This window comes from Streptomyces sp. NBC_00239 (assembly GCF_036194065.1).
In the GTDB taxonomy this organism is placed as follows: Bacteria; Actinomycetota; Actinomycetes; order Streptomycetales; family Streptomycetaceae; genus Streptomyces.
Genome location: NZ_CP108095.1, coordinates 6,643,486 through 6,697,808, shown reverse-complemented (window position 1 = coordinate 6,697,808; position 54,323 = coordinate 6,643,486). Strand labels below are relative to the sequence as shown.

The 54,323-nt window shown below is 70.6% G+C and carries 54 protein-coding genes, 3 pseudogenes and 1 riboswitch (2 of these 58 only partly in view); of the genes and pseudogenes, 24 read left to right on the top strand and 33 right to left on the bottom strand.

What is annotated here, in order from left to right; translation table 11 throughout:
- Both OG764_RS29505 and OG764_RS29500 read right to left on the bottom strand, forming a co-directional pair.
- On the bottom strand, nt 1–111 hold the beginning of the coding sequence (locus tag OG764_RS29505; protein WP_328971456.1) for a DUF2933 domain-containing protein. 120 nt of this gene lie to the left of the window's left edge; only the first 111 of its 231 coding nucleotides appear in the window; the start codon lies at nt 109–111; the stop codon falls past the left edge of the window.
- A gap of 27 nt (nt 112–138) precedes the next feature.
- The gene (locus OG764_RS29500) at nt 139–402 is read right to left on the bottom strand and encodes an SHOCT domain-containing protein (protein ID WP_266445814.1); all 264 of its coding nucleotides are present in this window, start codon (nt 400–402) and stop codon (nt 139–141) included.
- A gap of 201 nt (nt 403–603) precedes the next feature.
- Here OG764_RS29500 and OG764_RS29495 point away from each other — a divergent pair, with 201 nt between their 5' ends.
- The 4 genes from OG764_RS29495 (at nt 604) to OG764_RS29480 (ending at nt 5,970) form a co-directional block, all read left to right on the top strand.
- Nucleotides 604–3,417, top strand: a complete 2,814-nt coding sequence (locus tag OG764_RS29495) for a heavy metal translocating P-type ATPase (protein WP_328971455.1) — start codon at nt 604–606, stop codon at nt 3,415–3,417.
- On the top strand, nt 3,414–3,749 hold the full coding sequence (locus OG764_RS29490; protein ID WP_266445819.1) for a metal-sensitive transcriptional regulator: 336 nt from the start codon (nt 3,414–3,416) through the stop codon (nt 3,747–3,749). The genes OG764_RS29495 and OG764_RS29490 overlap by 4 nt, the downstream gene beginning before the upstream one ends.
- Nucleotides 3,750–3,853: 104 nt before the next feature.
- On the top strand, nt 3,854–4,300 hold the full coding sequence (locus tag OG764_RS29485) for a hypothetical protein (protein WP_328971454.1): 447 nt from the start codon (nt 3,854–3,856) through the stop codon (nt 4,298–4,300).
- A 71-nt stretch (nt 4,301–4,371) separates the two neighbouring features.
- A complete protein-coding gene (locus OG764_RS29480; protein WP_328971453.1) occupies nt 4,372–5,970 on the top strand; it encodes a multicopper oxidase family protein in 1,599 nt (532 codons plus the stop codon).
- 135 nt (nt 5,971–6,105) lie between these two features.
- Here the strand turns inward: OG764_RS29480 and OG764_RS29475 are convergent, their stop codons facing one another.
- The 3 genes from OG764_RS29475 to OG764_RS29465 all read right to left on the bottom strand — a co-directional run bounded on the left by OG764_RS29475 (nt 6,106) and on the right by OG764_RS29465 (nt 8,172).
- Nucleotides 6,106–6,525: a hypothetical protein gene (locus tag OG764_RS29475; RefSeq protein ID WP_328971452.1), complete on the bottom strand. Its 420-nt coding sequence runs from the start codon at nt 6,523–6,525 to the stop codon at nt 6,106–6,108.
- A 418-nt stretch (nt 6,526–6,943) separates the two neighbouring features.
- On the bottom strand, nt 6,944–7,399 hold the full coding sequence (locus OG764_RS29470; RefSeq protein ID WP_328971451.1) for a hypothetical protein: 456 nt from the start codon (nt 7,397–7,399) through the stop codon (nt 6,944–6,946).
- A gap of 104 nt (nt 7,400–7,503) precedes the next feature.
- Nucleotides 7,504–8,172, bottom strand: a complete 669-nt coding sequence (locus tag OG764_RS29465; protein ID WP_328971450.1) for a TVP38/TMEM64 family protein — start codon at nt 8,170–8,172, stop codon at nt 7,504–7,506.
- A 362-nt stretch (nt 8,173–8,534) separates the two neighbouring features.
- Between OG764_RS29465 and OG764_RS29460 the strand changes: the two genes are divergently transcribed.
- Nucleotides 8,535–9,257 (top strand): M23 family metallopeptidase, encoded by a 723-nt coding sequence (locus OG764_RS29460; protein WP_328971449.1) that lies wholly within the window; start codon nt 8,535–8,537, stop codon nt 9,255–9,257.
- Between the two features lie 43 nt (nt 9,258–9,300).
- Here OG764_RS29460 and OG764_RS29455 read toward each other — a convergent pair whose 3' ends face one another.
- Nucleotides 9,301–10,341 (bottom strand): C40 family peptidase, encoded by a 1,041-nt coding sequence (locus OG764_RS29455; RefSeq protein WP_328971448.1) that lies wholly within the window; start codon nt 10,339–10,341, stop codon nt 9,301–9,303.
- 514 nt (nt 10,342–10,855) lie between these two features.
- On the opposite strand from OG764_RS29455, the pseudogene OG764_RS41780 reads away from it, so the two are divergent.
- Nucleotides 10,856–11,188: pseudogene (locus OG764_RS41780) on the top strand (alpha/beta fold hydrolase); the annotation flags it as partial.
- A 202-nt stretch (nt 11,189–11,390) separates the two neighbouring features.
- Here OG764_RS41780 and OG764_RS41775 read toward each other — a convergent pair.
- Together OG764_RS41775 and OG764_RS29440 are read right to left on the bottom strand one after the other, a co-directional pair.
- Nucleotides 11,391–11,519: a hypothetical protein gene (locus tag OG764_RS41775; RefSeq protein WP_443056085.1), complete on the bottom strand. Its 129-nt coding sequence runs from the start codon at nt 11,517–11,519 to the stop codon at nt 11,391–11,393.
- Nucleotides 11,520–11,596: 77 nt separating this feature from the next.
- Entirely contained in the window at nt 11,597–12,883 is a 1,287-nt protein-coding gene (locus OG764_RS29440) for an aminotransferase class V-fold PLP-dependent enzyme (RefSeq protein ID WP_328971446.1), read from the bottom strand.
- Nucleotides 12,884–13,433: 550 nt separating this feature from the next.
- On the opposite strand from OG764_RS29440, the gene OG764_RS29435 reads away from it, so the two are divergent.
- Together OG764_RS29435 and OG764_RS29430 are read left to right on the top strand one after the other, a co-directional pair.
- Nucleotides 13,434–13,865: a hypothetical protein gene (locus OG764_RS29435; RefSeq protein ID WP_328971445.1), complete on the top strand. Its 432-nt coding sequence runs from the start codon at nt 13,434–13,436 to the stop codon at nt 13,863–13,865.
- Between the two features lie 334 nt (nt 13,866–14,199).
- Entirely contained in the window at nt 14,200–14,919 is a 720-nt protein-coding gene (locus OG764_RS29430; RefSeq protein ID WP_328971444.1) for a hypothetical protein, read from the top strand.
- An 83-nt stretch (nt 14,920–15,002) separates the two neighbouring features.
- Here OG764_RS29430 and OG764_RS29425 read toward each other — a convergent pair whose 3' ends face one another.
- Nucleotides 15,003–15,644 carry a GNAT family N-acetyltransferase gene (locus OG764_RS29425; protein ID WP_328971443.1) on the bottom strand — a complete coding sequence of 214 codons (642 nt, stop codon included), beginning with the start codon at nt 15,642–15,644 and terminating at the stop codon, nt 15,003–15,005.
- Nucleotides 15,645–15,916: 272 nt separating this feature from the next.
- On the bottom strand, nt 15,917–16,879 hold the full coding sequence (locus OG764_RS29420; protein WP_328971442.1) for a hypothetical protein: 963 nt from the start codon (nt 16,877–16,879) through the stop codon (nt 15,917–15,919).
- A gap of 167 nt (nt 16,880–17,046) precedes the next feature.
- Between OG764_RS29420 and OG764_RS29415 the strand changes: the two genes are divergently transcribed.
- The 3 genes from OG764_RS29415 to OG764_RS29405 all read left to right on the top strand — a co-directional run bounded on the left by OG764_RS29415 (nt 17,047) and on the right by OG764_RS29405 (nt 20,026).
- Nucleotides 17,047–17,316 carry a heavy-metal-associated domain-containing protein gene (locus OG764_RS29415; protein ID WP_328971441.1) on the top strand — a complete coding sequence of 90 codons (270 nt, stop codon included), beginning with the start codon at nt 17,047–17,049 and terminating at the stop codon, nt 17,314–17,316.
- 75 nt (nt 17,317–17,391) lie between these two features.
- The gene (locus OG764_RS29410; RefSeq protein ID WP_328971440.1) at nt 17,392–19,647 is read left to right on the top strand and encodes a heavy metal translocating P-type ATPase; all 2,256 of its coding nucleotides are present in this window, start codon (nt 17,392–17,394) and stop codon (nt 19,645–19,647) included.
- Between the two features lie 97 nt (nt 19,648–19,744).
- Nucleotides 19,745–20,026 (top strand): metal-sensitive transcriptional regulator, encoded by a 282-nt coding sequence (locus OG764_RS29405; protein ID WP_328973223.1) that lies wholly within the window; start codon nt 19,745–19,747, stop codon nt 20,024–20,026.
- A gap of 128 nt (nt 20,027–20,154) precedes the next feature.
- On the opposite strand, the gene OG764_RS29400 is transcribed toward OG764_RS29405, so the two are convergent.
- From OG764_RS29400 to OG764_RS29390, 3 genes are read right to left on the bottom strand one after another with little or no spacing between them, the layout of a single operon-like run.
- Nucleotides 20,155–20,646, bottom strand: coding sequence for a hypothetical protein (locus OG764_RS29400; protein WP_328971439.1), 492 nt, complete (start codon nt 20,644–20,646; stop codon nt 20,155–20,157).
- A gap of 4 nt (nt 20,647–20,650) precedes the next feature.
- Nucleotides 20,651–21,208 carry a hypothetical protein gene (locus tag OG764_RS29395; protein ID WP_328971438.1) on the bottom strand — a complete coding sequence of 186 codons (558 nt, stop codon included), beginning with the start codon at nt 21,206–21,208 and terminating at the stop codon, nt 20,651–20,653.
- Nucleotides 21,209–21,225: 17 nt separating this feature from the next.
- A complete protein-coding gene (locus OG764_RS29390) occupies nt 21,226–21,408 on the bottom strand; it encodes a hypothetical protein (RefSeq protein ID WP_328971437.1) in 183 nt (60 codons plus the stop codon).
- Between the two features lie 118 nt (nt 21,409–21,526).
- Between OG764_RS29390 and OG764_RS29385 the strand changes: the two genes are divergently transcribed.
- Nucleotides 21,527–22,189: a TetR/AcrR family transcriptional regulator gene (locus tag OG764_RS29385; RefSeq protein WP_328971436.1), complete on the top strand. Its 663-nt coding sequence runs from the start codon at nt 21,527–21,529 to the stop codon at nt 22,187–22,189.
- Between the two features lie 31 nt (nt 22,190–22,220).
- Here OG764_RS29385 and OG764_RS29380 read toward each other — a convergent pair whose 3' ends face one another.
- The 5 genes from OG764_RS29380 to OG764_RS29360 all read right to left on the bottom strand — a co-directional run bounded on the left by OG764_RS29380 (nt 22,221) and on the right by OG764_RS29360 (nt 27,018).
- Nucleotides 22,221–22,484 carry a cation transporter gene (locus OG764_RS29380; protein ID WP_328971435.1) on the bottom strand — a complete coding sequence of 88 codons (264 nt, stop codon included), beginning with the start codon at nt 22,482–22,484 and terminating at the stop codon, nt 22,221–22,223.
- A complete protein-coding gene (locus tag OG764_RS29375; protein ID WP_328971434.1) occupies nt 22,481–23,602 on the bottom strand; it encodes a sulfite exporter TauE/SafE family protein in 1,122 nt (373 codons plus the stop codon). The genes OG764_RS29380 and OG764_RS29375 overlap by 4 nt, the downstream gene beginning before the upstream one ends.
- Before the next feature lie 1,093 nt (nt 23,603–24,695).
- Nucleotides 24,696–25,130, bottom strand: coding sequence for a hypothetical protein (locus OG764_RS29370; RefSeq protein ID WP_328971433.1), 435 nt, complete (start codon nt 25,128–25,130; stop codon nt 24,696–24,698).
- Between the two features lie 71 nt (nt 25,131–25,201).
- Nucleotides 25,202–25,705: a hypothetical protein gene (locus OG764_RS29365; protein WP_328971432.1), complete on the bottom strand. Its 504-nt coding sequence runs from the start codon at nt 25,703–25,705 to the stop codon at nt 25,202–25,204.
- Nucleotides 25,705–27,018, bottom strand: a complete 1,314-nt coding sequence (locus tag OG764_RS29360) for a tyrosinase family protein (RefSeq protein WP_328971431.1) — start codon at nt 27,016–27,018, stop codon at nt 25,705–25,707. The genes OG764_RS29365 and OG764_RS29360 overlap by 1 nt, the downstream gene beginning before the upstream one ends.
- Before the next feature lie 787 nt (nt 27,019–27,805).
- Here OG764_RS29360 and OG764_RS29355 point away from each other — a divergent pair.
- A complete protein-coding gene (locus OG764_RS29355) occupies nt 27,806–28,627 on the top strand; it encodes a DUF2182 domain-containing protein (protein ID WP_328971430.1) in 822 nt (273 codons plus the stop codon).
- Nucleotides 28,628–28,697: 70 nt separating this feature from the next.
- Here OG764_RS29355 and OG764_RS29350 read toward each other — a convergent pair whose 3' ends face one another.
- A complete protein-coding gene (locus tag OG764_RS29350) occupies nt 28,698–29,321 on the bottom strand; it encodes a DUF1326 domain-containing protein (protein ID WP_328971429.1) in 624 nt (207 codons plus the stop codon).
- A 460-nt stretch (nt 29,322–29,781) separates the two neighbouring features.
- Between OG764_RS29350 and OG764_RS29345 the strand changes: the two genes are divergently transcribed.
- Together OG764_RS29345 and OG764_RS29340 are read left to right on the top strand one after the other, a co-directional pair.
- Complete coding sequence (locus tag OG764_RS29345; protein ID WP_328971428.1) at nt 29,782–30,435, top strand: DUF1326 domain-containing protein; 654 nt, start codon at nt 29,782–29,784, stop codon at nt 30,433–30,435.
- Nucleotides 30,436–30,501: 66 nt separating this feature from the next.
- Nucleotides 30,502–31,464, top strand: coding sequence for a class I SAM-dependent methyltransferase (locus tag OG764_RS29340; RefSeq protein ID WP_328971427.1), 963 nt, complete (start codon nt 30,502–30,504; stop codon nt 31,462–31,464).
- A gap of 70 nt (nt 31,465–31,534) precedes the next feature.
- On the opposite strand, the pseudogene OG764_RS29335 reads toward OG764_RS29340, so the two are convergent.
- Nucleotides 31,535–32,062 (bottom strand): annotated as a pseudogene (locus tag OG764_RS29335) (cation transporter); the annotation flags it as partial.
- A gap of 277 nt (nt 32,063–32,339) precedes the next feature.
- Nucleotides 32,340–32,450: pseudogene (locus tag OG764_RS29330) on the bottom strand (HipA family kinase); the annotation flags it as partial.
- Between the two features lie 114 nt (nt 32,451–32,564).
- Between OG764_RS29330 and OG764_RS29325 the strand changes: the two are divergent.
- Nucleotides 32,565–33,683: a TDT family transporter gene (locus tag OG764_RS29325; protein ID WP_328971426.1), complete on the top strand. Its 1,119-nt coding sequence runs from the start codon at nt 32,565–32,567 to the stop codon at nt 33,681–33,683.
- A gap of 52 nt (nt 33,684–33,735) precedes the next feature.
- Here the strand turns inward: OG764_RS29325 and OG764_RS29320 are convergent, their stop codons facing one another.
- Entirely contained in the window at nt 33,736–34,371 is a 636-nt protein-coding gene (locus OG764_RS29320) for a cysteine hydrolase (protein ID WP_328971425.1), read from the bottom strand.
- Between the two features lie 104 nt (nt 34,372–34,475).
- On the opposite strand from OG764_RS29320, the gene OG764_RS29315 reads away from it, so the two are divergent.
- The gene (locus OG764_RS29315) at nt 34,476–34,934 is read left to right on the top strand and encodes a pyridoxamine 5'-phosphate oxidase family protein (RefSeq protein ID WP_328971424.1); all 459 of its coding nucleotides are present in this window, start codon (nt 34,476–34,478) and stop codon (nt 34,932–34,934) included.
- Nucleotides 34,935–35,063: 129 nt separating this feature from the next.
- On the opposite strand, the gene OG764_RS29310 is transcribed toward OG764_RS29315, so the two are convergent.
- On the bottom strand, nt 35,064–35,468 hold the full coding sequence (locus OG764_RS29310; protein WP_328971423.1) for a hypothetical protein: 405 nt from the start codon (nt 35,466–35,468) through the stop codon (nt 35,064–35,066).
- 127 nt (nt 35,469–35,595) lie between these two features.
- The gene (locus OG764_RS29305) at nt 35,596–36,516 is read right to left on the bottom strand and encodes a LysR family transcriptional regulator (protein WP_328971422.1); all 921 of its coding nucleotides are present in this window, start codon (nt 36,514–36,516) and stop codon (nt 35,596–35,598) included.
- A 38-nt stretch (nt 36,517–36,554) separates the two neighbouring features.
- On the opposite strand from OG764_RS29305, the gene OG764_RS29300 reads away from it, so the two are divergent.
- Nucleotides 36,555–37,586, top strand: a complete 1,032-nt coding sequence (locus OG764_RS29300; RefSeq protein WP_328971421.1) for a DMT family transporter — start codon at nt 36,555–36,557, stop codon at nt 37,584–37,586.
- A gap of 63 nt (nt 37,587–37,649) precedes the next feature.
- Here the strand turns inward: OG764_RS29300 and OG764_RS29295 are convergent, their stop codons facing one another.
- Nucleotides 37,650–38,981 (bottom strand): aminotransferase class I/II-fold pyridoxal phosphate-dependent enzyme, encoded by a 1,332-nt coding sequence (locus OG764_RS29295; protein ID WP_328971420.1) that lies wholly within the window; start codon nt 38,979–38,981, stop codon nt 37,650–37,652.
- 23 nt (nt 38,982–39,004) lie between these two features.
- On the opposite strand from OG764_RS29295, the gene OG764_RS29290 reads away from it, so the two are divergent.
- The gene (locus OG764_RS29290; RefSeq protein WP_328971419.1) at nt 39,005–39,709 is read left to right on the top strand and encodes a pyridoxamine 5'-phosphate oxidase family protein; all 705 of its coding nucleotides are present in this window, start codon (nt 39,005–39,007) and stop codon (nt 39,707–39,709) included.
- A gap of 196 nt (nt 39,710–39,905) precedes the next feature.
- On the opposite strand, the gene OG764_RS29285 is transcribed toward OG764_RS29290, so the two are convergent.
- Together OG764_RS29285 and OG764_RS29280 are read right to left on the bottom strand one after the other, a co-directional pair.
- A complete protein-coding gene (locus OG764_RS29285) occupies nt 39,906–40,865 on the bottom strand; it encodes a DMT family transporter (protein ID WP_328971418.1) in 960 nt (319 codons plus the stop codon).
- A 165-nt stretch (nt 40,866–41,030) separates the two neighbouring features.
- Nucleotides 41,031–42,077, bottom strand: coding sequence for an EamA family transporter (locus OG764_RS29280; RefSeq protein ID WP_328971417.1), 1,047 nt, complete (start codon nt 42,075–42,077; stop codon nt 41,031–41,033).
- 169 nt (nt 42,078–42,246) lie between these two features.
- Between OG764_RS29280 and OG764_RS29275 the strand changes: the two genes are divergently transcribed.
- Nucleotides 42,247–42,675 carry a type II toxin-antitoxin system Rv0910 family toxin gene (locus OG764_RS29275; RefSeq protein WP_328971416.1) on the top strand — a complete coding sequence of 143 codons (429 nt, stop codon included), beginning with the start codon at nt 42,247–42,249 and terminating at the stop codon, nt 42,673–42,675.
- Between the two features lie 150 nt (nt 42,676–42,825).
- Here OG764_RS29275 and OG764_RS29270 read toward each other — a convergent pair whose 3' ends face one another.
- On the bottom strand, nt 42,826–43,443 hold the full coding sequence (locus OG764_RS29270; protein ID WP_328971415.1) for a PadR family transcriptional regulator: 618 nt from the start codon (nt 43,441–43,443) through the stop codon (nt 42,826–42,828).
- Between the two features lie 184 nt (nt 43,444–43,627).
- Here OG764_RS29270 and OG764_RS29265 point away from each other — a divergent pair, with 184 nt between their 5' ends.
- Nucleotides 43,628–44,449, top strand: a complete 822-nt coding sequence (locus OG764_RS29265; protein ID WP_328971414.1) for a PhzF family phenazine biosynthesis protein — start codon at nt 43,628–43,630, stop codon at nt 44,447–44,449.
- A gap of 93 nt (nt 44,450–44,542) precedes the next feature.
- On the opposite strand, the gene OG764_RS29260 is transcribed toward OG764_RS29265, so the two are convergent.
- Nucleotides 44,543–45,355, bottom strand: a complete 813-nt coding sequence (locus OG764_RS29260; RefSeq protein WP_443056083.1) for a CPBP family intramembrane glutamic endopeptidase — start codon at nt 45,353–45,355, stop codon at nt 44,543–44,545.
- A 321-nt stretch (nt 45,356–45,676) separates the two neighbouring features.
- Complete coding sequence (locus tag OG764_RS29255; RefSeq protein WP_328971413.1) at nt 45,677–47,215, bottom strand: glutamate-cysteine ligase family protein; 1,539 nt, start codon at nt 47,213–47,215, stop codon at nt 45,677–45,679.
- Between the two features lie 512 nt (nt 47,216–47,727).
- On the opposite strand from OG764_RS29255, the gene OG764_RS29250 reads away from it, so the two are divergent.
- Entirely contained in the window at nt 47,728–48,324 is a 597-nt protein-coding gene (locus OG764_RS29250; protein ID WP_328971412.1) for a hypothetical protein, read from the top strand.
- Between the two features lie 252 nt (nt 48,325–48,576).
- Complete coding sequence (locus OG764_RS29245) at nt 48,577–48,783, top strand: DUF5999 family protein (RefSeq protein ID WP_328971411.1); 207 nt, start codon at nt 48,577–48,579, stop codon at nt 48,781–48,783.
- Between the two features lie 91 nt (nt 48,784–48,874).
- Here OG764_RS29245 and gcvP read toward each other — a convergent pair whose 3' ends face one another.
- Nucleotides 48,875–51,760, bottom strand: coding sequence for an aminomethyl-transferring glycine dehydrogenase (gene gcvP / locus OG764_RS29240; protein WP_328971410.1), 2,886 nt, complete (start codon nt 51,758–51,760; stop codon nt 48,875–48,877).
- Nucleotides 51,761–51,956: 196 nt separating this feature from the next.
- Nucleotides 51,957–52,055: riboswitch (glycine riboswitch) on the bottom strand.
- Nucleotides 52,056–52,168: 113 nt separating this feature from the next.
- On the opposite strand from gcvP, the gene OG764_RS29235 reads away from it, so the two are divergent.
- Nucleotides 52,169–52,555, top strand: coding sequence for a PRC-barrel domain-containing protein (locus tag OG764_RS29235; protein WP_328971409.1), 387 nt, complete (start codon nt 52,169–52,171; stop codon nt 52,553–52,555).
- On the opposite strand, the gene OG764_RS29230 is transcribed toward OG764_RS29235, so the two are convergent.
- Nucleotides 52,462–53,988 (bottom strand): DNA polymerase IV, encoded by a 1,527-nt coding sequence (locus OG764_RS29230; protein WP_328971408.1) that lies wholly within the window; start codon nt 53,986–53,988, stop codon nt 52,462–52,464. The genes OG764_RS29235 and OG764_RS29230 overlap by 94 nt on opposite strands.
- 41 nt (nt 53,989–54,029) lie before the next feature.
- A protein-coding gene (locus OG764_RS29225; RefSeq protein ID WP_328971407.1) for a MerR family transcriptional regulator crosses the window boundary here: on the bottom strand, nt 54,030–54,323 show its 3' portion. 357 nt of this gene lie beyond the right edge of the window; only the last 294 of its 651 coding nucleotides appear in the window; its start codon lies off the right edge, out of view — the gene reads right to left on this strand; the stop codon is at nt 54,030–54,032.

Here is a 54,323-nt window from a genome sequence, read left to right as displayed (position 1 = left end):
AACGATGGCGAGGATGGCGAGGGTGCCCAGGGGCACGCCGAGCGTCATTGCGCCGACCAGGGCGATGGCGATGGCGATCGCGTAGAGGCCGTAGTTCCTGTTGTTGTTCATGGCCGGTCCTCCTCCTTGGGAGGGTCGTCAGGGTTTGGCGGGGCCGGAGGAGCGCAGGGCGGTCAGGCGCCGCTGGTAGTCCTCTTCGTCGATGTCGCCGCGGGCGAAGCGTTCGGCGAGCAGCTGCTCGGGCGAGGGCCCGGAGGGCATGTGGGTGTGTTCGGGGGCACGGTTCAGGGCGCGGAAGAGCAGGACGGCGGCGGTGATGATCAGGGCCCAGAAGAGGATCATGCTGGCCGACATGGCGAACCAGCCCCAGCCGCTGACGTCGTGGTCGAACCAGAACATCATCGCGTTTCACTTCCCGGGATTCGGGGGCTGCGGGCGCGGGGCCCGCCGTCCGGCCGGTGACTCCTGCTACCAATGTCGCCCCGCCAGGCCGTATGCGCAGGGGCCACCTGGTCCCCTGTATCGGGACCGTTCAGCCCCTACCTGGTTGGGGTAGACGGGGGCGAGGCTGGAGGGAGTGAAAAACGCAGGGAGGCCATTGCCATGGGTTTCGCCGATGTGATCGTGGTGTTGTCTGCTGCCGTGCTGATCGCCGGCCTGGGGTGGTTCTTCTTCGGTCCGCGCCGGGCCCGTGCCGCGCACCTGGAGGGCGGGGTGCAGCGGGTCGATGTGACGGTGCGGGGCGGCTACAGCCCCGATGTCATCCGGGTCCGACAGGGGATTCCGGTGGAGCTGGTCTTCGACCGGCAGGAGTCCGGCGAGTGCACCAACCGGGTCGTCTTCCCCGACCTACGCGTCAGCGCCGGGCTGCCGGCCTTCACCCGCACCACCGTGCGCGTCAGCCCGGATCAGGCAGGATCGTTCGGGTTCGCCTGCGGAATGAACATGATCCACGGCACGCTGCTGGTCGAACCGGCGGACGGTTCCGGCATCACGGAAGTCACCCCCGACGGAGACGGTACGGAAACCTCTGCCGCCGCCACCGAAGCGGAACATAGGGGCGGCGGGGGGACCGGGGCCGAGGCGGAGGCGGCGGAGGCCGCCGAGCGGCGCGCGGAGATCACGGACCTGACGCGCCGGGTCGCCGTAGGCGCCGTGCTCACCGCCCCGGTGCTCTTCGCCGTCATGGCCCACGAGCTGTTCGGCGCCGACTGGGTGCCCGAATGGATGCTGGGCCACTGGCTGCAACTGGCCCTGATTACTCCGGTGATGTTCTACACCGGCTGGCCCATCCACTCGACCGGCTGGCTCACCTTGCGCCACCGCAGCGCGGACATGAACTCCCTCATCACGCTGGGCACCACCGCCGCGTACGGCTACAGCCTGATCGTCACGCTCGCCCCCAGCCTGCTGCCCGAGGATCTGCGCGAGGTGTACTTCGAGGCGGTCGGGGTGATCCTCACCCTGATCCTGCTCGGCAGGCTGCTGGAGGCCCGCGCCAAGGCCGGGACCGGCGAAGCCATCCGCGCACTGCTGGGCCTGCAAGCCCGCACCGCCCGGGTGATCCGCGACGGCACCGAAACCGAGATCCCCGTGGAAGACGTGGCGGTCGGCGACGAGGTCGTGATCCGGCCCGGAGAGAAGATCCCGGTCGACTCCGAGGTGCTCTCGGGGTCCTCGGCGGTGGACGAGTCGATGGTCACCGGCGAACCGATGCCGGTCACCAAACGGGCCGGAGACACCGTGATCGGCGCGACCGTCAACGGCACCGGCTCCCTGCGGGTACGCGCGAGCAAGGTCGGCGCGGACACCATGCTCGCGCAGATCATCCGCTTGGTGCAGCAGGCCCAGGCGTCCAAGGCGCCCATCCAGCGGCTCGCCGACGCGGTTTCCGCCTACTTCGTGCCCGCCGTCATCGCCATCGCCATCGCCGCCTTCGCGCTCTGGTACACCATCGGCCCCGCCCCGGCCCTGACGCTCGCGCTGGTCTCCGCGGTCGCGGTGCTGATCATCGCCTGCCCCTGCGCCCTGGGACTCGCCACCCCGCTGTCGGTCATGGTCGGCACGGGCAAGGGCGCCCAGGCGGGCATCCTGATCCGCTCCGCCGAGGCGCTGGAGACCGCGCACAAGCTCGACACCGTCGTCCTGGACAAGACTGGCACCGTCACTGCGGGCAAGCCCGTCCTCACCGACGTGCACGCGGCAGACGGCTTCCAGGACAACGAGCTGCTGGTCCTGGTCGCGGCGGCCGAGGCGGACAGTGAGCACCCGCTCGCCGGCGCGATCGTCACCGGAGCCCGGCAGCGCGGTCTCACCCTGCCTGCGGCGCAGGGCTTCGACTCCGTCACGGGCAAGGGGGTACGGGCCACCGTGGAAGGCCACGCTGTGCTGGTCGGCACCGCCCGGCTGCTCGGCGACGCCGGTATCGACACCAGCGCCCTCACCCCGGTCGCGGCCGGGATGTCCGCCCAGGGCAAGACCCCCGTCCTCGCCGCCGTCGACGGCCGGCCCGCCGGTGTCCTCGCCGTCGCCGACACCGTCAAGGACGACTCCGCCCAGGCCATCGCCGCCCTGCGGCGGCTCGGTATCGACGTGGTCATCATCACCGGTGACAACGCCCGCACCGCCGCCGCGATCGCCGCCCAGGTCGGCGTGGACCGGGTCCTGGCCGAGGTACTGCCCGAGCACAAGGCGGACGAGATCCGCCGCCTACAGGCGGAGGGCCGCACGGTCGGTATGGTCGGCGACGGCATCAACGACGCCCCCGCCCTCGCCGCCGCCGACGTGGGACTCGCGATCGGCACCGGCACCGACGTCGCGATCGAAGCGGCCGACATCACCCTTATCTCCGGCTCCCTGACCGGAGTGGTCACCGCCATCCGCCTCTCCCGGGCCACCATGCGCAACATCCGGCAGAACCTGTTCTTCGCCCTCGTCTACAACGCCGTCGGCATCCCCCTCGCCGCCGGAGCCCTCTACCCGGTGTGGGGCATCCGCCTCAGCCCGATCATCGCCGCCGCCGCCATGGCCCTGTCCTCCCTGTCGGTGGTAACCAACGCATCCCGCCTGCGCCGCTGGCATCCGACGCCGCTGCCGCCCGCCACGGTGGAGCCCGTCGAGCCTCGGGTCGAATCCGCTGCCGACCGGGCCCCGGCCCATGCCGCAGAGAGTGATGGCCAACGGCCGCACCTCGAGCCCGTGGCCGGGGAAGACCACTCGCAGGGCGCCGAGGCGATCACGGTGGACCCGGTGTGCGGCATGCGCGTGGACCCGGCTGCCGCCGCCGAACGGCGCGACGCCGCCAGCGGCAGCTACTTCTTCTGCTCCGCGCACTGCGCGGCAGCCTTTGACGCCGACCCGGTCCACTACCGCGCACTCGCGGCAGGCGGGGCCCATGAAGGAGGTGAGAGCAGATGACCGCCAAACCCGGCCACGCGAGCACCTCGGACCTGGCACCGGGCGCGGCCCCGCACGGCTACGCCGACCACAAGGGCGACCACCTCGCCCGGCTGCACAAGGTCGAGGGCCAGGTCCGCGGGATCGCCCGCATGGTCGACGACGACCGGTACTGCATCGACGTCCTCACCCAGATCAGCGCCGTCAACCGAGCCCTGCAGGAAGTCGCGCTCGGCCTGCTCGACGACCACGTACGGCATTGCGTCACCGACGCCGCACGCTCGAATCCGGCCGAGGGCGAGGCCAAGCTGGCCGAACTTGCCCTCGCCCTGCGCCGCACACTGCGCCTGTGACCGCCTCTCCGACCCACAGGCCAGGAAAACCCCGCAGGGGTATATTGAGCGGGCGGCGAGCTCCCACCCACGGGGCTCGGAGAACAGAAGCCCGGGTGGAGGCGATGGCGACACAGAAGGCCCTTGCGGGTGCCATGGGCTGGGGGCGCGGCGCCGTCATCGCCCTGTGCGCCGCCCTGGCCCTGCTCGTCCACCACGAGACCGCCGCGGTCGCCGTCACCTCCGCGCCCTCCGCCACGCACACCGGGCACGCCATGCCGGGCATGGCCTCCTCGACCGCCGGCGCGATGCCGCAGGGCTCCGCCGCCGACCACACGGACGTACTCGGCGCGAGCCCGTCCGCGCACAGCTTTCCGCACAGCGCCTGCGCCAGCCTGGGCATGCAGCACTGCACCACCGCGAGCATCGAGGTGGTCAAGCTCCCCGTGCCGCCGCAGGAACATGCCGGGCTGTCGACGAACCCGCACCAGGCCAATGCCCGGCCGGTGTCCGCCGTGGCGATCGGCCGCGCTCCGCCCGACCTGTCGGTCCTCTCCCAGCTGCGCATCTAGGCCGCGCCCACGGCACCCCTGTGCCGTGAAGCCAGCGACCCCATACGCAGCTCGAACAAGAGGACTCACACGTGAACAGCATCAACCGACGCTCCGTCCTGCTCGCCGGACTCGGCGCCGCCGGCGTGGGCGCGCTCGCCGCCTGCAGCAACTCCGCCAGCACCCCCGCCCTGGTCAGCCCCTCCGGCTCCCAGGTCGCCCGAGCCGAGAAGAAGCGGGCCGGCACTGGCAGGGAACACAAGACCACCCTCACCGCGGCGCCCGCCATGCTCGACCTGGGCGGCAACATCAGGGCCAAGACCTGGGCCTTCGACGGCCGGACCCCGGGCAAAGAGCTCCGGCTCTCCGCCGGGGACACCCTGGCCGCCGAGCTGTCCAACCAGCTGCCGGGCAAGGCCACCACCTCGATCCACTGGCACGGCATCACGCTGCGCAACGACATGGACGGCGTGCCGACCGCCACCCAGACCCCCGTACGGGCCGGGAGCACCTTCACCTACCGGTTCATCGCCGACACCCCCGGCACGTACTTCTTCCACCCGCACGTCGGCGTCCAGCTCGACCGCGGCCTGTACGCCCCGCTCATCGTCGAGGACCCCCGCGAGCCGCTGGCGTACGACGACGAATGGGTCGTCGTCCTCGACGACTGGGTCGACGGCGTCACCGGCACCCCCGACGAGGTCTTCGCCGAACTCAGGCAGGGCATGGGCGGCATGGACATGGGCGACGGCTCCGGCTCGGGCATGAAGGGCCACTACATGCACAACATGGGAAACATGGACGGCGATACGGCATCCCCGTCACCGTCAGCCTCCCCGGGCGGCATGTCGTCGAGGTTCATGTTCATGGGCGCCGAGAGTGAGCTGCTCGGCGGCGACGCCGGCGACGTGAAGTACCCGTACCACCTGATCAACGGCCGGGTCCCGGCCGACCCCGACGTCTACACCGGCAAGCCCGGCCGCAAGGTACGGCTCCGCATCATCAACGCCGGCTCCGACACCGCCTACCGGGTCGCCCTCGGCGGCCACCAGCTGACCATCACCCACACCGACGGCTACCCGGTCCAGCACCAGCAGGTGGACGCCCTGCTCATCGGCATGGGCGAACGCTACGACGTCCTGGTCACCCTCGCAGACGGCGTCTTCCCCCTGGTCGCCGCGGCCGAGGGCAAGAACGCGAGCGGCCTGGCCCTGGTCCGTACCGGCTCCGGCACTGCCCCGTCGGCGTCCGTACGGCCGAAGGAACTCGGCGGCCTGATCATGACCGCCTCCCAGCTCCGCGCGGCCGACGACGTGCGACTGAAGTCCGCCAAGGCCGACGTCACGCACGAGATCAAGCTCACCGGCGGCATGATGCACTACAACTGGGCCATCAACGGCAAGCCGTTCGACATGACCGCCCCGGAGTCCAACCCGATCCTGGTCGAGGAGGGCCAGCGGGTGCGGCTGGACTTCGTCAACGACACCACCATGTGGCACCCGATGCACCTGCACGGCCACACCTACCAGCTCGGCGACTCGGGTCCGCGCAAGGACACCGCGATCGTCCTGCCCAAGAAGAAGCTGTCCGTCTTCTTCGACGCCGACAACCCCGGCCAGTGGATGCTGCACTGCCACAACGCCTACCACGGCGAGGCCGGGATGATGACGAACATCGCCTACCGGTCATGACCTCGCGGCCGGATGGGCCGGATGGCACGCGTCGCTCGCGTGCCATCCGGCCACCGTTGCCCGGAGTACCCGGCCAGAGACGCAAGCAGCCCCCGGGTCGGCGGCGCCAGGCGTACTTCGATGTCAATGGGAGCCTCAGGCCAGCGAGGGCCACCACTGAGAGGCGGTGGCCAAGGCGGCCAGCGCGATCGCCACATAGGTCAGGAGGCGCCCCCTGCCCAGTCCCCGGCTGGCCTGCCACAGCTCGGCTTCCTCACCGCGGTGGCGTCGCGAGGGTGTGTTTCCACCCGGCAGTGACCAAGCGACACGGCCGACGAGGAGCGCGGCCCAGCAGGCAATACCCAGAGCCAGCAGGAGCAGCACTCCGGAAGCCAACTGCACTTCGCGGGGCGCGTAGGGCACCGTCCGGGACTTGAGTACCCCGAAGAGAGCCGTCGCCCCCAGCACAGCAAGCTGTGCCTTCTGCCACCCCCGGGCCGACTGCCGCAGGCGTTCGAGCCGAGACTGCACCGGCGGGCGCCCGGCGGACTCGTTGCCGTCGTTCATGACGTCCATCCCGGGGTTCCTCGTCAGCCGCCGATTCGGCCGGACGCGATACAGGCAGCGCAGCACCCAAGCCGAAGCCCGGTCAACGGCAACACGCGCCGTCCGGCGGCACCGGAAGACATCAGGTTGGCCTGCCCAGCCCACGCATCAAGCCACGTCGGGCAGCGGGCCAGCGATGACGATGTGCCGGAGCGAGAGCAGGGGGTCACCGCACCGCGGCGGAGGAGCCGCCGCTGACCGTTGGCTGGGGCGGGACAGTCACAGGCAGGGTGCGCCGACGGCCCAGCCGACATGGTCTCCGCCTACTTCGAGCCCGCCGTCATCGCCACCCGCCGCAGGCGAGGCGAAGCACACCGAACCCACCATCACCCTGCGCCGCACGCTGCGGCTGTGAGGGGGCGGGGCGCCGGGGGCCGACGATGGGCGGCTAGGACCGCGGCATGGTTACGGCCTGGTCCTCGTCCGGCATGTCGCGGGCCCGCTTCTCCGCGGGTCCGCAGCTGACTGGCGGCGGCATCGGCCGAAGGGCGTGCAGGAGTCGCGCCAGCCCGGCAAGCAGGAGCCCCGAAAGCCGATGGCTGCTGGAGGGGGAGGCACGGAAGACCACTGTGCACGCGCTGAGCAGGGCCACGCAGACGAGGGCAGTGTCCAGCCCTCGCAGGGGCGTATGGCCGCCCTCGGCGGGAGCCGCGCCTGCAGTCGTCTGATGCTCGCCGTCGATGGTGACCGCGGCGAAGGTGACCGTGACAGACCGGTCAGGCGAGTGAGACGAAGCCTGCTCGGCGGGATGGCCGAGCACGTGCATCGTGATGAGGCCGACGAGCAGCGCAGCGGACAGCAGAAGTCGACCGCACCAGGCGGCGGTCCTCCGCCGTCGCTCCATCGCTTACTCCGTCGGCCGTTGTCGGATGCGGTAGTGATGACACCGGGTGGGGGTATTGCTATTTCCCCGAGCGCCATCACGGACCTGGCCCTACTCGAGGATGATCAAACAGGCTTGCCGGCGCTCGACGAGACCATCGTGCGCCGGGCTCGCCTCAGAGAGACGAGCGTGAGCAGCGTCATGGTGATCATCGCGGCGGTCGAGAGAAGGAAGGCAGGAGAGGTCGGAGAGGAGGCCGACGCTCCGGCGATCACGTACGCGGCGGTCCCGGGCAGCACACCGAGTGCCGTTGCGGCGACGAAGGGCCGGAGGCGGACTCCCGAAAAGGCCGCAGCCAGGTTGACCGCCTGGAAAGGAATGCCGGGCACGATGCGAAGGAGCATCACGCTCCGAAAGCCTTGATCGGTAAGTCGGCGGTCGAGGACAGCGAGGGTCTTCTTCTTCAAAAGCGGCCGAAGCGCGTCCCGACCCAGGCTCCGTCCGAGACCGAAGGCCAGCACCGCGCCGAGAGTGGTCCCGGCGACCGCCAGCAGCAGACCCTCAGGGATCCCGAATAGGACCCCTGCGGCGGCGTTGAGCACCGGCTTCGGGAAGAAGGCGAGGGTGGCGAGCGCGAAAACGACGACGAAAGCGGGAGCCGTCCAGATCTCCGAGCTCGCAGAGGTGAATCCCTGCGAAAGGAGACGTTGCGGACTCCACAACAGCAGGGAACCCGCCGCAGCCGCCAACAGCGCGACGAGGAGAGCGAGCCGGGCAAGCGGCGGTACGTGCACTCGGCGAGTCTACGGCAGTCGATTCCCGACAACACCAAAATCTCGGCGGCCCTACAAAACTCAAATCCACTTGAGTAACCGGTGATGTGTCGCACATGACCGGATTCACATACTAAGCAACTTAGGACGTTCATGACCGTGTGCCACGATCTTCGAACCTGCAGCAGGGTCTTTAGCGGGGTCGGGGCACAGGCCCCTGACGCGATCTGGCCACACCACGGACAAGCCGTCGACTCCCCTCACGACTGCTACTACATGAGGCCGTAGAGGGGCCCCTTGCTGCCCTCTGAAGGGCGGGATATCAAGGTGCGGACCTCCCCGGATGCCGCCGGGGATTCATTCGCTCCTTGGAGGAAACGCGTATGACGCAGCACGCCAATTCCAGCGCCTCGAGCAAGGCCGTCCTACGCCGCCGCGCCGCCGTGATGGCTGTCGGCATGGGGGTCTCGGCCGTGCTTGGCGCCGGCGTGGCGCTCGCTGCGGAGCCCCGGGCGGACGTCTTCACGTACGTGACGGGCGAACCTCTCGCGGCGGCCGTGATGGCCCAGGCTGAAGGTCAGAAGGAGGCCGCGGACGCCAAGGCCGCCGCGAGGAAGCGTGCGGTGGACGACGCGAAGCAGCGCGCCACACAGAAGGCTGCCGCCGACCGCAAGAAGAGGGCCGCGATCAGCAAGAGCCCGGCCGCCTGGGTGAAGCCGCTCAATAGCTACACCATCGGTTCTGCCTACGGCCTCGGCGGCACGATGTGGTCCAACAAGCATTCCGGCCAGGACTTCGCTGCCCCGACCGGCACCTCCGTGAAGGCGGTGAACCGCGGGACCGTGGTCGACGCCGGCTGGGGTGGGTCATACGGGAACAACATCGTGATCAAGCACGGAGACCGTACGTACACCCAGTACGGGCACCTGTCGAAGATCAGTGTGCGAGTCGGGCAGACCGTGACGACGGGCCAGGAGATAGGCAAGGTCGGCAGTACCGGCAACTCGACGGGCCCCCACCTGCACTTCGAGGCGCGCACCGCCCCCGTCTACGGCTATGCGATCGAGCCGCTGAAGTTCCTGCGCGAGCAGGGCGTCTCGGTGTGACGCTGGGCGGTTCCCCGGCTCTGGGGGGAGTCCCGCGAGCGTGTCAGCTGATGCGTACGCCCCACATGAACGACATCCCGCTGCGGGCGATGGATTCGTACCGCACCTGGGCACCGGGCTTGGGCGAGTGAAGGATCTGTCCGTTGCCGGCGTAGAAACCCACATGGCTCAGATCGTTGCGCATGATGATGAGGTCACCGGGCTTGAGCGCGCTCAGGGAGTTGATCCGCGTGCCGGCGTTCGCTTGCGACTGGGACGTGCGCGGTATGGACACACCTGCTTGACGGAATGCCCAGGAGGTCAAACCGGAGCAGTCGAAGGAGTTCGGCCCGCTGGCTCCCCACACATAAGGCATACCGACCCTGCTCTTGGCCGCGTTGAAGGCTGAAGCGGCCCGCTGGGAACCACTGACCTCGTTGCCGAGGTCGACCCGCTCACTCGCGCGGTTGGCCCGCGCCTCTTCAGCATCGATTTTCGCGCGCTCTTCGGCCGTAAGCGTGCTCAGCAGCCTTCGCGCCTCCGCCAACTTGCCCTGGATCTCGGCCTTTCGGCTTCCCAGCTCCTTGCGCGTCGCCTCAAGATCCTTGAGCTTTCCGGCAGCCTCGCTGCGCTGCTGATCCAGGGACCGCTGCTGCGACAGGAATTGTTGCAGTATTCCGGCTTGCCTGTCGCTCACTCTGCCAAGCCGCGACGCCTGTTCGAGATACGCGTCGGGATCGGCTGAGAGCAGTAGCTGGACCGACGGATCCATGCCCCCACCTCGGTACTGCGAAGCAGCCAGCGATCCCAGGTTGTTGCGCAGGTCATTGAGTTCACCCTGCTTGCGGGCGGCCGCCTCCTGGAGGGTGGCCACCTCCTTCTGCAGCCCCTCGGACTTCTCTTCCGCCCCGTTGTACTTCTCAGTGGCCTGAGTCGCTTCCTCATACAAACGGTCGACTTGAGCCTGAACGCCCTTCTTGCCCGGGTCGGGCAGAGGGTCAGCCGAAGCCGACTGCGTCGACAGGGCAACTGCCGCTGCCGCAGTAGCGGTCAGCACGGTCGCATAAGCCTGGTTCGTCTGTTTCGGACGACGGTGGGATGCCACTGAGGCAAGCTCCTTCTTCCTCAGCCGCCTGACAGGCAAGCAAGTCCAATCCCCCACTCCGAGGAGGACAGGGGGATTCAGCGGCACCTCCGCTGCCACCCGGGGCGGGTGATCGAACGTGCGAAGGGTTCGGCCGGATACTAATCAGTTTAGTGGCTCAGTGGCAACGAGCAGCAGGCAGATATGACGTCGCCCCAGGGCAGAGCCGATCTGATAGGTGATGTTCACGATGTGGCCGACCTGTCGAATCATGTGGCGTGCATGCGGACTGCGGCCCGGTCGTCGACGCTCTGGTGGGGCGGGTACCCCCTCCTGCTCGCAGTTCTCGTGCTCCGGGTTCCCATCTCAACGCGGCGCGTGCAGGGTGGGAGTGGCCCCGCAAGCCGGGGACGGATCGGGACACTGGGGGTGCGGTGGAGTCAGTAGAAGTCGGTGGGGTGCGAATCGCCTTCGAGCGGCTGGGCGTGGGTGATCCGGTCGTGTTGGTGGGCGGGACAGGAATGCCCCCGGTGGCATGGGAGTTGTGTGGGCTGTGAGACGCCCTGGTGGCTGCCGGGTTCGAGGTGGTGACGTATGCGGCACGCGGGGTGGCACCCTCGGACGCACCGCCTGCCCCCCCTACACGATGGCGGACCTTACCGATGACCTCGCGGGGTTGCTCGACGCGCTCGGCATCGCGCAGGCGGCGGTGGTCGGCTATTCGCTGGGGAGCTTCACCGCCGAGCTGCTGGCCCGCAACCGCCCGGATCTGGTGCGATCGGTGGTGCTGATGGCCGGCGCCGGGCCGCTGAACGGTGTGCTGGACGCCGTCCTGCGGACCGAAGCGGAACTGATCGCGCTCACTGGACGCATCCCGCCCGCCTACGCCGCCGCGCAGACACTGCTGAGCACATTGCCGCCGCGTGTGCTGACCACGGACGAGGCCCAGGTGCGGACCTGGATCGAACTCCTTGGCGCGCAGGAGGACGTATGGGCGTCGACCGAGGGAGCGGTCGGGCAGTCCGCCGCCTCGGACGGCTGGGCCCGCGACCCCGGCCGGATGGCAGCCCTCACGAGTATCGGGGTTCCCGCGCTCGTGGTCGCCTTCGAACACGACATGCCGGCGGATTGGCGGGGTACTTGAAGCACGGCACCAGGGTCATGGTGACGAAGAGGCCCCCGGTGACCAGCGCGGCCATGGCCCGCGGGCCGAAGCGGCCGATGCGGCCCCGTGCCGAACGCCCCAGCGACGCCCCGGGGAAGCTCAGAACGGCTTTCAGTGGGTGAGATCAGCCAGGCTGTTGAGTGCGGTGTCGATCTCTGCTGGAGTGTTGATAACGGCGGTACCGATCCGGGTGTAGGTTGAGGTGGACAGCCGCACGCGGCGGGTGGCGGCGTGGTCGACGACCTGCTGATGAGTGTGTCCGGCCACGCTGAAACAGGTGATGCCCGCTGACAGCTCCGCGTCGGCAGGGGTGTGCACGGTGACCCCGGGGATGCGGCTCAGTCCTTGCTTCACCTGTGTCGACAGCTGTGTGATGCGGGCGGCAACGCGTGCTCTGCCCAGCTGCTCATGCATCGCTACCGCCACCGGCAGAGCGAAGGCATGCTCGAACGCCAGGAACCCGCCGGGCGACAGGGACGCTGCTCCCCCGCCCCCGATGAAGCTCACGAAGGTGGGCCGCAGCTGCTCGAGGACGTCCGGCGCCACCCAGACCAGCCCCGTCCCCCTTGGACCGAACAGCCATTTGTGCGTTCCCGCGATCACCACGTCCGCGCCCAGGCCGGCGGCATCCTCGTCGACTGCCGCCAGCCCGTGCACGCCGTCGACGACCAGCAGGCACCGGTCGGCAGGGCTGCGCCCTTCATTGGCCCGGCGCACCACCTCGGCCACCGCACGCACCGGCATCCGAAGCCCCGTGCTGGACTGCACCCAGGTGATCCCCACGACTCTGGTGCTCGGACGTATCGCCTCGCCGACTGCCGCTGCAATGCCGTCCACCGTCGCGGTGGCCGGATCGGCGAACCAGGAGACCAGCCGCACCGTGTTGCCATGCTTTTCGGCGGCCAAGCGGGCGGCTGTGCGGTGGGCGTTGTGGTCGTGCTCCGTCAACAGGAACTCTTGTCCCGGACGGGTCATGATGCCGTTGTAGACGACACCCAGCCCGATACTCGTGCTCGCCGTCATCGCGATGTCTTCGGCCTGGCCTCCCAGATAGGCCGCGAGCGCCTGACGTACCCGGGGCCATCCCGTCGGACCGTCGGGCAGCGCCATCCCCGTGGCCACCGACAGAGGATTGGCGTCGACCTGTGCCCTCAGATGATCCACTGCATCGCGCACCACCTTCGGATGCGAGGCCAGGTAGAACAACGCGAGGTTCACCCATCCCGGCTCCAGACGAAACTGCGCCCGCAAGGCGTCCCAGTCCACGCGCCCATCGACCGTAGTGACCGGCCGCTCCCGTGGTGTGTTCCCACTTGCCGCGCCGGAGCTGGGCACGAGGGTGACCGCCACCGCTCCCACAGATTTCGCCAGCAGATCGCGCCGACTCGTCATCGACATCCAGCACCCCTTTGCACAGCGACCGGCGGAGCGGTGGCGGAATAGCGGAATAGCTGTCGGTGCCCTTCTGGTAACGACGTTACGCGAGGTGGCTACGGGTGCCCACAGCACCATCACCCAAACAGGCTCTGCCCGTGAAGCGATGTCAATCAGAGGTGCCCTTCTTCCGGCGGATCGCTCTCGCTGTCCAGTACATGGCGAGTCTTGTCGAGCATCGGGTGCCGGACGAGTTGTGGGAGCTGTTCCGGCGGATGGTGTCACTGACCATGGCTCCGCCCTCGGAACGGGGCTCGACCCCGCGCCGTTCCGGCAGATCCATGATGCCGGAACGCAGAGCGCGCCCCACTGAGAACGGGGCCCGAAACGGACCTGCGGGTGAGCGGCTCCACAGCACTCACCCGCCCTCGGGTGTCCCGGCAGGGCTCCCGCTCCCTCGTAGCGATCTCGCCAGCGGCTGTGATCGCACGCGTGCGGCGTACACCACCTATCAGGGTGGCGGTTGTGCCCGGGGGGATGCAGGGCACGCAAAGAGAGCCGTTAGGATCGCGGCGTGCTCACGCCCTGGTCATCCACTTACCACCTGCGGGTCCGCCCCCAGGCGGGTCCGCTGCGCGTGCTGTGGGTGGCCCTGCTGGTGTTCACCTTCCTGTACTCCCACGGCGTGAGCACCGACGGCGTACAAGGGCATCTCCGCCCGACCGCTTCCGCGTCCGCCGTCATGGCGGTCCCGGACCACCATGAGGCCGTTGAGGCGGCGCCGGTCGACCACCACGGCGGTCACGGTGCCTCGCACCCCGCCGAGGAGTGCATGGCGGGGCACCCGCAGCAATCGCCCACCCTGGAGGATCCTCACATGTGGGCCCTCCCGATGGAGCGGTTGTCACCGGCCGCGCCGTTCGCCTCCACCGGTGGTACCCGCACCACCACGTCGCCCGCTTCCTCGCCACACACACATACCAGGACGATTGTCGTGCGGGTCTAGGATCCGCCGACTCAAACTCTTCCGGCGGCTCCTGCCCGACCGGCCCTCCCCGGGATCGCGCCCCGATCCAGCCATGGTTCACACAGTCGGCCATGCTTCGGCGCCTACTCAACTCCTGGCACAACGCCCGCATGAGTGTGGGCGTCGAGCCGCGCCCTGACGCTTCCGCCAAATGTGACGTCCGCGCAGCCTTACGCCTGTCAACGACACGGCGTGACTGGTTGTGCCCCATGGCAGCGAGCGGTTCGGCAAGGTGCAAGCCTCCCGGGACTTCTTCCCCTCCCTACCCGGCTATTTCGCCATCCCTAAGGCCACAGGCCAAGGAGCACCACGCATGTCATCCACCCAGCTCACCGACCGTCCCGCCGCATACAGTGAGCAGGGACCTGGCTCGGGGACCAGCCGATCCGCGCGGCGCCGGGCCCGTTCCCGCAAGAGGGGCCTGCTCGCACGCTACGTCGGCTACGTCGGCTACTTCGTCGGCGCCGGACTGATCAGCGGCGCCGTCGTCCACCACCCCCTGGACCCCGCCCGCTACACCCTCATCGCGATATACGGCGTCCTGGTCTTCCTCGGCGCCACCGTCCTCAACGAGTTCATCCTCGCCCGCCAGCGCCCCACCCTGCCCCGCGCCCTCGCCATCATGGGCGCCTCGCTCCTGCTGTCCTTCGGCATCGGCATGCTCAGCGGCGGCCTCCAGCACTTCGAGGACTTCCCCACGCGCGCCGCAGTCCTCATCCCGGCCGGCATGGTGCTCTCCTTCATCGCCTACGTCCTCAAGGACGAGGACACCTCCTGGCGGCGCATCTTCGGCCTGGCCGGACTCGCGGTCCTGGTGACCGCCCTCATCAGCTTCGCCGGCCTGCGGCAGGTCGCGGCCAACCTCGCCGAGCAGCCCGGAAGCGGCGGCCACGGCCACAGCTCCGGCGCCGAGGAGCCCGAAGAGGAGCACCAGCCCAAGGCCACCGACCCCGCAGCCGGAGCCCCTACCCCGAAGGCCACTCGCAGCCAGAGCGCCGAGCCCGGGCACACCGACGGGCACAGCGGCCACTGACGATCCCGGGGGCGCCAGCCCCCGGGATAGGCTGAGACCGCCGCCTCGGATGAGTCGGCGGTCTCATGTCCTGGCCGTCGGTGTCAGCAGGCCTCGGCCGCAGCGCCGCTGTTCAGGAGCAGGTCATACGTGGCCAGTCGGCGCCCGTCCGGGCTACTGGTCTCACCTTGCGGCACCCATCCCCGTCGCTCGTAGTACATGCCGGCACCACCGTCGCCAAGGACGGTGACGAGACTGACGCGTGCGCATCCGGCGTTGTTGGCGTCCTCGACGAACCGGCTGATCAGGACTTCGCCTATTCCTCTCGACCGGGCATGCTCGACTACGGCGACATGCGCCAGTACCGCGGTCGTGCCGCGCGGACCGCGAGCGACCTGCGGAGCTGGGCGTCCGCGCAACAGACCGCGGCAGTACCGCGGCAACCGAGTGCGCAGGAAGTGCAGGGCCAACGGTGGGCGCAGTGCCAGAGCACCTGCGGCACGCAGGAGGAGTTTCCGTCGGTGGACCTGGAGCACGTGACGCCGGTGAGCTACTGGTTCGATCACACCTACCAGAAAGCCGACCGGCTCTCCGTCCGATTCGGCTATGTAAGCGCCGGCGTGGGGGCTGCTGATGTAGGTACGGGAATATGCCGTCAGGAACGCCGGGCCGAGGCGGGCGAAGAACCCGTCGGGGAAGTGCTTTCGATGCTCCGCGACGACGAAGGGGAGCTCCTCCGGGGTCATGGGACGGATCCTGGCCCGTATGCCCTCCCGGGTGCGGCCATCTCTCATGCCGGGTACCCGGCGCTCTGTGGGAGAGGAGTCGAGGGATGCCGGCCAGCCTCTTTGATGCGCGGCAGGGTACGGGTCAGCGTGCATGAACAAGAAAGTACTATGGCGCTAAGCGGCTTAGTAGACCAACCCCCCAAGAAGGCCTGAGGCGGTGCCCCGGCACCCGCCCTTTCACACCGGGACACCACCCTCTGGGACGGCAAGCGGACGGGCCGAAGCACTCATCAGTGCCGGTGGCCGTCAGTGCTGCGCCCTGCGGGTTCCTGTTGTCCGCCATCGGCACCGGCGGCACGTGCCTGGACGGTGAAGGCTGCGGTGCGGACGGTTCCGTTGTGCTGGAAGTCGAGGAAGAGGCGGTAGGTCCCGGTGGTGGGGGCGGTGGTGGTGAAGGAGATTTCCGGTCCGGGCTTGGTGGTGCCGTCTCCGGGTTCGCCGTTGGGATGGACGTGCAGGTAGGCGAGGTCTCCGGAGCGCAGGGCGACGAGGTGACCGTAGGCGCCGAGGTAGGGCTGCAGGTCCGTGACCGCGCGGCCGCCCTTGGTCACGTTCAGCTTGAGCTCGGCGGCCGCGCCGGGACGCAGGTCGCCGTCCAGGTTGACCGTGTATCCGTCGACAGTGGCGGTGCGGGAGGACGTGGGCGGTTCGGCGGGCTTGTAGGGGCCCGAGGCAGCCAGGTCGGCTCCCAGGATGAGGTTCTTCGCATCCTTGCCGGCGGGGGTGAAGTCGGCGAAGACCCGGTAGTCACCTGCGGCAGGGAGGTTGACCGGGGTGCTCCAGGTGCCGTCGTCGGCCTTGGCGGGGTGCAGGTGTCGGTAGGTGGCCTGGTCGCGCGAGGCGAGGATCAGATGGAGTTCCTTGTCGTGCTCGCGCTGGTACGCGGTGACCTGCCGCCCGGCCTCGTCTCGTATGGCGAAGCGCAGCTCGCCCTGCTGCCCAGCGTCCAGGCGCGGCGTCTTGAGGTCGAGGGTGTAGCCGGCTTCCGAGACCTGCAGTCCCCCCGCGGGAGAGTCCGCGCGGCCGCTGCCGAGGCCTGCGCCAGCCGACGCGGTGCCGGCGGCATGGCCGGCGTGGGCTGCGGGCTGGGAGCCCACGCTGACGGGGCCGACCGCTCCGCCCACGCCGTAGGCGGCGCCGAAGGACGCCGCGAGCGCGGCGGTAAACACGGTGATCTTCACGGCGGTGTTCATGACGGTCTCCTTCGACATGACGGGCTCGAGTACGTCGAGAGCGTATACCCCTAGGGGGTATACGCAAGGGACCTTGAATGCTTGCGAAAAATACGGGGTGGGGGTATACCTGACATCACACAAGCCGATACCCCCCAGGGGTATCAATCATCGTCTGGGAGGTAACCATGTCCTGCTGCTCCACGGATGGCACCTGCTCCACCACCGCCACCGCCACCGAAGGCACCACCACGGTGTACGACGTCTCCGGCATGACGTGCGGGCACTGCAAGGCCACGCTCACCAAGGAGATCGGCGCCCTCGACGGCGTCCTGTCGGTGGACGTCGACCTCAGCACCGGCCAGGTTTCCGTGACCACGTCGGACGAACCCGACGACGCGCTGCTGGCCAAGGTCATAGACGAGGCGGGCTACGAACTCACCGGCCGGACCGCCTGAGGCCCCCGCTACCTTACGCCGGGCCCGGCCCACCCGGGCCCGGCACCCTCTTCCCCACCAGCACGAGGAGCAGTGATGACTACCACGGTCCCCGATACCGCCGAGGTCGAACTCGCCATTGGCGGGATGACCTGCGCCTCGTGCGCCGCACGCATCGAGAAGAAACTCAACCGCATGGACGGGGTCGAGGCCACCGTCAACTACGCCACCGAGAAGGCCAAGGTCAGCTACCAGGGCGGGGCCGTCTCCGTCGCGGACCTGATCGCCACGGTCGAGGCGACGGGATACACCGCCGCCGAGCCCACCCCGATACGTACGGATTCCGGATCCGGCGGAACGGCGCCTGAGGAGACCGACGAGCTGCGGCCGCTGCGGCACCGGCTGATCACCGCCGTGGCGCTGTCCGTACCGGTGATCGCGATGGCGATGGTCCCGGCCCTGCAGATCGAGTACTGGCAGTGGCTCTCGCTCACGCTGACCGCGCCGGTCGTCACGTACGCCGCCTGGCCCTTCCACCGCGCCGCGTTCACCAACGCCCGGCACGGCGCGGCCACCATGGACACCCTGATCTCGGTCGGCACCTCGGCCGCGTTCCTGTGGTCGCTGTGGGCCCTGTTCTTCGGCACCGCCGGCACGCCCGGCATGACACACGCCTTCGAGCTGACCATCTCCCGCAGCGACGGCGCGGGGAACATCTACCTGGAAGCCGCGGCCGGCGTCACCGCGTTCATCCTGGCCGGGCGGTACTTCGAGGCCCGGTCCAAGCGTAAGGCGGGCGCCGCCCTGAAGGCGCTGCTGGAGCTGGGCGCGAAGGAGGTCACCGTACTGCGCGGCAGCCGCGAGCAGCTGATCCCGACCGCGGACCTGCAGGTGGGCGACCGTTTCCTGGTCCGCCCGGGCGAGAAGATCGCCACCGACGGCACCGTAGTCGAGGGCGCCTCGGCGGTGGACGCCTCCATGCTGACCGGCGAGTCGGTACCGGTCGAGGTCGGTGTGGGCGATTCGGTCACCGGCGCCACGCTCAACGCGGGCGGCCGCCTCGTGGTCGAGGCCACCCGTATCGGCTCCGACACCCAGCTGGCCCGGATGGCCAAGCTGGTCGAGGACGCCCAGAACGGAAAGGCCGCGGCCCAGCGCCTGGCCGACAAGATCTCCGCCGTCTTCGTCCCCATCGTCATCGCCCTCGCGCTCGCCACGCTGGGATTCTGGCTCGGCAGCGGCGCGGGACTCACCGCCGCGTTCACGGCAGCAGTGGCCGTACTGATCATCGCCTGCCCCTGCGCCCTGGGCCTGGCCACCCCGACCGCTCTCCTGGTCGGCACCGGCCGCGGCGCCCAGCTCGGCATCCTCATCAAGGGCCCCGAGGTGCTGGAGACCACCCGTAAGGTCGACACGATCGTCCTGGACAAGACCGGAACCGTCACCACCGGCAAGATGACCCTCCTGGCCATCCACATCGCCGACGGCGAGGACGAAACCGAAGTCCTGCGGCTGGCAGGCGCGTTGGAGCACGCCTCCGAGCACCCCATCGCCCAGGCCGTTGCCGCCGGCGCAGCCGAACGTGTGGGAGCCCTGCCCGTACCGGAGGACTTCGCGAACATCGCCGGGCTCGGCGTCCAGGGCATCGTCGACGGGCACGCGGTCCTCGTGGGCCGCGAGCGGCTGCTGGCCGAGTGGGCCATGGAACTGCCCGTCGGCCTGGAGCGCGCGAAGGCGGAGGCCGAGGCGGCCGGCCGTACGGCGATCGCGGTCGCCTGGGACGGCGAGGCCCGCGCGGTCCTCGAAGTCGCGGACGCAGTCAAGAACACCAGCGCCGAGGCCATCCGGCGGCTGCGCGCCCTGGGTCTGACACCGATCCTGCTCACCGGCGACAACAAGGCCGTCGCCGACTCGGTGGCCCGCGAGGTGGGCATCGACGAGGTGATCGCCGAGGTCATGCCCGAGGACAAGGTGAATGTCGTCAAGCGCCTCCAGGCCGAGGGCCGGTCGGTCGCCATGGTCGGAGACGGCGTCAACGACGCCGCCGCCCTGGCCCAGGCCGACCTGGGCCTGGCCATGGGCACGGGAACGGACGCGGCCATCGAGGCGGGCGACCTGACCCTGGTCCGCGGTGACCTGCGAGCCGCTGCGGACGCCATCCGCCTCTCACGCAAGACCCTCGGCACCATCAAGTCGAACCTGTTCTGGGCCTTCGCCTACAACGTGGCCGCCCTGCCGCTCGCAGCCTCCGGCCTGCTGAACCCCATGATCGCGGGCGCGGCGATGGCCTTCTCCTCGGTCTTCGTCGTCGGCAACAGCCTCCGCCTGCGCAGCTTCCGCGCCATGAGCTGACGCCGTCGTACGGCCAACGGGGGCGGGCCGACCAGGCTCGCCCCCTTCCTGTCTACGCCAGTTCCGATCCGTGATCCCCCGAGACGAGGAGCTCACCATGACCGGCTACAAGAACGACAAGGACGACGTCCTTCGTCGTCTGCGCCGCATAGAGGGGCAGGTAAGGGGACTTGAGCGGATGGTGGAAGAGGACACCTACTGCATTGACATCCTCACTCAGGTCTCCGCCACCACTGCCGCCCTCCAGTCCTGCGCGCTGGCGCTTCTCGACGATCACCTCAGCTGTTGCGTCTCCGACGCCATCGCCGAGGGTGGAGACGAGGCACAGAAGAAGGTCGCCGAAGCCTCCCGGGCCATCGCCCGCCTCGTACGCTCATGACGTAGCCAACAACCACACCGCGCCGCCACAGGACGAACCGGAGTCGCCGCCCAGAGAATCCCGGCCGCCACCCAGAACCCGTTCCTCTGGAGCCGTCGGACGACCGGGCACGTGATCTGGTTCGGTGGCTACGAGAGGGCTTGCCGCAGCGAGGCGAGGTGTTCCGCCTGGTGAGCGATGACGTCCTCAATGGCACCTTCGAGTGTCCGGTTGCTGTCGCAGACATGCGGAATCGGGGGTGCGGTTGCATGGAGCTGGTCGGCGGTCAGGGCGGCCAGCGTGCTGATCGGGATCTGGCCGTCCATCAGGTGCTGGAGCAGATCGGGGAGGGTCACTGCCTCCCCGACCGACCCATGCTCGTGTCCTCGCGCTGGAACTGCTCCTGGCGCGTGGGCCGCACTGGCCAGCAACCGGCCGAGACGGTGATAGCCCTCGGCGATGTGCGCGGCGAGGGCGCCTACGGCGTCGCCGACCTCCCCGACCGCGCATGGCCTGAGAAGATCGGTCGCACTCAACGTGGCGAAGAATTCGGTCATCTGCGACAGCTGACGGCTTGCCTTCATCATCAATTCGGCACCGCGTTCACTCACGTCCGCATCCTCCTCGACGATCGCGACCAAACACTCAGCGAAAGGTCGCGTTCCCGCGTGGCCGGCCAGAAGTGGCTGCGCCTGCGGCCTGGGCCCCGGTGCGCTGCTCGTACTGCCTTCGCCGCCCGTAGCGGGTCCGGCCCTGAGGCTTGTACACGGAAAGCACCGTCGCTACCAGGAGTGCCAGCACGGCGGCGCCGGACTGGATCACGAGCTGGGTCCTCAGCCCGTGCAGGGCATCGGTGGACCAGGTCGTTCCCGCCGCGATACCGGCGATGTAACTGACCGGCTGCATGTGCACCAGCAGGGCGACCGTGGCCAGGACGGTGATCACGAGCTTCACCACGACCCAGTAGTACCGGACCAGTCCCCAAGTGGTGCCCAGCGATGAGACCACACCCGTCAGCAGCGAAGCGATACTCAGCGGGACGATGACGAACCAGCCGGTCACGTCCATCGCCACGTACGCCGACCGGGCCGTCTGGACATTCTGGCTGGTCAGACCTGTCACCGCGAGAGCCAGGAAGACCGCGACAGCACCGAGCCAGCCCACCGAGGACGTCACGTGCGCCGTGAGCGCGAGCTTGCGCACGCGCGGTGTCATGGCCCTCACGTGTGGCCCCCCATCCCGCCGCCTGCCAGGTGCATGATCACGAAGGCGACGACCAGAGCGATAAGGACGGCGAGGAAGACGTTGACCCAGCGCGGTCGGCCGGGCGCCGGTCCGCGTTCGGGCCTTCCAGGATCGGTGCCGTCATCGTCCGAGTGCCGGGAAGGGGGGAAGTCAGCCATAGGGGCCTCCGCTGTCACGCGTGGTCGCCGAGTTCTTCGACGCCGCCACCTTTTGCGAGACAGACTGTCGCTGTCAAATCCATACTGTCACGGGATCGTCGTCCCGTACATTAGGTGCATGCCGAAGCTGTGGAACGAGACCATCGAGGCGCACCGCCATTCGGTGCGGGAGGCGACCCTGGATGCCACGGCCGCGCTGGTGGCCGAGCACGGGCTGCTCGCGGTGACGATGTCGCGCATCGCTCAGGAGACCGGCATCGGTCGGGCGACCCTGTACAAGTACTTCCCGGACATCGAATCAGTCCTGACCGCCTGGCACGAGCGCCAGATCGCCGGCCACCTCGAACGCCTCATCGCGGCGCGCGACCAGGCCGGCGACGCAAGCGAGCGGCTCGAAGCCGTACTGACGGCGTACGCGCTCATCTCCCATCAGCGGCACGAGCATCATGGCACCGAGCTCACTGCACTCCTTCACCAGGGCGAGCACGTCGCCCAAGCACACCAGCAGCTCAGAGACCTCATCCGGGACCTCTTGGCCGAGGCGGCCGAGGCGGGCAGCCTCCGGGACGACGTCACGCCGGACGAACTCGCCGCCTACTGCCTGCACGCCCTCGGCGCGGCCGGCAGCCTGCCCTCCAAAGCCGCGGTCCGCAGGCTCGTCACTGTCACCCTCGCGGGGCTTCACCCCCCGGCCGAAGTGATCAACCCGGCCTCCGCCGACGAGGATGAAGCACACCCCCAGGAGCGCTCGCCCCACCACCAGCGGCACAGCGCCCACTAAGCCTCGGTACGGGGACAGCTCGCCGTCCGTGTCAGTCGGCGACCCGGGCCGTGTAGTCGCCCGCCGCTTGCACCGCCGTCACGAGGGCGGCGCCGTCGACGTGGGCGCCCTCGTCGAGAACCACGACGGTGCGGCCGGCGCGTACGTCCGTGGCGGCCGATCGCACCCCCGGGACGTCCTCCAACTCGTCGTCGATGAGGAGGCCACAGCTGGCGCAGTGCATGCCTTCCACGAGGAGCACCACCTGTGGAGCCGTGTCCGGTTCGCTCTTGTTCTTTCGGCTGAACAGCTTCATGACAGATCCTTCTTGAACTCGATGGCCCCGGTCTGCATGCCCATCGCGCAGGAGAAGCGAAGGGTGCCTGGCTTGCGGGTGCCCAGGTCGACCTCGGTGTCACCGTCCCGCTTGACGATCTCCTGGACTCCGAGCTCGGGAATGGTGAACGCTCGGGCGCATCCGCCCGAGTCCTTGCCGTGCAGCACCAGCGTGGTCGGCACCCCGGCCTTCGCGGTGAACTGGGTCGGGACGTAGAAATCCGTCACTGTCAGCGTAACGATCTGCCGCCCGGATGCGTCCGTACGTACGGGCGTCGTCCCGCTCTCCGGTGATTCGCCGCCGCCCCCGGAACCGCTCCCGTCACCGCCCTCCACGAGGAACGGACCACTTGCCTTGGCCTTGGTGTCCGGGGCGTCGAAGGACACCCACCCGCCTGCCTGAAGCGCGGAGATCATGGTCCAGGCGGCGACGGTCAGCACCACCACACCGGTGAGCCCGGCCAGCTTCCCGGAGAGCGCCTGGCTGCTCCGGCGGAACACGTAGCCGAGTACGGCGAACAGCGGGGCCGTACCCACGACGAACCCGGCCATGACCGCGGCGCCGACCACCGCCGATCCGGAGGTGATGGCCAGCAGCTCCATCGACAGGGTCACCCCGCACGGCACCAGCACCGTGGCGAAACCGATCAGGGCCGGGGTGGCGACCGAGTCGGTCTTGGCGCTGCGCCGCATCAGCCGGCCGAACGACGCGGGCGGACGGGGCACCAACCGCCCCACCCCCTTGACTCCGATCAGGTCCAGCGCGAACAGCACCATGAACACCCCTGCGACCAGCAGCAGCACCGCCTGGGTACGGGGGCTGGGCTGCAGCACGTTGCCGAAGACGCCCAGCAGGGCTCCGAGGACCGTGTGGGACAGCAGCTTCCCGGCGAGGAAGGCACCGACCGGCGCCAGCGGTGTGGCGGCCTGCTGAGCGGAAGGCTTCGACTTGGCGGCGGGTTTCGCGGCGGGTTCGGGGGTGCGGCGGCGGGTCACGGCTCCGGCGAGCAGACCCCCCTGTACGGCGGCGCACGAGGCGCCACCAGCGAGCAGACCGGTGCTCGCACCGGTGATCAGCAAAGCGACGGACGACGGCATGCGTCGTTACTCCAGTTCTGCGACGACGGCACGCACACACGGGTCTACGGAATCCGGGCGTGCCGAGGCGGACGTGGGAAGACACGGCGTTCCGCAAGGCGTCGGCCTTACGGGTAGCCGGCCGTCACGTCCGTGACACGCACAAACGGTGCAGATCAGGGGGAGCCACTATCGGTGGCGGGGCGTTGGGCTGCGCCACCAGAGACGGCGGAGTGCAGTCCGGTGCGCGCGACGATGCAGCGGGCACTTGGCCCGCCGGAACGTCCTGAGCGAGGACGCCCTTCGGCGCCACGCACTGCTCCTCAGCCGCGGGGCAGCTCGGACCGTGCTCCGGCGATACGACGGCGGCCGGAGCCGCGGCATGCCCAGTGATCGCGACGTGCGGGGACATCTCCATCGGTCCCAGCATCGCCATCGCGGGACGCGCCAGCCCCGTCAGACATGCGAAGAGCGCGCACACCAGCAGCACTCCGGACCACGTCCGGAGCCACAGAGTCAGGCGTCGCGACATGCGCGCCATGCTAGGCCACGCCCGGAATCAGCAGCCGGTCGGGCAGGGAAGCCGATGCCGGGACGAAACTGACAGCCGCCCGCGGGGGCCGCTCCTACTCAGGAGCGGACCACGCGGGCGGCGGCCTGACAGGCTCCGGCGACCCCGGGTCTGACCGGCTCCCCGCCCTCGGCGATCACACCGACGACGCAGGAGTGAAGGGACGCCAGCACGGTGAGCCTGAAGGCCTGCCGGGCCTGTGCGCCCGGATGATCTTCTCGTCGCGTGCCGGGTCCTGGCTGACCGGACGCGGCCGGCCCGTCCCGGAGGCGTGTTACTAAGGGTCGGCCTCGGGCCGGAGACGGTATCCACGCCATCTGCCGCGGACGTCCCTGGCCGTCGTCTCCGGCTCGGGCGTGCTCGCGAGGGTCTCCCACCCGTGCCTGCTCGCCTTCGCGGGTCAGCCGCAGGGTGACCCGCCCGGCCGCCACTCCCTGAGGCGGTTGATGCCGCGGAAGCCGCCGGCCCGGACCTGCGGGGCGACGGCCCACAGCGCTTGGCCGAGCACTCTCGTCACGTGCGCAGGCTGCCGCGACGGGCAGGTCAGGAGTCCCTTTTCACTGCGAGGAAGCTGGCTGTCTGTCCGGCCCTGGCGAGGTTGGCGCCGCTGCCGTGGTCCTTGGCACGAAGGACGGTTCCGGCGAGCGTCATCCGTTGTCCTACTCCCGTCGGCCAGTGCCGCAGGACCACGCCCTCGTACTCGTAGTGGAAGTCCTCGATCGGGGTTCCGGCGACCCCCTTGCCTGTGAGCGTGATCGCCAACGGCGTCCCGGACGCCTGCCCGGCCATCTCCATCGCCAACGGTTCCACGCCCGCCGGTGCCGGGAAGACCAGGAGACCGCTCACGCCGCCCGCCGAGGTGGCTGTCAGCCTGAGCTCCAGCTGAGCGAACCTGAGATCGTTGAAGTCGTCGACTGGATCTGGCCTGTTGAGGAAACTCCGGTAGGTGTACGTGCCTGAGAGGTCTGTGGCCTGCACTGTTTCTCCTCGGTCATGCCGCCGTCTCCGGCGGCCCGATCGGCGACAGGGTCCGCGATCGACGGACGTGTTCAGTGCTCCTGAACGCCGGTGCTGTCATGGACGAACAAGGCCCGGGTGTCGGAAACGCTGTAGCGTTCCCTGAGCTCGAAGTCATCGGCGGTACCGGCCACCGGGGCGTCGGGCGGCTCGAAGTACAGGACGTAGGTCTTCGCCGTGTCGGACTCGCTCTCCAGCTGGAGCCACCCCTGGTAGCCCGCGGCGGGGAACGTTCCGGTCGCTTTGACGGTGACGGTGCTGGGCGACCGGTTGACGGTGATCACCGCGGTGCCGAGCTCCAGGCGCTTGAGACCGCCCTCCTTCCAGCGCCGGAAGACATCGATCCACTCCGGCGGCCACGGCCCGCCGAAGGCCGTCGGCGGCATGGTCCCGGCCTCCAGGCGGTCGATGATGTGCTCGGCGTGCTCGACCACATCCTCGTACTTCCAGAGGTTCATTGAGTGAGGGATCATGTGGTCGCGGTCCGTCGCGCTGAACATGGGCCGGATGTGCAGCTCATACACCGGGGTGCGCATCAGGAGTACACCTCCATGCGCACGTCCTTGAAGTCCACCTCGTCGACCGGCGGCAGAGGATGCGGGGGCAGCCCAGTCTCGCTGGGCGCGGGAATGAACTGCAGGGTGAACACCAGGTCGGCGCCGTCCGCTCCCAGCGACTCCAAGACGCGTCCCACGTCGAAGCGGGCCGTACGGGAAACGTTGTGGTCGTGGTCGCCGTGCAGGTCGCCGTGGCCGTCGTGCATGTGCCGGTGGGCCCGCCACAGCGCCACATACCCTGCTCCGAACCGACGTGCGAACTCGCCGTCGTCGGGCTGGAAGGGCACCCCGGACGGATGGAGGAAGGCGCGCAGCATGTAGCTTCCGGTGGTCGGCACCTTGAGCTCGTCAAGTCGCACACGCAGTCGTTTACCCGAGGTCGCGGGCACCTTGAACCCGAGCTGCACGACCTCCTTGTCACGCAGTTCGCCCACGATGTCCGCGTTCCCGTCGAGCGGTGAGAGCAGCTCGGTCGCCAGGAGGTTGAGCGGCGCCGGAGGCACGGGCGCCGGGGGCGCCGGCGGCACCCCGAAGGCCGCCTTGAGCTGCGCCGTGTACTCGTACTCGTAGTCGAGGTCCACGGTGTTGGTGAACTCGGAGATCTTGTTCTTGGGCTGCGAAGCGAACCCCTGCAGCACCTCGTCCGGCGACGTCAGGGGCGGCGTGCCGTTACGGCGCTGCCACTCCGCCCACATCAGATCGATGAAGGCGTGGAAGCTGAAGTAGATGGGGTCCTCGGCCGCTGCCGAGGGGTTCGCCATCGCCCCGCCGATGTAGAAACCGTGCATCCGGTTGTGCGGTCCCCCTTCGATCCGTCCGTCGTCCCCGGAGAGGTCACCCACCGGATAGCCGGCGAACTCCTTCTGGTCCGTCTCCGTCGTGACGATCTCCAGCGTGTCCGGCGGCAGCGCCGCCGCCGCGGAGCTGCGCGGGGCTTTCAGCCCCGGCTTCTTGAACGCGAGAGGAAACTTCTCGGGTGTCTGTTCGCCGATCCAGTCCCAGTACGGAATGGTGACGTTCTGGGTGCGCGGCGGGTCGGCCGCCTGGAGCAGCTTCTCGAAATAGTGCAGATGCGCCCGGTGCCACGGCAGAAAGCGGTCGTTGTTGTGCTCGCACCTGATGGCGACGCCGTCCGGTCCCACGAAACCGTTGTGCAGCGCCGCCTGGAACGCGTACCCGGCCGGATCGGCCTCGTTCACCTCCGAGCGCTGCCGCAGGATGTCGAGTGCGTGAATGTAGTCGTCTAGTTCCGCGTCGGTGAGGGCGTTGATGTCTTTGCGGACCTTCGGCATTTCGCCTCCATTGAGGGGACAGTCGAAGCGGGCAGGCCGCTGTTCTCGTTCAGGTGCCAGAGTTAGAGGTTCGGAAGGACACCGCGAGCCAGCGGGGAGTCCGGAACAACCACCTCGTGGCGGAACAGCCAGTACCGGCTCGCACCGTTCACGAGCTGATAGTTCGGCACCGGAAGAAGGGCTCGCAGGCCGATGTACGGCACCAGATGCCGCACGGCCACGGCCACCGGGTCCGTGTGCACGTTGGGATCGACACGGAACGTCCCGCCCGGGTGCCGGGAAGGACCAGACTGTGTGGCGGTCGAAGTCGTGGTCATGGCCGTCTGCCTTTCACGGGAAGGCAACTGGGAGCTGGCTGCGCTTCGCAGGAACCACGCTAGACAGACCGCCATAAGGCGAACCGATTCTCTCGGTGAGCGCCGCGTGTCGCCCGAACCCTCCAACCTCGAGTCACGCAGCCGGGTGCATAACCCACCGGCGACCGGTCAATGCTGAGACCACCTATCGCTGAGCGTCACACTCGGCCAGACGCCGTCTCCTCCGTCCATCCACGTGCGATGGGACCACGTGGCGGGCCGAGGCCGCTCTCGGTCCGCCACTTCACCTCGCGCCGGCCCTGGGGGCTCGGCGGCTGAAACCGGGGTTCCCGTCGGCCGCCCCCATCGCGCGTTCGCCCGGTTTTGGGCACGCCAGTTCTGTGATCTGCTGGAGATGTCGACCCACCACCATCGGCCACGTCCCGGACGCCGGGACGATCGGGGCACCTGGCGCCCTTGGGAGGCGCTCCATGCCACACCTCCGCCTGGCCCCGCCGGCACCCACGCGGCCCGGCATCCTCTTGCCCGTACGCGATCTGGCGGTCGCGTGGATCCTGATGGTGCTGCTGGCCGCCCTGGCGTGGGTACTCACCGTCGGTCAGTCCCGCCACATGGGGATGGAGCCCGGCACCATGGGCCTGGCACTCCCCCTCTTCCTGCTGCTGTGGGTGGTCATGATGGCGGCGATGATGCTGCCGTCGGTGGCACCGGTGGCCATCACTTGGGTGCGGGGAATCAACCGCCGCGCGGCGGGCCCCGCCCGCACCCTCCGGATCGCGGAATTCGTCAGCGGCTACCTCCTCGCCTGGACCGGATTCGGGCTGCTCGCGTACGGCGCCCTCGCTGCGACTGGATACCTCGTCGACCGCAACCCCGAGGCAGGACGCTGGATCGGCGCCGCCGCGTTCCTTCTCGCGGGGTTGCAGCAGCTCGGGCCGCTGAAGCGGGTCTGCCTGCGGCACTGCCGCAACCCGATGTTCCAGCTGCTCCAGTACTCGCGTTTCCGGCCCTGGGCCAAGGACCTGCGGGTGGGGGCGCACCACGGGCTGTACTGCGTCGGATGCTGCTGGGGCCTGATGATCGTCCTGATCCCGCTCGGCTTCATGAACGTGGCCGCGATGGCAGGACTGGCGGTCGTGATCTTCCTGGAGAAACTCTGGCGACAGGGGCCCTGGCTCACCTGGGCCGTCGGCCTCGCCTTCCTCGTCCTGGCCGTGCTCGCCCCGTTCCAGGACTGGCTGCTGCCTGGCCTGGAGATGTCCGATCCGGCCATGGGCCGGATGGCGCACTAGGCAGGATGAGCGGACGCCATGCGCCCTGCGGGAGGCGGCCTGGAGAGCCTCCTCCCGTGTTGAACGAGACTCAACCCCGTCCGGTGGGCGCACCCTCGGGCGGTTCGCTGGAGAAGGCGTAGTCGGACACCTCGCCGTACGCACCGTCGAACGACAGCCCGAAGGCATTCGAACTACCGGCGGTGCGGCCCAGCGTGAATTCCGGAGAGAACCCGAACATCGCATTCTTCATCGTCGTAGGCCCTCCATCGGGCCCCCTGAGGGGTTCGAATTCGAGCTCGGTCTTCCCACCGACGCTGAGTCGGGGCTTCTCTCCATCGGACAGGGAAACGCTCGCCCGCTCCACGCCCAGATTCTCACCGTAGAACTGCGAGAGTTCGCCGAACGCACCGCCCTCGCTCCCGGACACGATGCGTGCCACCGCGTCCGTTTGTTCGTCGGTGGCCCCCTCGTCGATCACGAGGCCGACCTTCCAATTGCCGGAGGTCAGGTTGGAGGGGAAGTGGTTGCAGAGGACGAAATCCACCCCGGACAGGTCCACATCGTCCAGGCGCCCGTCTTCCACATGGAAGGCGGCGCACCCGAGGCATTCCTCACGCCCCTGCGGGTCGTGCGGCTTCGCATCGACGGCGCAGCCGCACACCACCGCACACGAGCAACCAGCCAGGTAGTTGCCGGAGATACTCCACGTCATGACTGCTCCCGATCGCTTGACGATTGCCGTCGTCCGACGGCGCGGACGACGCTGGCGACGAGAGCGCCTGGTGGGGAGCGCGCGGCCGACGGAGTAGACCCGCCATGTGCCACAGCTCCGGGTCAGCCCCCGGCGACGGCGGCACGAGACGCCCCGCTGTCCTTCGGCGCGATGCAAGCATCCATGGGCGCTCACTCCAGGGCAGATTTCAGGACCCCGGGAGTTCTTCTCCTACAAGGCTAGGCGTGCCCGTGGAGGGTGTACAGATCGCCGCACGCCTCGACAAGTGCCCACCCCGGTGACCAAACTCGCGGGCAGCACGGCCGCCCGGGCTTTCCCCCAGTCAGCAGCGGGAGGAGAATTGATGATGACCCGTGCCACCGAGTGCCTGTGTCGACATCCAGCGGGGCACCGCCAACCAGGTGACTTCCCCCTGTGCGGGCCACGAGGAGGCGACGAGATGTCCGAGACGGCAGCGACTGTTCCGAGATGGCACGCGGTCGGTGACTGGTTCGATACGTGCAGGTGCAATGTTCCCTGTCCTTGCAGCTTCGCCCAGTTGCCCACCTTCGGCGAATGCGACGGTGTCCTGGCCTGGCACATACGCGAGGGTAACTACGGCGAAGTACCGCTGACCGGCCTCAACGTGCTGATGCTCGGCTCCTTCGTCGGCAATGTGTGGGCCGAGCACACCGACTCCTACGCGGCAGTATTCCTCGACGAGCGCGCCGACGACGCACAGCGCGAAGCCCTGCAGATGATCTTTGGAGGCCAGGCCGGCAGCTGGCCCGCCGAGATGGTCAGCATGATGGACGCCGAGATGCGCGGCATGGACTTCGCCCCCATCCAGATCGACGTCGACGAGGACCTCGGCGGCTGGCGAGCCACCATTCCCGACCGGGTCGAGGCGAGCGCCGTGGCGCTCACCGGACCCACGACACCGGACGGTGCACGGGTCCAGTCGACCAACCTGCCAGGCTCGGAGACCGGGCCAGGACAGGTCGCGACCTGGGGCCGCTCGACTGTGGACCGCGCCAATGCCTTCGGCTTCCAGTGGAGCCGGGAGGGCCAGTCCAGCAAACACATCACCTTCGACTGGACGGGCCCCGACTAGCGTCACCGACACCCCGGGCTCAACAGACAGCGGTGCCGGCTGTGGACGGCGGGTGATGCTTGACGCATGGAGATCGAGATCCTCGTCGTCACCGACTGCCCGCACACCCAGCCTGCGGCCGAGCTGCTGCACCATGCGCTCGGTGACGTCGGTCTGCGCGGCACCACGGTCACCACGCGCGTAGTCACTGACCAGGACGAGGCCGAACAGTGCGGGTTCACGGGGTCGCCGACCTTCCTGATCGACGGACGCGACCCGTTCGACGAGGCGAGCCGTCCGGCAGGGTTGGCGTGCCGGATGTACCGGACACCGGAGGGCCTGGCCAGCCTTCCCAGCCTCGACCAGCTGCGTCAGGCGCTGACCGGCGCCCTCCACGAACAGGATCTCGCCGACGCGCAACGGCGCCACTGGCAGAACACCTACACCGCCCACCCGTGCATGTACGGCGAGCAGCCTTCCACCCCGGCGGTCCACGCCACAGGCGCCTTTCGCGCGGCCGGGGCGAAGGATGTGCTGGAGCTGGGGGCCGGGCACGGCCGCGACGCCCTGTACTTCGCCCGCGAGGGCTTCACCGTCCAGGCCACCGACTTCAGCGCCACCGGGCTTCAGCAGCTGCAGGAGGCTGCCCATGCCCAGGGCGTCGCCGAGCGCGTCAGCACCACGGTGCACGACGTCCGCGACAGGCTGCCATTGCCGGACGCCTCGGTGGACGCCGTCTTCGCGCACATGCTGTTGTGCATGGCCCTGTCCACCCAGGAGATTCACGCCCTGGTGCAAGACGTCCGCCGAGTGCTCCGGCCCGGCGGGCTCTTCGTCTACACCGTCCGGCACACCGACGACGCCCACTACGGCACCGGCACCCCGCACGGCGACGACATCTACGAACACGGCGGCTTCGCCGTGCACTTCTTCTCCCGCCACCTGGTCGACGCGCTCGCCGCCGACTGGACGCTGAACGAAGTCCATGCCTTCGAGGAGGGTGAACTGCCGCGCCGCCTTTGGCGCGTCACCCAGACCCGGCCCCAGTGACTCAGGCGCCCGGGCGGTGTCTCAGTTCCGATGGCACGTGACTTGGCAGCCCATCAGGCCGACCGCGCACTCAGCAACAGTCACAACCGGGTCCGCAACCGCACGCGTCGGTTTCCTGCCCCTGGTGCTCGGCGGGTACCGCGGCCGCCGGCGCCGCACAGCACCCCTCGCTTCTCCAGGCGTCGCGGCCTTCCTTGACGGCGACGGCGGCAATGACGAGGCCCGCGATCGGGTCGGCCCAGGACCAGCCGAGGGTGGCGTTCAACACGAGACCGACCAGGAGCACGCCGGAGAGGTAGGTGCACAGCAGGGTCTGCTTGGAGTCCGCAACTGCCGAGGCGGAGCCGAGTTCACGTCCGGCCTTACGCTGAGCCGCGGACAGGAACGGCATGATCGCCAGCGACAGAGCGGCGAGCACGATGCCCGGGATCGAGCGGTCAGCGTCACCGGTGCCGGTCAGCGCGCGCACCGCGTCCACGCTCACATACGCGGCCAGGACGAAGAACGACACAGCGATGATCCGCAGCGTGGTCTTCTCCCGCGCCTCACGCACCGCATGCTCGGGTGCGGAGAACTGCCAGGCGACCGCACACGTAGAGACAGCACCGCCGCCACCAGCCCGTAGACCACAAATGCACCCCCGGTACCTGACCACCCGACACTTAGCGTAGCCAAGCGGGTGCCCCTTCAACCAACTGTCGAGCCACTGCGGAGCAGGACCTCTGGAGAGAATCTGGGGAGAATCGAGCCCCCTGGGGGGCATCTGGGGAGAATCGGCTACCTAAAACTGCACGAACGTGAAAGATCGAGAAAGACACGTTCGCGCAGGTCAGCTCACCTCCAGCGGACAAAACCCCTGTTCAGCGCAGCCAGGTGGACAACTTCATGACGTAGGTACCCAGGTCGTCGGCCTCGACGATCCCCGGGAGCGAGCCGCCCTCACGCAGCGGCGTGACATAGCGGGTCGCGATCACTTCGGGCAGCATCCGCCCAGGCTATCCGGCCGGTCGACGGCGCCCGCCGGAGGTGCCCGCCGGAGGTGCCCGCCGGTGGCGCTGCCACCGGTTGCGGAGCGGGAGGGGGCCGGTGACCGTGAGGGAATGGTCCACTCCGCACCCGGCGGTCGGCCGTCCCTCGTGCGTCATCTCGGGCCGAACTGGTACGCGAGCGTGATGGGGACCGCGATCGTCGCCAACGCGGGCGTCGCGCTGCCGGTGCGGGTGACCGGGCTGCGCACGCTGTGCCTGCTGTTCTGGGCGCTCTCGGCGGTCATGCTGGCCGTGCTGCTCACCGGCCGGATCGCGCACTGGACCCGCCACCCCGACCAGGCCAGGGCGCATCTGCACGATCCGGCCGTGGCCCCGTTCTACGGCTGCCTCGCGATGGCGCTGCTGTCGGTCGGCGGGGCCACGATGCTGGTGGGGCAGGAGTGGATCGGCACCCGCGCGGCCGTGGCCGTGGACACCGTCCTGTTCCTCGCGGGGACGGCCGTCGGGCTGCTGTCCGCCGTCGCGATCCCGATCCTGATGGTGGAGGAGCGCCGGGTCCAGCCCGGCAGCGCCTCACCCGTCTGGCTGCTCCCGGTCGTCGCACCGCTGGTCGCCGCCGCGCTCGGGCCGCTGCTGATCCCGCACCTGCCGGCCGGCCAGTGGCAGCGGGCCCTGCTGCTCGGCTGCTTCGCGATGTTCGGCCTGAGCATGATGGCGACCTTCGTGCTGCTGCCCGTGGTCCTCGGCCGCATGGTGACCGGGCCCCGGCTGCCGCTCGCCCTGACGCCCACGCTGTTCCTGGTCCTCGGCCCGCTGGGGCAGTCCGTGACCGCCGTGAACAAGTTCGCGGACACCGCCCCCGGTGTGATCCCGCCCCCGTACGCCGAGGGCTTCCGGATGCTCGCGGTGATCTACGGGGTACCGGTGACGGGTTTCGCGCTGCTCTGGTTCGCCCTCGCCTGCACCCTGTTCGTACGGGCCCGGGGGCGCGGCATGCGCTTCTCGCTGACCTGGTGGGCCCTGACCTTCCCGGTCGGCACGTGCGTGACCGGCATGGACGGCCTGGCGGTCCACACCGGCCTCGTCGCGTACCGCTGGCTCGCGGTCGGGCTGTACGTGTTCCTCCTGGCGGCGTGGGCGGTGGCAGCGAGCCTGACCCTGCGCGGGCTCTTCACGGGCGCGTTCGTCCCCGTGCAGGCGAACCCGGCGGTGGCCGCCTCCCTGGACTAGCCCCGTACCCCTGCCGTCCCGCGTGCCCGACCTGCCCGGCCGGCCGTCGCCGTCAGGTGGCGGCCGGCCAGCGGCTGCGGACCTCGTCGGCGGTGGTGATGGTGGCGACCAGGGCCAGCGAGTTGCGGACCACCTGCGGGGTGTACTCGGCCGGCACCCCGGCGATCGCGTCGGCGGGCACCACCACGGTGTAGCCGAGGTTCACGGCGTCGAAGACGGTGTTGGGGATCGCCACGTTCGAGGAGACCCCGGTGACGACCAGGGTGCGGCAGCCGAGGTTGCGCAGCAGCGGGTCGAGGTCGGTGCCCGCCATCGGGGAGAGCCCGTGCAGCCGGCGCACCACCAGGTCCTGGTCCGCCACTTCGACGGGGTCGGCGATCCGGACCGCCGGACTGCCGGTCAGCTGCTGCACGGGCAGTCGGCCGGCCGCCCGGAACAGCCGCGCGTTGCTGTTGGCGCCGCGTCCGTCGGGCCGCCGCTCGGCCACCGCGTGCACGACCTGTACGCCGGCCAGGTGCGCGGCGCGCACGAGCCCGGCGACCCGGTCCAGCATGCCCGAGGCCTGTGCCTCCTTGGCCAGTTCGGGCAGCGCACTGTCCGGGCCCACCACGCCCTGCTGGCATTCGACAGTCAGCAGCACGGTGTGCGCGGGGTCGATCTGCTCCCCGAGCCGGTCGTCCGGACGCATGGCGGCTCCCGTGGCGTGAGGTGGTGCCGACGCGTGATTGCGCGGCGGCGGCCGAGCCTCCATGCTTCCTGACACACAGTCAGATGTGAAGGGGTGGACGGCTGATGGACCAGACGCAGCGGCGCGGCCGAAGGATCATGATGACCGGCGAGGAGGTCGACGCCTTCCTCGCGGAGCAGCGCACCTGCCGGGTCGCGACGGTCTCCCCCGACGGCCGCCCGCACGTGGGAGCCCTGTGGTTCGCCTGGGACGGCACCTCCCTGTGGCTGTACTCGATCACCCGCAGCCGCCGCTGGTCCGACCTCACCAAGGATCCGCGGATCTCGGTGGTCGTGGACGCCGGCGAGTCGTACGACGAACTGCGCGGCGTCGAGCTGTCCGGCAGCGCGGTCTTCGTGGGCGAGGCTCCGCGCACCGGCGAGCCCTGCCCCGAGCTGACCCGTCCGGAGCAGCTGTTTCCGGCCAAGAACTTCGGCATTCCCGAGATGCCCCACGACGGACGCCACGCCTGGATCCGGCTCACTCCCGACTCGATCGTGTCCTGGGACTTCCGCAAACTCTGAGCGGTCCGCCCGCACCGCACAGGAGCGGCCGGAGCAGCAGGAGCGGCATGAGCAGCAGGAGCGGCAGGAGCGGCCAAGTCGGCCGGACGGGCCGGATCGGCGGGATCCTGCGAGGGTCGGCCGGATCGGTCAGATCCACGCGAAGATCCGCGCGGTCGCCTTCCCCGCCTCGTCGGTGTCGAACTCGAATACGGCGGCGAGGCCGTTGAGGCGGGTGAAGGAGGGTGCGGCCGTCTCGTAGAAGATGGCGCCGCGCCAGTTGATCCCGCCCGCGTCGGTGAAGTGGCCGACGCCGGATCCGTGCCAGGTGGCGGTCTCCCCCTCCGCGCTCGTCACGATGCCCTGGCCTTCGCCGAAGAGCGTGCCGTCGGCCCGCGTGACCGACTCGTACGTGCCCATCTCCTTGACCGGCGCGCCCAGAAGCGTCCCGGCCGCCTGGATCGAGGCCTCCGTGACGGCGTGCCCGCCGTCGGTGGAGAGCACCCGGACGCTCGTGATCTCGCCCTGTTCCTCAGCAATCAGTTCGCCCAGCATGACGGGACTCCTCTCCGGCCCCCTCCCGAGGTTGCGGATGGCTCCCCTGCTTCCGGAGTACGCCTGACTCCGGGACCCGTCAAGCCGGGCGGGCCGGGCCGCCCTTACCCGGCTCGGCCGGCGGCCCCTACACGGCTCCCGCCGCCCGCCCGTAGGCCGCTCCGGCCGCCTGCAGGGCCGCCACCGCGGCGCGTACCGACGGCCGGCGGTCGGCGTCCGCCCGCCACACCGCGTAGATGTGCCGCAGGACCGGGTCGCGGACCGGCAGCAGCCGCACGCCGGGCGGCACCGGGCCGCGCCCCAGCCGGGGGGCCACACAGACCCCGAGCCCGGCCGCGACGAAGGCCAGCTGGGTGTGGTGCTCCTCGGCGATGTGCTCGATGCGCGGCTCGATCCCCTCGCCGCGGAGCGTGAAAACCAGCCATTCGTGGCAGAACTGGCCCTCGTTCCAGGAGATCCAGTCGTCCTCGGCGAACTCCGCGAGGGACACCTCGGCGCGGTCCGCGAGGGGATGGTCCGCGGGCACCGCGACATCGGCCGCGTCGTCGAGCAGCGGGGCCCGCACCAGTTCGCCGGGCACCGGCATCCGCTTGTTGTACCAGTCGATGGCCACGGCCAGGTCGAAATCACCGCGCACGACGGCCGCCATGGCCTGCTCGGGTTCGGTCTCGCGGGTACGCACCCGCAGTTCGGGGTGGTCGCGGCGGAGCGCGCCGATCGCGGCCGGGCACAGGCCGCGCAGGGCGGTCGGGAAGGCGGCGATCCGCAGTTCGCCCACGGCCCGGCCGCGCTGCGCCTCGACGTCCGCCTGGGCCTGCTCCACCTGCGAGATGATCCGCGCCGCGTGCCCGGCGAGCAGTTGCCCCGCCTCGGTGAGGCGCACGCCCCGGCCGTTCTTGGCGAGCAGCGGCTGGCCGACCTCACGCTCCAGTTTGGCCATCTGCTGGGAGACGGCGGAGGTGGTGACGTGGAGTCCGCCGGCCGCGCCGCTGACCGAGCCGTGGCGGGCGAGGGCGTCGAGGGTGCGCAGGCGCTCCAGATTCAACATGTAAGCAACACTACGCTTTCCGGTCGAGAGAATCTCGCTTGTGCTACGAGGTACGGCCCAGCAAGGTGAGCCGTATGAGCGCACCCGCAGCCCCGTCGCACCGCCCTGCCGCCCCCGCCACACTCGTCTCCCCCGTCTCCCGCGTCGCCCCTGCCACCGCCGCCGCCCCGGCCGCCGCCCGGCCCGGGCTCGACTGGCGGCTGCGGTTCGCCGCCCTCTCCACGATCTGGGGGTTCAGCTTCCTGCTGATCAAGGTGGGCACCGACGGCTACGCGCCGCTCCAGGTGACCCTCGGCCGGGTGTTCTTCGGCACGGCGGTGCTGGGTGCGGCGCTGCTGGTCAAGCGGGAGCGGCTGCCCCGCGGGCTGCGCACTTGGGGGCACCTGGCGGTCTCGGCGCTGCTGCTCAACGCGTTGCCGTTCACGCTGTTCGCGTACGCGGAGCTCACGATCCCGTCCGGTCTGGCGGGGATCTGCAACGCCACCTCGCCGCTCTGGGGCATGGCGCTCTCCCTGGTGGCGCTGTCGGAGGACCGGCCGACCCGGCGCCGGGTGGCGGGCCTGGGCATCGGCTTCCTCGGGGTGCTGACGGTGCTCGGCGCCTGGCAGGGCTTCTCCGGCCTCGACGCCTCCGGCACCGCGATGGCCCTGCTCGCGTCGTTCTGCTACCCGGTCGGCTGGATCTACGTACGGCGCACCCTGGCCGGCAGCACGAGCTCGCCGATCGCAATGACGGGCGCGCAGCTGGCGCTGGCCACCCTCCAACTGGCCGTGGTGACCCCGCTGGCCACCTCCGCACCGGCCGCGTTCCCGCTCTGGCCGACCCTGGCGGTGCTGGCCCTGGGCGTCCTCGGCACCGGGCTCGCCCTACAGATGCAGTACGGGCTGGTCGTCGAGGTCGGTCCGACCACGGCCCAGATGGTCACCTACTTCATCCCGGTGATCGCGACCGCGGCGGGCGTGCTGGTCCTCGGCGAGTCCACGCACTGGAACACCCCGGTGGGCGCACTGATCGTGCTGGCGGGCGCGGCCCTCACCCAGAGCCGCCCCAAGCCCCGCGCCGGCGCCTGACCGGCCGGCCCGGCCGGCCGCCGGAACGGCACCCCGCACCCGCCCCCCGCACCCGCCCCCCGCTCAGGCGAAGCGCGATCCCGCCGCGGGCCGGACCGCGGCGGCCACGGCATCGGCGAGCGGCTCGATGTCGTGTTCCGTCAGCGAGGACACGGTGAGCCGGACCCCGGGCGGGCCGGCCACCCGGAACCGCGCCCCCGGCGCCACCGCCCAGCCCGCCTGGAGCAGCCGGGTCGCCGCCCCGGTCTCGTCGGCGACCGGCACCCATACGTTGAGCCCGCTGCGCCCGTACGACTCGATGCCGCGCCCGGCCAGCGCCCCGATCAGCGCGTCCCGCCGGGCGGCGTACGACCGGGCCACCACGGCCGGGTCCACCGCGCGCTCCGACCACAGGTGGACCACCGCGTACTGGAGCAGCCGGCTGACCCAGCCGGGCCCGAGCCGGTAGCGGCCGCGCACCCGGTCGAGGGTGGTGTCGTCCCCGGTGAGCACCGCGAGCCGCAGGTCGGGCCCGTACCCCTTGGCGGCGGAACGCACGAACACCCAGCGGTCGGTGGCGCCGGCCAGCGTGTGCAGCGGCAGGTCGACGATGGCGTGGCCGTGGTCGTCGTCGATCACCAGGACGTGCGGGTGGCCGGCGAGCACCGCGCGCAGTGCGGCCGCCCGCGGTCCGGTCACGGCCGCACCGGTCGGGTTCTGCGCCCGGTCGGTGACGATCAGCGCCCGGGCCCCGTCGGCGAGCGCCCCGGCCACGCTGTCGGGCAGCGGCCCCTCCTCGTCGAGGGCGACCGGCAGGATGCGCAGCCCCATGGCGGGCACCAGGTCGAGGAGGCTGCTCCAGCCCGGGTCCTCGACGGCGACGGCGTCGCCCGGCTTGAGGTGCGCGGCCAGCACCCGTTCGATCGCGTCGAGGGAGCCCGAGGTCACCGCGACGGGCCCGGCGGGCACCCCGTCGGCGTCGAAGCCGGCCCGGGCCAGCCGTTCCAGCTCCGGCAGCACGGTGTCGTACCCGTACAGGCCCGGGTGCGCGGCGTTGCGCCGGGCGGCGGCGGCGAGGGCTTCGGTGAGCGAGGGCAGCAGGGCGACGTCCGGATTGCCCGTGGCGAGGTCGCGGACCCCGGGGAGCACGTCGACCCGGACCGCGTCGCGCGGCGCGGTGGCGGGCCGGGCCCGGACCCGGCTGCCGCGGCGGCCGTCGGTCTCGATGACACCCCGCTCGCGCAGCGTCCGGTAGGCCGCGGCCACGGTGTTGGGGTTCACCCCGAGCGTGGCGGCGAGCTCCCGCATCGGCGGGAGCACCGCGCCGGGCGCGAGCTCCCCGGACCCCACGGCCTGCTCGACGCTCGCGGAAATCTCCGATGCACGACGCCCACTGATCATGTACCCTCCTAGCACAAACCAGATTATGCACTAGTGCAATGGAGATCGCAATGTCCGCCGCCACCGCCCCCGCCGAGTCCACCGGGGCCTACGAGCCGACCGACCGCACGGTTCCCACCCGGTCCCGCGAACGTGCGGCGTACGACCGCGAAACCGTGCACGCGATACTCGACGAGGCCTACGTCTGCCACCTCGGCTTCGTCCGCGACGGCGCCCCCGTCGTGCTGCCCACGCTCTACGGCCGGGTCGGCGAGACCCTGTACGTGCACGGCTCGACCGGTTCGCGGCCGATGCGCGAGGCGGGCGCCGGCGGCGAAGCCGACCCGGGGCTGAAGGTGTGCCTGACCGTCACCCACGTCGACGGCCTGGTGCTGGCACGTTCCGCGTTCCACCACTCCATCAACTACCGCTCGGTCGTCGTGCACGGCACCGCCTACCAGGTGACCGACGAGGCCGAGCGCCGGATGGCCCTCGACGCCCTCGTCGACCACGTCGTCCCGGGCCGCTCCGCCGACTCCCGCCCCGCGAACGCCAAGGAACTCGCCGCCACCGCCGTGGTCCGCCTCGACCTCCGCGAGGTCTCGGCGAAGATCCGCACCGGCGGCCCGAACGACGACGCCGAGGACCTTTCGCTGCCGTTCTGGTCCGGCGTGGTCCCGCTGCCGCGCACGTACGGCACCCCGATCCCGGCGGCCGATCTCGCGGACGGCATCGAGGTCCCGGAGTACATCACCGCGCTCTAGCCCGGCGACACACGGCACACCACCCAGCCTCGGCGGCGTTTGAGGCGCAGGGTTCGGGCGGAGCCCGACCCAGCCTCGCCGGCGTTTGAGGCGCGGGGTTTGGGGCGGAGCCCCAAGAACAAACGACCCGCCTCCGCAAGACACGGGCCCGGGTAGCCGTACAGGGGTCGGCTACCCGGGCGCCGTCATGCCCCGGCTACCCCGCCACCGCCAGGCTCCGGCGCGATTCCGCGAACGTCAGCCCCGCCACCGCCACGAGCAGCAGCAGCGTGCCCGCGACCGTCGCCGACGAGAGTTCCTCGCCCAGCAGCGCCACCGCGATCACCGCAGCGCTCACCGGCTCGATCAGCATGATCACCGAGACCGTGGCGGCGCGCACCGCGGCCGCTCCCGTGAAGTAGAGCGCGTACGCCAGCGCGGTCGGCACCGCGGCCACGTAGACGAGCAGCCCCAGCACCCGGCCGGCGTCCGCCGCGTGCGGCAGCAGCCCCTCCGCCAGACCGAGCGGCAGCAGCGTGACCGTACCGACCGCCAGCGACCAGGCGGTCGTCACCAGCGGGTCCCCGGCCGCGCCGCGGCGGCCCAGCGCCCGGGTCCGCAGGGTCATCCCGGCATAGCCGGCCGCGGACAGCAGCGCGTATCCGACCCCGAGCGGCCGTACCGTGCCGCCGCCGCTGCCCAGCACCAGGACGCACAGCCCGGCGAGCGCTCCGCCGACGGCGAGCGCGCCCCCGAGACCGAGCCGCTCCCCCATCCCGAAGCGCGCGCCGAGCGCGATCAGCACCGGCCCGGCGCCGAGGCAGACCACGGTGCCGACGGCCAGCCCGGTCTCCAGCACGGCGGCGAAGTACGCCGCCTGGAACAGGGTGAAGAGCAGCCCGGTGGCGACCAGCGAGCCGCGCGCCTGAACGGCGACCGCGGCCGGACCGGCGGGCAGGGGCGATCCCGCCCGGCGCCTCCGCAGCGCGAGCGCGCCCAGCAGCAGGACGAGCCCGCCCGCGCAGCGCCAGAAGGTGAGGGCGAGCGGGCCCAGGTCGCTCGCGAGGTAGAGCAGCGAGGCGGCCGCTCCGGCGGTCCCCCAGGCGGCTCCGGCCACGATCAGGGACAGCAGGCTGCGCCCGAGGGGCGAAACGGGCAGGGAACGAAAAGTCGACACGTGCTTCTCCGCGGAATCAGGAAGGCAGGACGGGAGTCACTGGGTTCCGGACGCGGGCAGCAGCGGCCTGCCCGGGAGCTCCCCGGGCAGGGTCCTCGAAACGGTAGGCCTGCCGCCCGCTAGGAGGCGGGCGGCGGCAGCACGGTCGACAGCATGATCAGCACCCTATGCGGTGGTGGTCTCGTGGTCCAGGGCACCCGTCCCCGGCCGGTCCGCGGCATCGGACTCCCCGGCCGCGCCCGCGCCCGTACTCGTACGCGCGCTCGTACCCGGTCCGCCGGCCGCCACCGGCTCGGCCGGCCCGGCGGCGGGCCGCGAGGTCTGGGCGATGAAGGCGCCGAAGAGCACCAGCCCGCCGCCGACGATCTGCGGGGTCGAGAGCTGCTCGCCGAGCAGCACCCACCCGAAGACCACCGCGGTGATCGCCTCCAGGAAGGCCACCACCCCGGCCACCTGCGGCGAGAGCTTGCGCACCGACACGACACCGGTGACGTACGCGAACACGGTCGCGATCAGGACCACCCAGCCGAGCAGCGCCAGCGCCGGCACGTCGGTGCCGTTCATCGAGGCCGATCCGCCCAGCACCGACCAGTCCATCCGCCACGGCCGGGCGACGACCGTCAGCACCAGCATGCCGACGAGCATGCCGTACGCGATGACCCCGAGCGGGTCGGGCGCCTCGGACTTGCCGTCGCTGCCCTGGTCGGCGAGGACGAAGTAGCAGGCCTGGCAGCAGGCGGCGGCGAGGCCGAGCAGGACACCGAGCAGGTCCAGGCTCAGGCCCGCCCAGATCTCCACGACGAAGGCCAGGCCGGCCACGGCGAGGGCGGCTCCGCCCGCGGCGGCCCGGCTGACGGGCTTGCGCTGGACGAAGCGGATGTAGCCGAGGAGCAGCGCGGGGCCGAGGTATTCGAGCAGCAGCGCGACCCCGACCGGGATCCGGGATATCGAGGCGAAGTAGAAGGCCTGGACGCCGGCGACCGCCAGGAGGCCGAATCCGGCGAGCAGTGCGGGCCTGCGCCGCACCAGGGAACGGTGTTTCCAGGCCAGCGGTGACAGCACGAGGGCGGCGCCGGCCACCCTGAGCCACACCACGTGGAGCGGGTCGAGACCCGCCTCGATCAGCGGCTTCGCCGCCACTCCGGAACCACCGAAGGCGAGGGCCGAGACCAAAGCGAGTCCCAGCCCGGCATTTCTCCCTGACGCTTGCATCCGGCCATCATGACACCCGAGGTCAGCACCGTCATCCCTGTCACACCTGTTGAGACGGCGGCCTCGGCGGGCCCGGCCCACCCCCGATATCTGACAGGTCGTCAGTATTGAATGTTCCGGCCGTGCGGACTACGTTCCGCGGCACGAACCGTCGAGAAGGGGTGGTCGCATGGCCGAAGTCACCGCGGAATCACGCATCGAGGCGCCCGCCGCGAAGGTCTGGTCGCAGCTGACCGACTGGAGTGCGTACGGCCAGTGGAGCCAGACCCACACCAGCTTCCCGAAGGGCGGCCCGGAGAACCTCGCGGTCGGCGCCACCTTCGAGGAGAACATGAAGATGATGGGCTTCCCGGCCGAGGTGACCTGGACGGTGGAGGCCCTGGAGGACGGACGGGTGCTGGCCATCCGCGGCAAGGGCCCGATGGGCGTGGTCGTGGGCACCCGCTACACGCTGGTCCCGGACGGCGAGGCGACCACGGTGCGCATCGACGGCGACTTCACCGGCGCGGCCGTCTCCCTGATGGCCGGCAAGCTCAAGGACTCGGCGACCGCCGCCCTCAACGAGTCGCTGCGCAAGCTCGCCGCCCTGGTCGCCTGACCCCTCCGCACCGGGACCCTCCGCACCCGGACCCCCCGTACCCGGACCCTCGCACCCGGATCCCGTACGAACGCACCACAGCGCCCCGCGGGCTCACCGCGGGGCGCTGCCGCCTTTCCGCCCGGCCGGGCAGACCTGGCCGGCCGCTGCTCAGTCCTCGTCGGCCAGGATCAGGTAGAGCTTCTTGCGGGCGTCGCCGATGACCGCGAGCGCCTTCCGGCGCTGCTCGGGCGTCCCGGTCTTGAAGACCTGCCCGAACGCCTCCATGAGGCCGAATCCGGCTTGGCGGACCTCGTTCATCGAGTCCCAGTCGACCCCGCGCCCGGCTTCCTCCCAGGGCGCGTCGGGGCCGGTCTCGGCCTCGGCGCGACCGGCCTCGGTGAGCGTGAACAGCTTCTTGCCGCCCTCGCTCTCGCTGGTGATCAGCCCCTCGTCCTCAAGCATCTGGAGCGTGGGGTAGACGGAGCCCGGGCTGGGCTTCCACGCCCCGCCGCTGCGCTCCCCGATCTCCTGGATCATCTCGTAGCCGTGCATCGGCCGGTCGGAGAGCAGCGCCAGGATCGACGCCCTCACGTCTCCGCGCCGGGCCCGCCGGTGCGGACCGCCGCGGCCGCCCCGCCCGAACGGCCCACCGCCGAAGGGCGGCCCGAACGGCCCGAACGCGGCGCGCCTGCCCTCGTACTCCCCGTCCCGACGGTCCGGCCCGCAGTGGCCGTGACCCCGCCCGTGCTCATGGCCGCGCTCGTGCCCGTGTCCATGTGAACGCATGACCGCGCTCCTTTCGTCATCGTTGGTTCCGAACAGTCACAACCGATCATCGACCGGTTCCGATGCTTCAACGATATATCGGTAGTCTCGGCATGACAAGACACCGAACACGTTCCGGCGTCCACCGCCGGCCCGCCGATCGCGATCTTGACGCCCCGGCCGTATCCCGCCTTAGGTTCGTGGCATGCGCATTCGTATCGTCGACGCCTTCACCGACCGCCCCTTCTCAGGCAACCCGGCAGGGGTGCTCGTCCTCGACGGGGACGGTTTCCCCGCCGACGACTGGCTCCGGCAGGTGGCCGCCGAGGTCAACCTCCCCGAGACGGCCTTCACCCACCCGCTGCCGCCCGGCGGCCCCGCGGGCTGGGCGCTGCGCTGGTTCACTCCGACGACCGAGGTGGACATGTGCGGGCACGCCACGCTCGCCACAGCGCACGTGCTGGCCGCCGCCGGTCTGGCGCGCGGCGCCATCCGCTTCGCCGCCCGCTGCGGGATCCTCAGCGCGGAAGCCGGTGCGGACGGCCTGCTCACCCTGGACTTCCCCACCTCGACCCTCACCCCGGTCGAGCCCCCCGCCGAGATCGCCGCCGCGCTCCGGGCCGAGATCGTCTCGGTGCACGACACCTCCGACCACATCGGCGACCTGCTCGTGGAGCTCCGCGACGAGGAGGCCGTACGCACCCTGCGCCCGGACCTCGCCGCCCTGCGCGGGTACGCCCGGCGCGGGGTCGTGGTCACCGCCGCCGCCGAAGACCCGGCCCGCGGCTACGACTTCGCCTCCCGCGGGTTCTTCCCGGCCGCCGGCATCGACGAGGACCCCGTCACGGGCAGCGCGCACACCGCCCTCGCCCCCTTCTGGGCCGCGCGCCTGGGCCGTACCGAACTCACCGGATTCCAGGGTTCCGCCCGTACCGGCCTGGTCCGCGTCAGCCTGCGCGACGACCGCACCCTCCTGACGGGCCGCGCCGTGACCGTGATCGACGGCGAACTGCTCGCCGGACCGTAACGCCCCGAGTGGCATCGCGAGGCCCCCGCGCCGGGGGCCGCCCGCGCGCCCCGGCGCGACGCTGCGACCCTTGTCGGGTCAGCCCTTGTCGGGTCAGCCCTTGTCGGGAGTGGGCAGCCAGTCGACGTGGCCGGCCAGCAGCGCGTACCCGACGAAGGCCACGACGTCGAGAAGCGCGTGGGCCACCACGAGCGGACCGATCCGCCCCCACCGGCGGTACAGCAGCACGAAGACGGCGCCCATCACCATGTTCCCGATGAACCCACCGATGCCCTGGTAGAGGTGGTACGAGCCGCGCAGTACCGAGCTGGCCACCAGCGCGGCCATCGGCGTCCAGCCCAGCTGCCCCAGCCGGCGCAGCAGGTATCCGAGCACGATGACCTCCTCCACCACGGAGTTCTGCACGGCGGAGAGGATCAGCACGGGGAACTTCCACCACACGTCGGGCAGCGCCTCCGGCACCACCGTCAGGTTGAAGCCGGTGGCCCGCGCGACCAGGTAGAAGGCCAGCCCGGCGCTGCCGATACCGGCCGCGACCAGCGCCCCGCGCCCGCCGTCCCACCAGGGCCGCGAGCGGTCGAAACCGAGGGCGCGCAGGCCGCCGGCGCCTTCCCGGGTCAGCAGGTGCGCCACCAGCAGCACCGGCACCAGCGCGGTCGCGATCCCGAAGAGCTGCCAGGCCAGGTCCAGCCAGGGGCGGCCGGGCGCGTACGAGCCGTTGAGGGTCGCCGCCTGGTCCTTGAGACCGCCCGGCTTGGTCAGCGATCCGATGAAACTGATCAGCGCGGACACTCCGCTGGCCCCCAGCGAGAGGGCGAGCACCAGCAGCGTCTCGGACCGGAGGATCCCCCGGTCCAGCACTACCCCATCCGAAGATCCGACGACCTGTCCCGGCTCTGCCCGCACGACTGACTCCAGTTCAGCTTTCCCGCACCCGCCACACCTCCCACCATGGTCTCGTAAACCCATACGAAGATCACGCCCAGAACCCAAGTCCAGCCCACCGAACCCATCCCCCGCCGGCTCACCGAACCCATCCCCCGCCGGCCCCCGCCGCCCCGAACCCAGCCCCACCGGCTCACCCAACCCAGCCCCGCCGGCTCACCGAACCCAGCCCCGCCGGCGTTTGAGGCGCGGGTCCGGGCGGAGCCCGGTGCCCGGCGTCAGCCGGGTTGCTTGGGGCTCCGCCCCGAAGGCCCGGCCCGCCCCGGCCCGGCCGCACGGCCGTCACCCCCGCCCGACCACCGCGGCAGCGACCCGCTCCCCGTCCGCCAACCCGGCCGGCCACGTATGCACCGGCTCCCCCCGCCGCATCAGCTCCGCATAGCGCCGCGTCAGCGCCGCCAGCGCCGCGTCCCGCCCGAGCCCGGCCGCCCGCGCCCGGTGATACGTGTCCACCTGCCAGGTCGCCCCGTTGACCCGCCGCCGGCAGCGCTCCTCGATGATGCCCAGGTACAGGTCGCGGTCGGCCGGCTCGATGCCCCAGGCGTCGAGCCCGGACGCGGCGAGCGGCAGCAGCTCGTCCAGGACCAGCCGGACCGCCGACACCGTGGCCAGGCCGCCGCCCCGCCCGCGCCGCGGCCACCGCAGCCGGGCGTCGATCCCGTACCGGCAGGCCGCGTCGAAGTTGGCCTCGGCCTCGGCGAACGACATCCGCGTCCACACCGGCCGCGCCTCGTCGGCCAGCGCGCGCACCAGCCCGTAGTAGAAGGCCGCGTTGGCGACGACGTCGACGACCGTGGGACCGGCCGGCAGCACCCGGTTCTCGACGCGCAGGTGCGGCACCCCGTCCGCCACCCCGTACACCGGCCGGTTCCACCGGTACACCGTGCCGTTGTGCAGGACCAGCTCCTGCAGCCGCGGCACCCCGCCCTCGTCGAGCACCCGCAGCGGCTCCTCCTCGTCGCAGATCGGCAGCAGCGCCGGGAAGAAGCGCACGTTCTCCTCGAAGAGCTCGTACGCGGAGTCCACCCACCGCTCCCCGAACCAGGTGCGCGGCCGCACCCCCTGGGCCTGGAGCTCGGGCGGCCGGGTGTCGGTTGCCTGCGTGAACAGCGGCGGCCGGGACTCGCGCCACAGCTCCCGGCCGAACAGGAAGGGGGAGTTGGCGCCCACCGCGATCTGCACGGCCGTCACCGCCTGCGCCGCGTTCCACACCGCCGCGAACCGGCCCGGAGTGACCTGGAGGTGCAACTGCACCGACGTACAGGCCGCTTCGGGCACGATCGACGTGGTCGTGCAGGTCAGCCGCTCCACCCCGTCGATGTCGAGGGTGAAGTCCTCGCCCCGCGCGGTCACGATCTGGTTGTTGAGCAGCGTGTACCGGTCCACGTCGGAAAGGTTCGCCGACACCAGGTCGGCGTGCGCGATGGTCGGCAGAATACCGATCATCACCACACCGGCATCGATCTCCGCAGCCATCCGGTGCGCATACCCGAGCCCGGTCTGCAATTCCTCCGTGAGCTGGTCGAACACCCTCCCGCCGATCCGGTGCGGGACAATGTTGACCTCCAGGTTGAACATCCCGAGTTCCGTCTGGAAATCTGAACTCGCAATCCGGTCGAGCACCTGGGCATTCATCATTCTCGGCAGTCCGTCGGAACCCGCGAGATTCAGCTCGATCTCCAGCCCCATGAGATTCTTCGGGCGGTCGAACCTCTTCTCCGCCAGAAGCCGCCCCAGTCCCTCAAGGCACTCGTGGAGCTTCCGCCGGTACCTTTGCCGATCGGACAGGTCGAAATCGCCTGCCACGACCTTCTCCCCCATCGAAGCGTCCCTCCTCGGCTGGGCGCCAACCGGGTGCCCGGCCGTCGCGTTACGGTCGATGATGCCCCGGCGCGGTGATCGATAACGCACCGGCGCCCGTTCCCGCCGGGAGCGTGCGCCGGTTTGGCCGAAGCAGCGCTTCGGCATATTCACTTCGCATGGACCGCTGCGCACATTCCGCCCGACCGTGCCGCGCTCTCAATACCGGCGCTTTCCAGCCGAGCCCCCTTCGGGTAACCTCCGAGGTCAGCGCGGCAATCCCGCGCACCCTCGACATGAAATCCACGGCAGCGGGACCGGTATGCCCCTTGTCCGCTTTAGGCGGGACGGCTACCCGAAACACTGCGTGAACACGTGTCGTATAAACTCCGCAATCAAGGCAGAGAGTTGGCGCGCGGCCATTGCCCCTCCACCCCTCTCTGGCCCCAGAATGCGACAGCGCCGTCCGCACTCTCTGCACCCACCGCACTCCCCCCGTTTCCACAGGTCTCCCAAGTGAGAGGCGACCCATCATGCCGCTGCATGTCCCTCCTGCCCCCGCGCCCGCCCTGCGCAGCGTCCTCGCGGCACTCGGTTCCCCCCTGGCCGTCCATGAGGCCCACACTCCCGCCCTGCGTGCGCTGCAGGGCCCGGTGACCGCCGAACTCCCGCTCCCCGTACACGTCCTGGAGCGGCTGAACCTCTCGCGGGCCACCGGCGGCCGGCCGCCTCGCACCCGACTGTCCGGCTGGCGGTTCCTGATCCGCAGCGGCGACCGCTTCGTGGCCGCGGCCGACACCCGGCTCACCGCCGACGGCTGGGTCTTCTCCCATTTCTTCGAGGGGCCCTACGTGACCGCCACCGAACGCGCCCTGCGCCAGGCGGAGTCACTGGGCACGCCGTTCCAGCCCCGGCTGCTGTCGGTGCCGGAGCTGTACATGCTGACGCTGTGGCTGCACCGGGCGGTGGGCGCCGACCCGGCCGCCGGGCTGCCGGCCGCCGCCGATCTGCTGGTCCCGCTCGCCCCGGCGCCGCCCGGGATCGCCGCGTACCGGCCGCATCCGGTGTCCGAACTGCTGCCGGTGCTGACCCACCGGCTGGCCCCGCCCGCCCTGGCCACCCCCGCCTGACCGGGTACGCCATTCGGACTAGCCCGCTCGGGCCATCCGCGAACCACCCGAAAAGGCCGGGCAGTTGAACTGAACCGCCCGCAGGAGTGATGCGTCATCAATCGGTGAGGACAGCTACCGGGAAATCCCTGCGGAACGACCGCCGTGGGGCAACACTTGTCCCGGACCAACCGAATGACGATACGGGGGGCGGCCATGAACACCGCATCGAGCCGCAGCACACTCACCACACCGCAGCGAAAGAACGCATCCATGTGCCAGCACCAGCCACCTTGCCCGTCAGCCGACTCCGCCGACCGGGAGGCCGCCCGGCCGGTGGCCAACCACCCGGAACAGGGCTGGAGCCTGCTGTGCAATGGCGTCCTCCTGTTCGAGGACACCGGTGAGCTGCTGCCCGACGGCCAGATCATCGCCCCGCACCGCCCGCTGGCGGCCTCGCAGGTGATGCGGGCGGCCTGACGGAGCCGCCCACCGCGCACGGAGCACGAAACGGCCGAGGGCCGGTACCGGGAGGGTCTCCCGGTACCGGCCCTCGGCCGTGCGGCATCCGTCAGTTGTCGTACTCGTCCAGCGGCGGGCAGGAGCAGACCAGGTTGCGGTCGCCGAACGCGCCGTCGATACGGCGTACCGGCGGCCAGTACTTGTCCGCGGCCGAGACGCCGGCCGGGAAGACGGCCTCGTCACGCGTGTACGGGTGCGTCCACTCGCCGCCCAGCGCCGCCGCGGTGTGCGGGGCGTTGTGCAGCGGGTTGTCGTCCGCCGGCCACTCGCCCGCGGAGACCCGCTCGATCTCGCCGCGGATCGCGATCATCGCGTCGCAGAACCGGTCGATCTCGATGAGGTCCTCGGACTCCGTGGGCTCGATCATCAGCGTGCCGGCCACCGGGAAGGACATCGTCGGCGCGTGGAAGCCGTAGTCGATCAGGCGCTTGGCGATGTCGTCGACGCTGACGCCGGTCGCCTTCGACAGCGGGCGCAGGTCGATGATGCACTCGTGGGCGACGAGTCCGCCCGGACCGGTGTAGAGGACCGGGAAGTGCGGCTCCAGGCGCTTGGCGATGTAGTTGGCGCCGAGGACGGCCACCTGGGTGGCGCGCTTGAGGCCCTCGCCGCCCATCAGGCGGACGTACGACCACGAGATCGGCAGGATGCCGGCCGAGCCCCACGGGGCTGCCGAGATCGGGCCGACGCCCGTCTCCGGGCCCGCGGTGGGCTGCAGCGGGTGGTTCGGCAGGTACGGCGCGAGGTGCGCGCGGACGCCGACCGGGCCGACGCCGGGGCCGCCGCCGCCGTGCGGGATGCAGAAGGTCTTGTGCAGGTTCAGGTGCGAGACGTCGCCGCCGAAGTGGCCCGGCTTGGCGAGGCCGACCAGCGCGTTGAGGTTGGCGCCGTCCACGTAGACCTGGCCGCCGGCGTCGTGCACCTGCGCGCAGATGTCCGCGACGTGCTCTTCGAACACACCGTGCGTGGACGGGTAGGTGATCATCAGCACCGAGAGCTCGTCACGGTACTGCTCGATCTTGGCGCGCAGGTCGTCGGCGTCGACCTCGCCGTCGTCGGCGGTCTTGACGACGACGACCTTCATGCCGGCCATGACGGCGCTGGCGGCGTTGGTGCCGTGCGCCGAGGACGGGATGAGGCAGATGGTGCGCTGGGTGTCGCCGTTGGCGCGGTGGTAGGCGCGGACCGCCAGCAGACCGGCCAGCTCACCCTGCGAACCGGCGTTCGGCTGGATGGAGACCTTGTCGTAGCCGGTGACCTCGCAGAGACGTTCCTCCAGCTCGTTGATGAGCGTGAGGTAACCCTCGGCCTGCGCCACCGGGGCGAACGGGTGCAGCTGACCGAATTCGGGCCAGGTGACCGGCTCCATCTCGGTGGTCGCGTTGAGCTTCATGGTGCAGGAGCCCAGCGGGATCATGCCGCGGTCCAGCGCGTAGTCGCGGTCCGAGAGCTTGCGCAGGTAGCGCAGCATCGCGGTCTCGGAGCGGTGCTGGTGGAAGACCGGGTGGGTCAGGTAGTCGTCGGAGCGCAGCAGGCCGGCGGGAAGCGCCTCGGCGACGGACTCGTCGAGGGCCTCGATGTCGGCGGTGACGCCGAAGGCGGCCCAGACGGCCTCGATGTCGGCGCGCAGCGTCGTCTCGTCGCAGGCGGCGGAGACGTGGTCGGCATCGACGCGGAACAGGTTGACGCCGCGCTCGGCGGCGGCGGCCACGACCTCGTCGGCACGGCCCGGGACGCGGGCGGTGAGGGTGTCGAAGAACGCGTCGTGCAGGATCTCGACGCCGCCGGCCTTCAGGCCCGCGGCGAGGATGCCCGCGTAGCGGTGGGTGCGGCGGGCGATCGTCTGCAGGCCCTGGGGGCCGTGGTAGACGGCGTACATGCCGGCCATGACGGCGAGGAGCACCTGGGCCGTACAGATGTTGCTGGTGGCCTTCTCGCGGCGGATGTGCTGCTCGCGGGTCTGCAGCGCGAGGCGGTACGCCTTGTTGCCGTCCGCGTCCACGGACACGCCGACGAGGCGGCCGGGCAGCGAGCGGGCGTGCTTGTCCTGGACGGCCATGTAGCCGGCGTGCGGGCCGCCGAAGCCCATCGGGACGCCGAAGCGCTGGGTGGTGCCGATGGCGATGTCCGCGCCCAGCGCGCCGGGCGAGGTGAGCAGGGTCAGCGCGAGCAGGTCGGCGGCGACGGTGACGACGGCGCCGAGCTCGTGGGCCTGGTCGATCAGCGGCTTGATGTCGCGGACCGCACCGGAGGCGCCCGGGTACTGGATCAGCACGCCGTAGACACCGCGCTCGGCGATCTCGGCGGGGATGCCGGCGGACAGGTCCGCGACGACGACCTCGGTGCCGGTCGGCTCGGCGCGCGTCTCGATGACGGCGATGGTCTGCGGCAGCGCGTCGGCGTCGACGAGGAAGACCCCGCCCTTGACCTTGCCGACCCGGCGGGCCAGCGTCATGGCCTCGGCGGCCGCAGTGCCCTCGTCGAGCAGCGAGGCGCCGGAGGTGGGCAGACCGGTCAGTTCGGCGACGACGGTCTGGAAGTTGAGGAGCGCCTCCAGGCGGCCCTGCGAGATCTCCGGCTGGTACGGCGTGTACGCGGTGTACCAGGCCGGGTTCTCCATGACGTTGCGGAGGATCACCGGCGGGGTGAAGGTCCCGTAGTAGCCCAGGCCGATCATGGAGGACATGACCTTGTTGCGCGACGCGAGGGTGCGCAGCTCGGCGAGGACCTCGGCTTCGGTACGGGCGGCGGGGAGGTTCAGGGCCTCCGCGCTCTTGATCACGTCCGGCACCGCGGCGGCGGTGAGCTCGTCGAGCGAGCCGTAGCCGACCTGGGCGAGCATCTTCGCCTGCGCCTCGGCGTCAGGGCCGATGTGACGCTGTTCGAAGGGGATGCCGCTCTCGAGCTGGGAAAGCGGAATGCGGTGGGCGGTCATGGCAGGAGGCCTCCTGGTCTCGCGACCTTCGAGGGGTGCCACGACGCGGGCACCCGGACGGCCTCCCCCTCTGTCATCTCAACCTGAGAGCTTCACCGGGTCTCCTGGGGGTAACCCGTGGAGGTCCCGGCTTTCACCGTCGGTGAGGAAGGGTCCCGGACACCCGTCCGACGCCCGTCCTGCTTTCCAGAGTGGCCTCGTCCGTGCGGTACGTCTGCCTGAGAGATTCCGGGGAGGATTTGCTCCTTCGGCGCCCCCGTCGTGTTCACTCGGGGGACTCTCCCGCACAGGGTCAGCAGCCGGAAACCAGACTACCAGCGAGGTTGCTGGGACTCCCTCGAGTGGCCCCCTCTCCAAATATGCACTTCTGTAGTCATAACGGAGCAGTTGCGACCAAATGGAGGGACCGTGCAGACCGATATCGATCCGCGCAGCCTGATCGGCCGCAAGGCGTTCGACCGCAATGGCACCAAGATCGGCACGGTCGACGAGGTGTACCTCGACGACGCGACCGGCATCCCGGAATGGGCGGCCGTCCGCACCGGTCTCTTCGGCAGGGACGCCTTCGTCCCGCTGGAGCCCAGCGAGCTGGTCGGGGGCACCCTCCGGGTGCCGTACGAACGCGCTCTCATCAAGGATGCACCCGATTTCGGGGTGGGGCGCCACCTCTCACCGGAGCAGGAACTCCAGCTCTACCACCACTACGGGCTGGACGTGGCGCTGCCCGGCGACATCGCGGCGGCCGCCCCGCCACCGGACCGCGATTTCGGCCGGCTGAGCACGGACGAGGGCTGACCCACCAGCGGCAGCGGCTCCGCGGGCTCCAGGCCCGGATCGTCCACCGCGAAGGTGCGCACCCGGCCCGGAGCGGAACCCGGCTCCTCGAACCGCACGGTCACCCGCCCCACTCCGCTCCCCTGGACCCAGCCGGGCCCGTATTCCGCGTGGCGGACATCACTGCCGGCCGCCCAGTGCCGCTCCGCCGCCGGAACGCCGGCCGGCCCCGCCCCCTCGGGCAGCGCCCCCTCCGCCGCGGGCCCGCCCTCCTCCCCGGCCCCGCCGCCTTCGCGGGCCCCGGGCGCGCCGCTCTCCCCTCCCGCTGCCCGCGCCTCCTCCGCCGCCCTCGCCTCCTCCGCGGCCCGGGCCTCCGCCTCCCCGGCCGCCTGCGCGAACAGATCCTCCTGGGTGTAGTCGGCCAGCCCCGAGACCCCGACCCCCAGCAGCCGCACCCCGCCGGTGGTGTCCACGGCGTCCAGCAGCCGGGCGGCCGCCTCCCGCACCACGGCCGGGTCGTCGGTGGGCCCGCGCAGCGTCTCGGAGCGCGTCAGCGTCGAGAAGTCGTACCGCCGCACCTTGAGGACGATGGTCCGGCCGGAGTGCCCGGAGCCCCGCAGCCGCTGCACGCACCGGTCGGCCAGTCGCTGCACCTCGGTGCGGATCCGGACCCGGTCGTGGAGGTCCACGTCGAAGGTGTCCTCGACGGAGACCGACTTGGCGTCCCGCTCCGCCACCACCGCCCGGTCGTCCCGGCCCAGTGCCATCCGGTACAGGCCCACCCCGTGGGAGCGCCCCACGAGCCGTACGAGCTCGTCCTCGCCGGCCTCGGCCAGCTCGCCCACGGTGGTGATGCCGGCCCGCCTCAGGTGCTCACCGGTGGCCGGGCCGACCCCGGGCAGCGTGCGCACCGGCATCGGCGCGAGCAGTTCCCGCTCGGTGCCGGGCGTGATGACGACCAGCCCGTCGGGCTTGGCCTCCTCGGAAGCGATCTTGGCGAGCATCTTGGAGCCGGCCAGCCCGACCGAACCGCTCAGGCCGGTGGCCGCCCGGATGTCCTCGCGCAGCCGCATCCCCACGGCCCGCGCCGTCGCGGCGTCGGCCGCCACCCCGCCCGCCTCCAGGTCCACGAAGGCCTCGTCGAGGCTGAGCGGCTCGACGAGCGGGGAGAGCTCCCTCAGCAGCTCCATCACCCGCTCGCTCACCGAGCGGTACAGCAGGAAGCGCGGCACCAGGTACGCGCCGTTCGGGCACAGCCGCCGGGCCTGGGCCATCGGCATGGCCGAGTGCACGCCGAACCGCCGGGCCTCGTACGAGGCGGTGGCGACCACACCGCGCGGCCCGAGCCCGCCGACGATCACGGGCTTTCCGCGCAGGCTGGGCTTCGCCGCCTGTTCGGCGGCGGCGAAGAAGGCATCCATGTCCAGATGCAGGATCGTCGGCGCGGCTCTCACACGTCCGATGCTGCCCTACGGCACTGACAACGCGCCCCGGCTCACACGGCCCGGTTGCGGCGCCTGGCGAGTTCGTCGGCGGGGTTGAGCCCGATCAGGGTCTCGCCGGTGTCGACGCGCTCGCCGTGCAGCTGGGAGAGGGCGTTCTCCACGTCGCGCCGGACCACGCCGACCGCGATGCCGAAGACGCCCTGACCGCCCTGGAGCAGGCCCACGACCTCGTCCGGGGAGGTGCACTCGTACACGGTCGCGCCGTCGCTCATCAGCGTCATGCGCTCCAGGTCCGCGAATCCGCGCTCGCGCAGGTGCTGCACCGCGGTGCGGATGTTCTGCAG

What these genes read in the sequence shown, in the direction of transcription:
- OG764_RS29500 (WP_266445814.1), bottom strand. Translation starts at nt 402, where the DNA reads ATGATGTTCTGGTTCGACCACGACGTCAGCGGCTGGGGCTGGTTCGCC.
- OG764_RS29495 (WP_328971455.1), top strand. Translation starts at nt 604, where the DNA reads ATGGGTTTCGCCGATGTGATCGTGGTGTTGTCTGCTGCCGTGCTGATC.
- OG764_RS29490 (WP_266445819.1), top strand. Translation starts at nt 3,414, where the DNA reads ATGACCGCCAAACCCGGCCACGCGAGCACCTCGGACCTGGCACCGGGC.
- OG764_RS29485 (WP_328971454.1), top strand. Translation starts at nt 3,854, where the DNA reads ATGGCGACACAGAAGGCCCTTGCGGGTGCCATGGGCTGGGGGCGCGGC.
- OG764_RS29475 (WP_328971452.1), bottom strand. Translation starts at nt 6,525, where the DNA reads ATGGACGTCATGAACGACGGCAACGAGTCCGCCGGGCGCCCGCCGGTG.
- OG764_RS29470 (WP_328971451.1), bottom strand. Translation starts at nt 7,399, where the DNA reads ATGGAGCGACGGCGGAGGACCGCCGCCTGGTGCGGTCGACTTCTGCTG.
- OG764_RS29460 (WP_328971449.1), top strand. Translation starts at nt 8,535, where the DNA reads ATGACGCAGCACGCCAATTCCAGCGCCTCGAGCAAGGCCGTCCTACGC.
- OG764_RS41775 (WP_443056085.1), bottom strand. Translation starts at nt 11,519, where the DNA reads ATGGCCGCGCTGGTCACCGGGGGCCTCTTCGTCACCATGACCCTGGTG.
- OG764_RS29440 (WP_328971446.1), bottom strand. Translation starts at nt 12,883, where the DNA reads ATGTCGATGACGAGTCGGCGCGATCTGCTGGCGAAATCTGTGGGAGCG.
- OG764_RS29430 (WP_328971444.1), top strand. Translation starts at nt 14,200, where the DNA reads ATGTCATCCACCCAGCTCACCGACCGTCCCGCCGCATACAGTGAGCAG.
- OG764_RS29425 (WP_328971443.1), bottom strand. Translation starts at nt 15,644, where the DNA reads ATGACCCCGGAGGAGCTCCCCTTCGTCGTCGCGGAGCATCGAAAGCAC.
- OG764_RS29420 (WP_328971442.1), bottom strand. Translation starts at nt 16,879, where the DNA reads ATGAACACCGCCGTGAAGATCACCGTGTTTACCGCCGCGCTCGCGGCG.
- OG764_RS29415 (WP_328971441.1), top strand. Translation starts at nt 17,047, where the DNA reads ATGTCCTGCTGCTCCACGGATGGCACCTGCTCCACCACCGCCACCGCC.
- OG764_RS29410 (WP_328971440.1), top strand. Translation starts at nt 17,392, where the DNA reads ATGACTACCACGGTCCCCGATACCGCCGAGGTCGAACTCGCCATTGGC.
- OG764_RS29405 (WP_328973223.1), top strand. Translation starts at nt 19,745, where the DNA reads ATGACCGGCTACAAGAACGACAAGGACGACGTCCTTCGTCGTCTGCGC.
- OG764_RS29390 (WP_328971437.1), bottom strand. Translation starts at nt 21,408, where the DNA reads ATGGCTGACTTCCCCCCTTCCCGGCACTCGGACGATGACGGCACCGAT.
- OG764_RS29385 (WP_328971436.1), top strand. Translation starts at nt 21,527, where the DNA reads ATGCCGAAGCTGTGGAACGAGACCATCGAGGCGCACCGCCATTCGGTG.
- OG764_RS29380 (WP_328971435.1), bottom strand. Translation starts at nt 22,484, where the DNA reads ATGAAGCTGTTCAGCCGAAAGAACAAGAGCGAACCGGACACGGCTCCA.
- OG764_RS29375 (WP_328971434.1), bottom strand. Translation starts at nt 23,602, where the DNA reads ATGCCGTCGTCCGTCGCTTTGCTGATCACCGGTGCGAGCACCGGTCTG.
- OG764_RS29365 (WP_328971432.1), bottom strand. Translation starts at nt 25,705, where the DNA reads ATGCGCACCCCGGTGTATGAGCTGCACATCCGGCCCATGTTCAGCGCG.
- OG764_RS29360 (WP_328971431.1), bottom strand. Translation starts at nt 27,018, where the DNA reads ATGCCGAAGGTCCGCAAAGACATCAACGCCCTCACCGACGCGGAACTA.
- OG764_RS29355 (WP_328971430.1), top strand. Translation starts at nt 27,806, where the DNA reads ATGCCACACCTCCGCCTGGCCCCGCCGGCACCCACGCGGCCCGGCATC.
- OG764_RS29350 (WP_328971429.1), bottom strand. Translation starts at nt 29,321, where the DNA reads ATGACGTGGAGTATCTCCGGCAACTACCTGGCTGGTTGCTCGTGTGCG.
- OG764_RS29345 (WP_328971428.1), top strand. Translation starts at nt 29,782, where the DNA reads ATGTCCGAGACGGCAGCGACTGTTCCGAGATGGCACGCGGTCGGTGAC.
- OG764_RS29340 (WP_328971427.1), top strand. Translation starts at nt 30,502, where the DNA reads ATGGAGATCGAGATCCTCGTCGTCACCGACTGCCCGCACACCCAGCCT.
- OG764_RS29325 (WP_328971426.1), top strand. Translation starts at nt 32,565, where the DNA reads ATGGTCCACTCCGCACCCGGCGGTCGGCCGTCCCTCGTGCGTCATCTC.
- OG764_RS29320 (WP_328971425.1), bottom strand. Translation starts at nt 34,371, where the DNA reads ATGCGTCCGGACGACCGGCTCGGGGAGCAGATCGACCCCGCGCACACC.
- OG764_RS29315 (WP_328971424.1), top strand. Translation starts at nt 34,476, where the DNA reads ATGGACCAGACGCAGCGGCGCGGCCGAAGGATCATGATGACCGGCGAG.
- OG764_RS29310 (WP_328971423.1), bottom strand. Translation starts at nt 35,468, where the DNA reads ATGCTGGGCGAACTGATTGCTGAGGAACAGGGCGAGATCACGAGCGTC.
- OG764_RS29305 (WP_328971422.1), bottom strand. Translation starts at nt 36,516, where the DNA reads ATGTTGAATCTGGAGCGCCTGCGCACCCTCGACGCCCTCGCCCGCCAC.
- OG764_RS29290 (WP_328971419.1), top strand. Translation starts at nt 39,005, where the DNA reads ATGGAGATCGCAATGTCCGCCGCCACCGCCCCCGCCGAGTCCACCGGG.
- OG764_RS29280 (WP_328971417.1), bottom strand. Translation starts at nt 42,077, where the DNA reads ATGCAAGCGTCAGGGAGAAATGCCGGGCTGGGACTCGCTTTGGTCTCG.
- OG764_RS29275 (WP_328971416.1), top strand. Translation starts at nt 42,247, where the DNA reads ATGGCCGAAGTCACCGCGGAATCACGCATCGAGGCGCCCGCCGCGAAG.
- OG764_RS29270 (WP_328971415.1), bottom strand. Translation starts at nt 43,443, where the DNA reads ATGCGTTCACATGGACACGGGCACGAGCGCGGCCATGAGCACGGGCGG.
- OG764_RS29265 (WP_328971414.1), top strand. Translation starts at nt 43,628, where the DNA reads ATGCGCATTCGTATCGTCGACGCCTTCACCGACCGCCCCTTCTCAGGC.
- OG764_RS29255 (WP_328971413.1), bottom strand. Translation starts at nt 47,215, where the DNA reads ATGGGGGAGAAGGTCGTGGCAGGCGATTTCGACCTGTCCGATCGGCAA.
- OG764_RS29250 (WP_328971412.1), top strand. Translation starts at nt 47,728, where the DNA reads ATGCCGCTGCATGTCCCTCCTGCCCCCGCGCCCGCCCTGCGCAGCGTC.
- OG764_RS29245 (WP_328971411.1), top strand. Translation starts at nt 48,577, where the DNA reads ATGTGCCAGCACCAGCCACCTTGCCCGTCAGCCGACTCCGCCGACCGG.
- gcvP (WP_328971410.1), bottom strand. Translation starts at nt 51,760, where the DNA reads ATGACCGCCCACCGCATTCCGCTTTCCCAGCTCGAGAGCGGCATCCCC.